Source organism: Bacillus sp. FJAT-27445 (assembly GCF_001510665.1).
Lineage (GTDB): Bacteria > Bacillota > Bacilli > Bacillales > Cytobacillaceae > Bacillus_D.
On sequence record NZ_LMTI01000004.1, the window covers coordinates 461374 to 519044 of the forward strand.

Here is a 57671-nt window from a genome sequence, read left to right on the forward strand (position 1 = left end):
TACGGATTGAAGCTTGGGGCACAAAACGTTGTAGCGGGGACGACTATTGAGGAAACGATCGAAAGCATTAAAGAGCTTAATAGATTTGGAATTTCTGCAACCGTTGACAACCTTGGCGAATTCGTCTTCAAAGAGGAAGAGGCGACTGAAGCCAAAGAGCAGATTTTAAAGGTCATTCAGGCAATCCATGACCATCAAGTTGATGCGCATATCTCCCTCAAGCCTACCCAGGTTGGCCTCGATATCGACTTTGATTTCTGTGTGCAAAATGTAAGGGAAATCGTCGCGAAAGCAAACGAGTTTGGTATCTTTGTCAACATTGACATGGAAGATTCGGGCCATCTTGATGCGACTCTTGAACTTGTAGACATTCTTTCTTCTGACTATGAAAATGTTGGCACCGTCATCCAATCGTATCTGCACAATGCTCAGGAACAGGTTGAGAAGTATAAAAACATGCGGATCCGCCTCGTAAAAGGCGCCTATAAGGAGCCTGCGGATATCGCCTACCAGGACAAAAATGAGATTGACGCCAACTATGTCCGGATCATTGAGTGGCATTTGCTGAATGGGAAATTCACTTCCATCGGGACACACGACCACAACATCATCAACCATGTAAAGCGGTTCGTTAAGGAACACAATATTCCGAACGATAAGTTCGAAATCCAAATGCTTTACGGATTCCGCCGGGAGCTTCAGCTTCAGCTTGCGAAGGAAGGCTATAACTTCTGCACATACGTGCCTTTCGGAAAAGACTGGTACGGCTACTTTATGCGCCGCCTTGCTGAAAGGCCGCAGAACCTGAACCTTGTTTTCAAGCAAGTATTCAACAAAAAGACGAACACCGTGCTTGGCGTTGCGGCAGGAGCGTTTTTGATGGGCAGGCTGACAAAAGGGAAAGACAAGAAAAACAACCGATAATAAGTATTTTGGATAAATGAGTAAAGTAGGAGCCGGGGCCCTTGGTGGTTACCCGGCTTTTCGCCGTTGTTTGGTAAGCCAAGTTCAGCACTGAGCACGATTCTTCCGTTTTTTTCTTAGAAGGCTTACTAGAAAAAGAAGTGGAATGTAGGCATAGAAAAAGATTAGGGTAAAATAAGTGCCGGCGCGATTTATCTTCTGCCCGAAAGAAATATCTTCAAGGCCAATGTTCAAAAGGAAATATGCGGCTAGAATGCCCAGGAGGGCCCTCGACGGTTTAAAGTTAAACGTAACTTTTAACGCCCTCGTACATGACCAGAGGAAGATGCAGACCGCTGAGACAATGACTATAAAAAATACAAAAATGAAGATAAACTCAAAGCTTTCGACAACCGTAAAAGAAATAATCTTTATCATTGTAAGTGTAGGCCATTTTGTGCTAAGGAGCTTTCCCTGCGAGTAGTATAGAAATGTAATGACAGTCAAGGCAAAATAAAACAACGTTGTCGCCAGAAGGCCTAAATGAGCCCATTTGATTGACTTGTTACTGTTTTTTATAAAAGGAAGATAGATAAGCACGCATTCAAACCCCCTAAACAAATAGACGGATTCCTTGGCGGATTTTACATAATCGGAAAAGCCATGATTAAAGATTGGCATAATATTTCTGAGCTGAAGATATTGAATCAAAACTAAGAAAGGGAGGGCAAAGATAAGGGGAATGATTACCCCCCAAAAAACCACTCCAGTTACAACCCTGAAACCGCCTGAGACTATATAATAGAGCACCAGGCACATAGCAAAAGTTAATTCCCAAATAGGAATCCTGTCAAATGCAAAGGTTTGCAACAGGTCAATGTAATTATAGACCTGCAAAAAACCGCCTAACAATAAATATAAGACAAGCAGAACATTAAGGAAGCTGCCGATATACTTTCCAAACGCCTCCATATGAAAAGAGATTAAATCTCCCCCTGAACTATTTTTTATAACATAATAACCAAGGATTAACAGGACATTCATACTTAAACCAACCAAAAGGACGGACAGCCATGAATCCTGGCCAGACCCACTGGCAATTTTAGCTTGATAATTCAACACTCCTTCCCCAATTTGCGAGGAAATCAGAAGGAAAAATAGAAAAAATGGAGAAACTTTATATTTTTCCTGAATTTCAATCATTGGGCCACTCCCGTTTCCATTAACTCATAATACCAGCTTGGATAATCGTTAAGTTAATATCGATGTTTACTTTAAGCTTGCTGTATTGTTCCTTATAGAACTTCTTTTCCTCCCAGGTTCTGTCAGAGGCTCTGGTCCTGTCGCCAAAACCTAAAGGATCCACTCCTTTTTCCTTAAAGGATGCAACCAACCGGGAAATCTCGCCCTTAAAATTCCTTTTAATTGTTTTCTCAAGTAACTGAATATCCCCTTCTTTATGCAAATCGATCCAATTTGGATATTCCCTGATAATGACAAATACATTGAGGAATAAATCGATTTCTGGATTTGGCCCTGACTTTCTCACTTTCCATTCCGATTTGTTGTCCATAATTCGTACTACTAAGGTGCCTGTTTTTGAATCCTTTGTAAATGGGATCTCATGTTGGCCCATATGTTTATATTCATCCAGTAGGCCGAGGAAAAAAGTCTGCTTGTTGTTCAGGGTAAGTTTAAGCTGATCATCCTTAAATAGCGCTATCCCTCCAACAGAGACATTTTTATCTCCCCCTCCAAGCATCAAAATTGGCATGTAGGGATCTCTGCCTTCTCCATAATAATTATTTAAAAAAATATGAAGATTGGTTCGCGGCAGCAGAGAAGTTGTATAATTTTGAACGATTGTATCGGCAATCCCAAGGGTGCCATTTTCTTTGACCCCCTCAAGATACTTTCTCGCAGTAGGTGTGACAACCGCTGTTTGGATATCGGTGGCGATCATAGGGTTATTAAATACTGTATCAATAATATGGCCAATGCCTTTTTTCGCGAATTCTTCCCCAAAAACAATTTCTTGCACCTTGGACAGCTCAATCGAATTTTTTGTCTGCTCGTTTGCCTTGGAAAAAAGTATGCTTGAAGTGCTGCCTCTTGCTTTTCTTATTTGGATATTTTCCTGGCTTTTGCTTTTCGTATAATCAGGATATAGAATAGTTCCCCTATATTGGCCATCTTCCTGGATATCGTAGCCGACGGTGTGGATGATGCTTATTTGGTCAATTATTTTTGTCCTCTCGCATCCAGGAATGGCCAATGTGAGGAGAAGTAAAGCGAATGGCAATGCGCGGGCCATGGGAGCAGCCTCCATTTCCTTTATTCCGTGTTTAAGTCTTTTTTGGCATCGTTATTCTCTGAAGGTGAGTACCTTTTCCTAGTCAAAGTTCTTAAATAACCGGGACGCTTATTCATTTTCGAATAAGGATACCTTATGTACGAATCGCCTATCCCTTTAGTCCTAAAAGGAAAGAGAGGGACCATATATGGGCTTCCAAGGGACTTAAGCCGGAAAAGATGGCCAAAAAGTAAAACAATGCCGATCACTAGCCCGTATCCGCCCCATATTGCGGCAAGGAGAATAAAAGGGAATCTTAGAATCCGAACAGTATTGGACATTTTGTAAATAGGGGTCGTAAAAGACGAAAGGGCTGAAAGTGCAACGATAATTAAAAGGATATTACTCGTCAAAGCGGCCTCTACAGTCGCCTGCCCAATAACAATGCCTCCGACAATTCCAAGTGTCTGGCCGATTTTGCTTGGCAGACGTGCCCCTGCTTCACGGAGTAGTTCTATTGTGATTTCTAGAAAAAGTACCTCAAGGAATGGCGGAAAAGGTACATTCGCCCTTGAAAAAATGATTGGGCCAATCAAATCGTCTGGAATGATTTCGTAATGGTATGTTAAAACCGCTACGTATAATGGAGTGGCAAAGATGGAAAAGGAAACTCCAAAAAAGCGGATTAGCCTGAAAAAAGACCCTTGTATCCAGGATGCGTAATAATCTTCTGGTGAATTGAAAAAATCCAGGATTGAAACAGGGCCAGTGAGCGCGTAACAGGATCCATCAGACAATATGGCAATCTGGCCGAGCAATAAAGAATGTGCCGCCTTGTCCAGTCTTTCTGTCGAAAGGAAGAGAGGGAACGGCGTTGAGGAGTGGTCGGCAATCAATTGCTCGACAATGGTATTATCATGTATAACTTCAAAATCCACATTTTTTATTCTCTGCCTGGCTGTCTGGACAAACTCGGGATTGGTTACTCCTTTTAAATAAGCTATTACCACCCGTGTCTTTGAAACGCTCCCCACCTCGAATTCTTCAAATATGAGGTCGGATGTAACCAATTGTTTCCTCAAAAGGTGTAAATTTGTATCAATATTTTCAATAAAGCCTATTTTGGGACCGATGACGCTAAATTCGTTATCGGTTTTGTTGTTCTGCCGGATTCCTTTCAATGGCCCGGCAATATTGACGAGTGCACATTTGTTCCCTTTGCCCAGCTGGACGATGGCATGGCCGGCATTAAGTTTTTTTTCAGCCTCCATCGCGTCATCCGTAATTTTTATGCCTTCCACCGGAACAATATTTTTCAGCTCGGAAATGTCAGACAATTCCGCGGAACCTTCCTGGATGGACTTAAGGACCAAACGGCGCAGCAGCTTTTCATCAATCAGAGTCATATAACAGCTAACTGTAACCTGGCCCTTTTCCAAAAGGGAAAACGATTGGAAGTCGGCTGAAGCTTTAGCCTCTTCCAATATATCTTTAATCCTCTTTTCGGGTTTCTCCTGTTTTTTTGAAGAATTTTTCCGTTTCCATTTGAACATTTCGGGCCCCACCATATTCCAACATATTTAACTATCTGGTTATTTCTGTATTATGTGTTTTTACCTGATTAGTATGCATGTTTGCCAATAGAGGAGGATTGAATTTATCCGATTGATGTTTACAAAGAAAAAAGCTTCCGGATATTGCCCGGAAGCTAAAAGGTTTTAGTGTATAGTTTATTCCTCGCGATCGGAGGGATTTGAAAGGATATCCGCAGCTAGTTGTTCTATTGCCTTTAAGATTTCAAAGTCCCGTATTTCCGTCAATCCGCCTTTCAGAGAGTTAAGTGCACTTTCAATAAGGAAACCTCTTGGCGACTTTGACTGGAGAAGTTCTTCTTCAATAAAATCAAGGAGTCCAAAGTATTTCTCCTGCTCATTGGAATGATGGAGAATTTTCTTTAATTCAATAACAGAACTGTGGAGGTTTTCCCGAAATGCTGTGCTCCTTTTCATCCTTTTTGGGAGCCAATGTGTTAGAAGGGTTGGGTCAAGCAGTTTATCATTAGCAATCGAAACTTCCTCCACAATGTTGACAATCCGTGCTACACAGTAGCGGACAATTTCATGGTTACTCAGCAGCGAACCGTTTACCATGGCGTTAAACTTCAGGTGCTGCTGCAGCATTCCAATGAACATAATAGAGCAATCAAGTAGGTAAGGCTTCTTTTCTTCGCCAAAAATGTCAACAAAACGGCTATAGATCCAACTTACATTACGTAAATGATTTTGTTTCAGGTATTCTTTTAAATCGGGATCATTTGAAACCATGACCTCTTCGAAAAGGAAGAGGAGTTTATTGGCACGGCTTGTTTTAAGGTGCAATTCAATCTGTTTGATTAAGATGCCAATATCAGATGCGTCCTGCCCGATTAACATCTCATTTGTATCCTTGTCGAGCTGCTTGTAAATTGATTTAAATAAAGCGATTAATAGTTCGCTTTTTGAGGAAAAGTAGTTGTAAAATGTTCCTTTTGATATTCCGCTGTAATCAAGGATATCCTGGATCGATGTGGCCTGGAATCCTTTTTCTATAAAGAGTTGATGGGCTATCTTGATTACACGCTGTTTTCGGTTGTTCAATAGTATCACCTTGCCTTATTGTACTGCCGGTATAAAAAGTATACTACACTATTGTTAAATAGTGTACAAACTCAATGGGAATACGAATTTATTGATTGAAATTATTGGACTGATGGTATATGATAAAGTGCATGTGTAACGGCAGTCTATAATTTTGAACCGGAAGTATACAGGAGGAACAACAATGGATCAAACAATAAATAAACACGGCCGGCCCCCTTATGGGATAATCGCCGTTTTAATGATTGGCGCTTTTATAGCATTCTTGAATAATACATTACTGAATATCGCTCTTCCTTCCATTATGAAGGATTTAAAGATCGAGCCGCCAACAGTCCAGTGGCTCACAACAGGATTTATGCTTGTTAACGGAATATTAATTCCTGCTACAGCCTTCCTGATTCAAAAGTATAGTGTTAGAAGGCTTTTCCTAGCGGCGATGGGCCTGTTTACAATAGGAACAATAATCGCGGGAACTGCACATATTTTCCCTATTTTGCTCACTGGCAGGATGTTGCAGGCCTCGGGTTCAGCCATTCTGATGCCGTTGTTGATGAACGTTATGCTTATCAGCTTCCCCATAGAAAAGCGGGGGACAGCGATGGGCATTTTTGGTTTAATATTAATGTTTGCACCGGCAATCGGGCCTACTCTTTCAGGCTGGATCATTGAACACTATGACTGGCGAATGCTGTTCCATTTTGTAACGCCAATTGCAATTGTTGTGCTTTTAATCGGATTCTTTCTTCTTAAGGATAAAAAAGAAAAAGTAGATATCCGGCTTGATTTCGTTTCACTCGTATTATCAAGTGTGGGTTTTGGGGGTATACTCTATGGCTTCAGCTCGGCGGGAAGCAAAGGCTGGGATAGCCCCTATGTATACGGCACGATTGCTATAGGGGCCGTTTCCCTTATTGTGTTCATTTTGCGCCAAATAAAGCTTGAAAAACCTTTCTTGAATTTCCGGGTTTATCGCTATCCGGCATTTGCGCTCGCCTCCGCTATTTCAATGGTCGTAAATATGGCTCTTTTCTCCGGTATGGTTTTATTGCCTATTTATGTACAGAATCTGAGGGGAATATCTCCAATGGATGCAGGGCTTTTATTAATGCCTGGCGCAATTCTGATGGCAGTGATGTCGCCAATTACAGGCCGGATTTTTGATAAAGTTGGCGGAAGGGTCCTGGCGATTATCGGGCTGGCCATTATTGTCATTACAACATATGACTTAAGCAGGCTTACCTTTGAAACATCTTATACACACCTGCTCATTTTGTATTCAGTCCGGAGTTTAGGAATGTCGATGGTAATGATGCCGGTTTCCACTAACGGCTTGAACCAGCTGCCAACCCGTTTTTACCCGCATGGAACCGCGATGAACAATACATTGAACCAGGTAGCTGGGGCGATTGGAACTGCGCTTCTTGTCACCATCATGACAAACAGGGCTGAATCGCAGGCAAAAGAGCTTGGCAAGGAAGCGATGAAAAATCTTACCGAGCAACCGACTCCGGAGGTCCTGGCCCAAATGAAGCAGCATATTTTGGCACAGGCCATGCTAAATGGGATAAACTTCTCTTTCCTAATTGCAACATTTATTGCCGTTGTCGCACTGGTCCTCGCATTTTTCATTAAGCGCGCCAAGCAGGCGGAGGATCCAATCCTGGAAAAATCGGATGGCAGGCAGCTTGCACAAAATTCATAATTCTTTTAAAGGCAACCCTCATTTGAAGGTTGCCTTTCTCTATTCGGATTATGTGTTTAAAAAGGTTGACAATATACCTATAGGGGTATATCATGGAAATTGTCATCAGCATCGCATGCATAAAATAGGAGGGTCTTGGATGTACATCGTTACCGGCTCAGCACTTGCTGGAATCCTTTTTTATTTGCTATACAGAAGATATGTCCCGGTTTACGGGATACCCTGCAAAGAAGTAATTGAGGTAGAAACAGTTGGGAATGATATACTATTGGATATCCGTGATTATGCCACGTCCTCAAAAAATCCGGTTAAAGGTTCTTTGCCTATCCCAGCGGCATATTTAAAAAGGTACATGGAAGAAATTCCGGCTAGCCAGGTGTATATCATCGCCTCCGACCGCCTTGAGAAAAACTGGGGAATCAGGCTATTAAGGAAAAAGGGCTTCAAAGTAATCGCTTATACTCTGGCAGGCTGCGGCTGTCGGTAAAAAGGGAGGGAATCGAGATGAAATACGATGATCAAATGAAACATCGTGTAAAACGGATTGAAGGCCAGATTCGAGGCATCCTTAAAATGATGGAAGAGGATAAGGACTGCAAAGATGTCATTACCCAGATGTCCGCGGTCCGTTCAGCCGTTGACCGTACAATTGGGGTTGTTGTAAGCTCGAACCTTGTTGAGTGTGTCCTTGATGCGGAGAAAAACGGCGAAAAGACAGATGAATTGATTAAGGAAGCGGTAAACCTACTTGTTAAAAGCCGTTAATCCGCTCTTTCAATATCATATATTAAAAAGTGAAGCAAGAGGTACGTCCCTTGCTTCATGAATAAAAGGGTGGCAACCCTTTTTTATTTTCACGATTATATACCCATACCCGTATTAGTAAAATTAATTAAGGAGAATTTTATATGGAATCAACAAAAGTATTGGATGCAAAAGGGCTGGCATGCCCAATGCCGATTGTGAAAACGAGGAAGGAAATGAAGGGAATGGAGTCCGGCCAGGTACTTGAAGTACATGCAACCGATAAAGGCTCAAAAGCGGACATCGCCGCATGGGCTAATTCCACAGGGAACGAGTTATTAAAACAGGAGGAAGAAAACGGAACCTTTAAATTCTGGATTAAAAAGGCATAATTTTTTTACCGAAAACTATACCCCGCGGGGTAAATGAGGAGGCGTAAATATGGAAAAGAAGAAAACGACAATTATCCTCTTTAGCGGAGATTATGATAAAGCGATGGCAGCCTACATTATTGCCAATGGCGCCGCGGCTTATGACCATGAGGTGACGATCTTTCACACCTTCTGGGGATTGAATGCCCTCCGCAAGGATGAACCGATTCACACAAAAAAGAGTTTCATGGAAAAGATGTTTGGCTGGATGATGCCGAGGGGCGCTGATAAGCTGGGGCTATCCAAGATGAACTTTGCCGGGATGGGACCAAAAATGATTAAGGAAGTAATTAAGAAGCATAACGCCATGACGCTTCCACAGCTGATTGAGATGGCTCGTGAACAGGATATAAAACTGACCGCCTGCACGATGACTATGGATTTGCTTGGGCTTAAGGAAGAAGAGCTACTTGATAATATTGAATACGCGGGGGTTGCAGCATACCTTGCCAATGCAGAGGATGGGAATGTCAACCTGTTCATTTAACAAGTAAGTAGAGGAGGCAAGTCAATGGAATATGCAAACTGGCTCTTAATCGGAATGGTAGGACTTTTTCTGTTAAAGCAGTTTCTCCCGGCAAAAGGGGTCCGCACGATCGGTACGGAAGAATTAAAACCTTTGCTGAAGGATAAAAGCATTCAGTTTATCGATGTAAGAACGCCTGGGGAATTTGGTGCACGCCATATTCGGGAGTTCAAAAACATCCCTCTGAACCAGATCGGACAAAAAGCGACGCATCTGGATATGGAGAAAGAAGTGGTTGTCATTTGCCAAAGCGGGATGAGAAGCAACAAAGCAGCAAAACAGCTAAAAAAGCTTGGTTTTAAAAAAGTCATCAATATTAAGGGGGGCATGAATACCTGGCCCTAATTCAAAACAAAGGAGTTAATCGATATGAAACAACTAACCCCAAGTGAAGTGGAAAAGCTATTGGCTGATGGCGAAACACTTACTATAATAGATGTCCGGGAAGCGGAAGAGGTTTCTAAAGGCAAGATTCCAGGTGCGGTAAATATTCCACTTGGCCTGATTGAATTCAGGATACGTGAGCTTGATAAAAACAAAGAATATGTGATGGTTTGCCGTTCAGGGGGACGAAGCGGGCAGGCATGCCAATTTCTTGACAGCAAGGGCTTCAAGACAGTGAATATGGCTGGCGGTATGCTTGCTTGGGAAGGAAAAACCGAATAACTATTTTACCCTTGAGGGTATAAAGGAGATGGTATACCATGATCAAAGCAGATATTCAATTGGATGCGAAGGGCCTTGCCTGTCCGATGCCGATTGTTAAAACAAAAAAAGCAATCGCTACAATGGAAGCCGGGCGTGTCCTGGAAGTAGAAGCGACCGACAAAGGGTCAAAGGCAGACTTGAAAGCCTGGTCTGAAAGCTCGGGCCACCAATATCTTGGAACAGTTGAAGAAGGAAATGTTCTGAGGCATTACATTAGAAAAGCTTCCGGGGAAGAAAAGGCGGAAATGAGCTTTCAGGCTATTATCAGTAATGAAGAATTGGACCAAATGATAAATGGAAACGAAGGATTTGTGATCCTTGACGTAAGGGAAGAGGCTGAATTCGCATTTAGCCATATTCCGGATGCAATGAACATTCCGCTTGGTGAACTTGAAGAACGAATTGGAGAGCTAAACAAGGAAGATCAGATTTTAGTCGTATGCAGGACGGGCAGCCGGAGTGACCTTGCTGCCCAAAAGCTAACTGAAAAGGGTTTTGGGAACATCAAGAATGTCGTTCCTGGAATGAGCCAGTGGAATGGAAAAGCTGAAACTTTATAATTGTATATTTTCAATGGGGAGTTCATATGGATTCCTCAAAATTTTTACAGAAAATAATACGATGGGGGGTATATAAATCATGGCGGTTAAGCCAATGACACCAAAAGAAGTAACAAGGAAAATCATCAATAAAGAACCGTTATTTATCCTTGACGTGCGGAATGAAGCCGATTTTAAGGATTGGAAAATTGAAGGGCATACTTTCGAGGATTTAAATATTCCATACTTCGAGCTATTGGACGGAGTGGAAGAGATTCTTGGGAAAATCCCTGAAAACAAGGATGTCCTTGTTGTTTGCGCGAAGGAAGGCTCATCCATCTTGATTGCCGATATGCTATCCGAAGCTGGAAAGAATGTTTCCTATCTCGAAGGCGGAATGAAAGCATGGAGCGAGCATCTCGAGCCAGTAAAGGTTGGCGATTTGAAGGACGGTGGAGAGCTTTACCAGTTTGTCAGGATTGGAAAGGGATGCCTTTCGTACATGGCGGTTTCAAATGGAGAAGCCGCCCTGATAGATGCGACAAGGATGACGCATGTATATCTCGATTTTGCAAACGAAATCGGTGCTAGGATCACACATGTGTTTGATACCCATTTACATGCTGACCATATTTCTGGAGGCCGGGCAATAGCAGAAGCGACTGGGGCTGTTTACTGGCTTCCGCCAAAAGATGCCGCGGAAGTTGCATTTTCATATGAACCGCTTGAGGAAGGCGATGAGGTGGCAATCGGGACAACAAGCATTAGCATCCACGCCATATATTCACCTGGACACACAATTGGTTCTACTTCGTTTGTCATCGATGGTAATTATCTGCTCTCGGGCGATATTCTGTTCATTGACTCAATTGGGAGGCCCGATCTTGCCGGAATGGCGGAGGACTGGGTCGGGGACCTGAGGGAATCACTTTATAAAAGATACAGGAATTTACCGGGAAAATTGCTTGTCCTTCCAGCTCATTTCATGATCATTGATGAACTGAATGAAGATGGCACTGTCGGCAAGGAGCTGGGAGTCCTTTTTGCGGAAAATCATGGCCTCAATATTGAAGATGAGAAAGAGTTCAGGAAGCTTGTGACAGAGAATCTTCCTCCTCAGCCAAATGCATACAAGGAAATCCGCCAGACAAATATGGGGAAACTTAACCCGGATAGTGAACAGCAGCGTGAAATGGAAATTGGCCCTAATCGCTGTGCTGTTCGATAGGGGTGGACTGCAATGGATATCCCGTTTATTATTACTATCTTTTTGATTGGTTTTATCGGCTCATACATTTCCGGAATGCTCGGTATTGGCGGCTCGATCATCAAGTACCCGATGCTCCTTTACATCCCGCCTCTTTTTGGCCTTGCGGCGTTCAGCGCCCACGAGGTTTCGGGGATTTCAGCTATTCAGGTGCTATTTGCAACAATAGGCGGGGTGTGGGCATACCGGAAAGGCGGTTACCTGAATAAGCAACTGATCATGTACATGGGCGGAAGCATCCTTGCCGGAAGCTTTATCGGCAGCTTTGGCTCGAAGATCATGTCGGAGGCTGGGATAAACATCGTCTATGGAACCCTTGCATTGATTGCTGCCATAATGATGTTCATCCCCAAAAAGGCAATTGATGAAATCCCGCTGCATCAGGTGAAATTCAATAAATGGCTGGCGGCAGGCCTGGCTTTAATTGTCGGTATCGGTTCGGGAATTGTCGGTGCGGCGGGAGCGTTCCTTCTTGTGCCAATCATGCTTGTCGTCCTTAAAATTCCAACTCGGATGACAATTGCATCATCGCTTGCGATAACGTTTATTTCCTCGATTGGCGCAACTATCGGAAAAGTGACAACAGGGCAGGTAGATTATTTCCCGGTATTTATAATGGTCATCGCCAGCCTAATTGCATCGCCGCTCGGTGCGATGGCGGGCAAAAAAATGAATACAAAAATTCTCCAGATTATTTTGGCGGCCCTTATCTCGGCCACCGCTCTTAAAATCTGGCTGGATATCCTGTAAAAAAGTAAAACGGCAGCCGCTTAATAGGCTGCCGTTTGTTTATCAAGTGAGTGTATCAGCGGGAAGTTTTTTGTTCAAGAGCCTGAATATTTTTAGGGATAGCTGAATTTGCAGGAGCTCTTCCGCATTCTTTAAATCCGTATCCATAATTTCTTTAATTTTTTCGATCCTGTAGATTAGCGTATTTCTATGCAGGAACATGGCTTTCGCGGTTTCACTGATATTTTGATTGCATTGGAAAAAATTCTCTAATGTTTCAATAAAACTAGTTCCATGGAGGGAGTCATGCTCATAAACTTTTCCCAGCCTTTTCAAAAAGAACTCTTCCATTGTATGGTTATTTATATTTGTATCTAGGAAATGGTAGATTGAGTGGTCTTCAAAATGTGAAACTCCACCCTTTGTTCCAAATCTCTCCATTAGGCGGACTGCTTCGTTTGCTTCCGAAAAACTTTTATCAATGGAATGAATCCGTACGTATTGCCTTCCAATTCCAATATTCAATGTTGCATTTTTAATTTGCTTTTTTAGAAGTTTATAAATTTCCTCACCATAGTGCTTGGCATTGTTCACAGTGAGCGGAGGCCGGTTTTCGTTTTGGCCAATCAAGGTAATAATCCTATTGTTCCTGAAAAAAGAAGTGACTTCCCCGGCAGCAATATTGGAATGCTCATAAATCAGATCGACACACTTTTTTGCGGTCTGTTCCATTTGGACTCTCCGGGCAACTAAATCCTCAATTTTTTCAGGACTTTCAGTTTCAACAGTAAGGACCATGCAATGATAGCGATAATTCGTTTTTAGTCCGTGCAAATCACAAAGGGATTGGATTGAATCGCTGGAAGTTATTTTTCCTGTAAGTAAATCATCGAAAAAGTCATCTCGAATCTTCAGTTTTACCTCCTCGATTTCCTTTGCTTTAATCATTTCGAGAGCTGTGATGGTCGATGCCTGTTCAAGGATTATATAATCGAACTCGCTCAATTCCCGTACGGTTTGCCAGACGACAATATAGCCGTAAAGGTGATTGGAGGCTGCAACGGGCAGAATTCGGCACTTTATATCCATATGATCAAGCTCATAATTCCGCATAATTGATTTTTTAATTTCTTTTATGTTTTTTGGAATGGAATCGATAAATTCTCTTTTAAATACAGGCCGTTTCTTTGAAAGATTAAGGCAGTACTCAAGGGGGACTGGATTTTGCGGATGCTCGGTATAATGAATCAGCCGCCAGTCCTTGTCCACCGCGATAATCGGGTTGTTAATTGTTCCTGACAGCAGGGAGGAAATTTTCTCTATGCCGCCGCCTTCGAGGGTAACGCGAAAGAAAAGGTTGTGCATATCAAGCGTTTTCCGGTTAAGCAGGTCATATCTCCCGGAAGCTTTTTCATTAATGATCGAAATAACCTTTGAAAGAGTGTACTCGAATGGCAGCTCAATCAGAGGCATGCCAAGGCGGTTTGCTTCCTCAATCATCCTCTGGGGAATCTTCTCAAAATAGCGTCTCATCTTGACAACAAGGCCGGCGCAGTTAATTCCGGAAAGTTCTCTGATTACCTGGACCTGGTAGTCGATATTGTCTTTGAAGATATAACCGGTCGTCAAAAGCAGCTCATTTGGCGAAAGCCAATCGAACGAATCCGGATTTTCGATAATATTTACAAGTGATATTTCATTGTCGATCCCTGCTTCTCCAGCAACAATCCTTAATCCATCCAATGCTTTTATTTCAAAAAGTTCTTTAACCTTTAGCAAACCAATCCCCTCCTCCAGGAATCTTTGATATACTCATTGTACCCTTTGCACAATGCAAATCAATATTTTTTGGCTTTGGTACATAGTGACCTATATGTATAATGAGCCTAGAATAGTTTTTGTAAAAGTGGCATCAAAATTTTATAACGGCTAGGAAATCTGCAATGTGAGTGCCGGTTTTCAGCTGCTAATGCTTTAAAAGTACCTATTATACTTTCATTCTTTCTTTTTTAGCTGGTCTTCAACAACTTTTATGGCAATCTGCCGTTCGCGGATGTGCCGTTCCTCTAGAAGGGGTGAGTTTATGTATTTTGCAGTCTTAGGGGATTCAAGTTTCATTAAGAGAATTAGCCGCGGAAAGTTTATGGGGGTTGTCCATAGCGTCTTTGAACGGACCATTAACCTTGAAGACCAGGAAAATGGCGAGTTATATACAATCGGATCCCGCAGCCTGGACAACGCACCTAATACTATCATTGCTGATATCCATGGCTTCAGGCAATTTGGCATCCAACCCGGGATGGGGGTTTCTACCGATGGAAACGCCATCCATATTGAAAAATTGCTTTCAATATCAGTAGAGAATGCCGCCTTTTGGATTTCCAGGCTTCCGGTATATCCAAAGGATACGGCTATTCTCACCGGGAATGTTGCCAGGTTGAAAAGCTTTATCGATACATTCGGGAAAGCGGGAGGAATGAAGGACGATCCTAACAACGCGACTCTTTTTGGCAAGGAAATATCCAGGCTCCTTAAAGAACGGTCAAAAAGCCTCGTAATGGAATTATCCGAAGGGAAAATCGGCCCAGCAATAGAAAGTGCGAGAGGAATAATCGGACTTGGACCGGGCCTTACCCCTTCAGGAGACGATTTTTTAACAGGGATGCTCGCGGCCTTCAGCATACAGGATAGCCCGGCCCATACATTTTCGGAATTTGGCAGGCAGGTTGTTGAAATTGCAAGGCCTTTGACCAATGTAATCAGCTGGACGGCTCTCCAAAAAGCTTCTCAGGGACTTGTAAGGGAATCGACCATCTCTCTTATTCAGGCAGTCCTTTACGGGAATGAGGATGACCTTTTCAAAGCCTTAAACGAGGTTTTAAAGATTGGATCTACATCGGGGACGGATATGGCACTCGGGCTAGCGGCTGGTTTTGAAATTAATTTACTCTACAATTAAGGGATAGTAAGATCCCCACTTCAAGATTCAGAGGAATCGTTGAAGATAGTAGTGATCACATGCAAATACTGTATAAATTGCAGCATAATGGATAGGCAGTATAATGTGGCAACCTGCTTATCACAGATTTTGGCAAAAGGAAGGTATAGCACAGGAAAATGGACAACGAGACGAATCATCTACAACTTATAACTGCAAGTGAACAATGGGATATAGCCGCGATTCAGCAGTTATTGGACGCAGGAGCAAGCGTTGACTTCAAGGATAACGGCGGGCGAACCGCGTTGATGGCAGCTACGCAAAAGAATAATATTGATGTTGTTAAATTGCTGCTTGAGGCAGGCAGTGATGTAAATGCTAGCGATATTACTCAATTGACCCCTTTTATTTGTGCCGGCGCAAATGGGTTCCACGAAATCCTCAGCCAAATGCTTCATTATGGAGCGGATTTGGGCAAAGTCAACCGCTTTGGCGGGACGGCTTTGCTGCCATCAAGTGAAAAAGGGTATTTGAAGACCGTACAGCGATGCCTTGAAGCGGGCATTCCGGTAAACCATGCAAACAATCTTGGCTGGTCGGCTCTATTGGAATCAGTCATTTTGGGAAATGGCGGCCGCCTGTATTCACTCATCATTGAGCTTCTCTTCAAAGCTGGCGCCGACCCACATCTCAAGGACAGGGATGGAAAGTCTTCACTCCTACACGCAAAGGAGCTTGGGCAGGATAAGGTTTACGCCATATTGTCGGGTACATACAGCGAAGAAGATAACTTCATTCAAGAAGCCAAGTCTCTTTATCTTCAGGACCGGTATGATGAAGCTATTACTATGCTAAACGAGGCAATGGACAAAAATCCCGAAAACAGGGACTATTATTTCTATAAAGGATATTGCCTGCAAGAGCAGAAGAACTATCATGAAGCTCTTGCAGAATTCCAAAAAGCTCTTACCTATGATTCAAATGACCATGATTTCTACTTTTACACCGCGAATTGCCTGAGGCTTATGAAAAAAGCGGATGAGGCGCTCGCCGAATATGATAAGGCGGTTGAATTAAATCCAAGCGAAACCTTCTACCGCTACCATAAATCCAATTATTTGAGGGAATTAGGAAGGCATGAGGAAGCCGTTGTGGAAATGGACCGCCTCCTCGCGCTGCAGCCGAATCGGTATGATTTCTCTTTTCACAAGGCAAACAGCTTAAGGTCATTAGGAAAACATGAGGAAGCAATTGAAGCGATAGAAAACGCAATTGCCAATGACCCGGAAAACCCTCTTTATCAATTGCATAAAGAACAGTCACATGAAATGCTCGCGCTTCAAAAATAATAGAACAAATTTATTCCTTGGAGCCAGCCTGAATTCGGGTTGGTTCCTTTTTTTTCATCGGGACAGGTGGCCGTAATTAATAGAATCCTCATTGTGCAAAAAGCCCAAGGGATGAATGCGGGTTTTGGTTACCTTTATCAATATCCCATTGTGCATCCTGTCTGAAAAGTTCATGTAAAGCAGAAATAGAATGGCGGCTATTAAAGGTGGAAGAGAGGCGGGTTTTTGTATGCGGCCACCTTAAAGTTTGCAGGGGATACGATGAATGATTGCTGGAAATATGCTACAATGAGTGGGATTTTTAATTTTGGAAGTTTCTTATATATATATAAACTATTTCCTATATTCTGAGGTGTGAAAATGAGCAAGAAGTGGTGGAAAGAATGTATTGCGTATCAGGTGTATCCCCGCAGTTTCATGGACAGCAATGGAGACGGAATTGGCGATTTGCAGGGCGTTATCCTGAAGCTGGATTATTTGAAGGAACTCGGGATAGATGTAATATGGCTGTCTCCAATGTATAAATCGCCGAATGATGATAACGGGTATGATATTTCCGATTACCAGGATATTATGGAAGAATTCGGGATAATGGCAGACTTCGATGAACTGCTGGAGGAAGTGCATAAACGTGGCATGAAGCTAATTTTGGACCTCGTCATCAATCATACAAGTGATGAACATCCTTGGTTCATTGAATCCCGGTCATCAATAGACAATCCAAAGCGCGATTGGTACATTTGGCGGGACGGGAAGGACGGGAATGAGCCAAACAATTGGGAATCGATTTTCAGCGGCTCTGCCTGGAAATACGATGGCCGAACAAAGCAGTATTTCATGCATCTCTTTTCGGAGCGGCAGCCTGACCTGAATTGGGAAAACCCCGAAGTCCGGGAAGCACTGTACGGCATGGTGAATTGGTGGCTAGATAAAGGGATTGACGGCTTCCGTGTGGATGCGATTTCCCATATTAAAAAACAGCCGGGCCTTCCGGATATGCCAAATCCGGACAACCTTGATTATGTTTCATGCTTCGACTATATGATGAACGTAAACGGAATAGATGAGCTCCTGACAGAGTTTTCGAGCAGGACGATTAAGAAGTATGATGTAATGACAGTTGGCGAGGCAAACGGGGTTAAGCTTGTGGACGCCGATAAATGGGTCGGTGAGGAAAAGGGCCATTTCAATATGATTTTCCAATTTGAATTTCTTGACCTGTGGGACAAAAAAACGAAGGATTCGGTCGATGTGAAGGCCCTTAAGCGCGTCCTGACAAAATGGCAGAATGGGCTAGATGGCAGAGGCTGGAATGCGCTGTTTATTGAAAATCATGACCAGCCGCGCCGTGTATCGACCTGGGGAAATGACGGAAAGTATTGGAAGGAAAGCGCAAAAATGCTTGCCACCATGTATTTTTTGATGAAAGGAACCCCATTTATTTATCAGGGCCAGGAAATCGGGATGACAAACGTTAGATTTCCTTCAATTGAAGAGTATGATGACGTTGGCATGATTAATTTTTACAAGGTGGAAACGGCAAAGGGCCGCCAACATGAAGAAATTATGGAGGTTATCTGGAAACGCGGCCGGGACAATGCCAGGACTCCGATGCAATGGAATGATTCGCCTATGGGTGGTTTCACTTCAGGCCCTAAAACCTGGCTTGGAGTAAATCCAAATTATCAGGAAATCAATGTTGAAAGGCAGCTTACCGAATCTGATTCAATCCTGAACTTTTACAAAGGCCTGATTCGCCTTAGGAAAGAAAATCCTTTGTTTATCTACGGAAAATATGAGCTATACCATCCAAACCATCCAAAGCTGTTCGTGTATACACGGACATTGGGTAGGAAAAGGGCAATCATCATTTGTAATTTCCACGGGACGCCCACCAGGTTTAGGATGCCTTCTTCAATAGACTATAAAACTAGCACGCTTTTGATTAGCAACTATGAGGCTGGCGAACGTAAAGTCAGGAAGGAATTTACGCTTAAGCCATTTGAAGCAAGGGTATATTTGCTGGGATAACAGGATCACTTTTAAACAAGGGGGATGGAAATGGAACAGACGGTTCAAACCATTTATTGGACGATATTTGAAAATGAAATTCAGCCTTTGCTTCTCGCGGCAACGGATAAGGGATTGTGCTATGCGGGAGCCCCTGGTAATGGCAACGAAGCATCCGAAGAACTTATCCAAAAACGCTATCCTTCTGCAAGGCTGATAAAGGATCAAGAGCCTTTGAATCCTTACATGGCTCAATTTGGGGAATACCTGAAAGGAAGCCGAACAGCATTTTCCCTTTGTTTGGATAGCGAGGGCACAGTGTTCCAGGAAAGCGTCTGGGTTGCGTTGCGGGAGATTCCTTATGGCAAAACAGTCTGCTACAGCGATATCGCTAATAAGATTGGCAAGCCAACCGCCGTCCGGGCAGTTGGGGCGGCAATTGGCGCCAACCCCGTATTGATTGCTGTTCCATGCCACAGGGTAATTGGTAAGGATGGGAGCATGACGGGCTTCCGTGAAGGCTTGGAAATGAAGCAGTTCCTGCTCGAATTGGAAAAGGTGAATACAGGTTTGGTACCATCATAGTAAAAAACAGGAACTCTCAAGGGGTTCCTGTTTTTTTAATGTGAGGTTAAGTCTTATGTAGGAATGGTGAAAAGACTGTTTTCCCTCTAGGTCCCGAGACGTATAGAAAAATATGGCAAGGGGCTGTATTCCAAACTTCACATCTATATTAAGATGGGATTATAACATTGGTTGGGGGAATTCAATATGAAAAAATTAATAATCGTTTTGTTGGTGGCCACCGTCCTCGGTTTCACGGCAAAGTATGCAATAGGTGCTATTTTTGGCGGAGGGAGTGAAAGAGACCTTCTTGTCGAAAAGGATAAGGCGAAAAGCCTTGAGGTTGAAATAAATATGGGTATTGGAAAGCTATCTGTTACAGGGGGCACGGATGAATGGCTTGAAGGAACGGTGCTTGAAAACAAGAGGTTAAAGCCTGTGGTTTCCTACAATCTATCTGGGAAAACAGGAAAAGTTACCATTGAACAGAAAAAGAAAGGCTTCCTGAATTTCAGTTTAGGCAAGGATGACAACGACTGGAAGATTGCGTTAACAGAGGACATCCCGGTCGATTTGCGGGTAAATGCTGGCGTATCCGATACCGAGCTTGATTTACGCGATATTGAACTCACAAATCTGGAGGTCGATGGGGGTGTGGGTGATATTGAAATAAACCTTGGTGGTGAGCGAAAGAAAGGCTTCCATACTAATCTGAACCTTGGTATTGGCAAAACGACAATCATAGTGCCGAAGGATATCGGCGTAAAAATTATTGCGGATAAAGGGATTGGAAGTGTAAACTTGGACGGATTTATCAAGAAGGGCAAAAATGTTTATGTAAACGAAGCATTCGAGGAATCAGGCACCGTTATTGTGGTAGATGCCAATATGGGCGTCGGAGAAGTCAATTTCAAACAAGAATAATGAAAGGGCAGGCCATGGCACGGCCTGCCCTTTCTATACATTTTATAAAAGTGACTCAGCCCCATCAATGTAAATCTCCGTGCCGGTAATATGGCTGGAGAGGGAAGACGCCAGAAAGAACACTAGATCGGCAACCTGCTCGGGCTTTCCTGAACCCTGTTCGAGCGGCTGGCTCCCTTCTGGGTATACAACTGGTATTTTAATTTCTTCAAGTTCATCTTCGGCAGGGAATGTATTTTTATCAATATTTGTTTCAATGGCGCCTGGGCAGATTGTATTGACCCTTATTTTATATTTCGCCAGCTCCAGTGCCGCCATTCTCCCGAAACCTGTCTGTCCGATTTTTGAGGTGCTGTAGGCGGAGAAGCCAAAATTTTTAAAGATCCTGTTTCCATTAATTGAGCTTGTGATTATGATGCTTCCCCCCTCCTTCTTCAAATGAGGTATAGCGTATTTGGCAGTAAGGAAGGTTCCTTTCAGGTTCGTTGTTATCGTTTCGTCCCAATCGTCCGGGTCTAGCGTTTCAATCGGTGCGATAACCCCGTTAATGCCGGCGTTTGCAAAGACGATATCCATTCTTCCAAACTCGACAATGGCTTTCTTGTACGCAGCTTCGACGTCCCCTGGCTTTGAGACATCGCACTCCAGCGTAATGGCGGTCCCTCCATTTTGTTGTATAAGTTCCCTTACCTCTTCCCCATTATCCGCTTTTACATCAACCAGCGCGATTTTTGCTCCTTCTTCGGCCAGCTTGATTGCCGCGGCGCGCCCGATTCCTGAGCTCGCTCCCGTTATGAATGCCGCCTTGCCTTCCAATAAACCCATTGCTGCCCCTCCTTTAAATAGTGCTGTACTCTTTCTTATCCCCATCTTTTCATGAAAGAAACATAGTTGAAACTCCATACAAAATATAGGAACCGTACAAATTGCCGGTTGCACATCCGATTTTCGGATGTGGAAACCTTGCCAATCCATTTTCGACATGAATAAAAGTCTGTAATCTAACTTGAATTGGCTGAGTATACTGTAAAAGCAGCCTGTACAAACAGAAAAAATTGGGCGGCAATACTGGCAAAGGGTGAGGGAAGTGGCTGAAATGGCAAAAAGAGATAGCTTATTGCTATATTTTCTTTTTTCGTTGGTTTTCATGGAATTTATTTTCCGGGCAGGGCTGGGCGAATCAATTCAACTTAGGGATTTACTGCTATCAACCATATTTTTATTGGCGATTTCCATTTTTCTGTTTATCGTTGCGGGCTTTATGGATGGAAGGACTGGCTTTGGCGTATCCTTCCTCATGATTGGTATCATTTCTTTCCTGTATCTCTCCCAGTTCATTTATTACAAATTTTTCAAGACCTTTTATACCGTATACTCGGCAGGAAATGGTGCTCAGATTGTTGAATTCTGGAAGGACATTGGCGTACTCGCCTGGTCAAATGCCTTCTGGCTCTTTATGCTGCTAATCCCGCTCATGCTTTTTCTTATCTTGGGACAGCGTTTTATCCTGTTTCAGAAACAGGACAAGTTCAACAGAGCTATGCTAATTTGCAGCTTTGTGCTCGTTCAGCTAGCTGGAATAGGCACGTTATTTGCAAGCGGGAAGGGTGTTAATTCCGCTTACGATCTTTATTATATGACCAGCATGCCGCTGCTATCGGTTGAACGGCTAGGACTTCTAACAACCATGAGGATCGATCTGCAGAGACAGGTTACAGGGTGGGAGCCCAAATTAGCGGTTTCGGCTAAAAAACCGCCTTCTATTGGAGGAGGAAGCCAAACCGGCAATCCAGATGGAGGCAATGCGGGGGCGGGGTACAATGCCATGGAAATTGATTTCGAAAAGCTCGCGGCAACCGAACGGAACAATGAGTTGAAAGAAATGTACTCCTATTTCAACAAGGTTGAGCCCACTGAAAAAAATAAGCATACAGGAAAATTCAAGGGCTACAATCTTATCTTCATTACAGCGGAGAGCTTTTCACCCTATGCGGTACACAAGGAGATTACTCCGACATTGTATAAGCTGGTCCATGAAGGGTATAACTTCACCAATTTTTACAACCCGGTTTGGGGCGTTAGTACGTCAGATGGTGAATATGTCGCCTGTACAGGGCTAATACCGAAAAGTGGTATTTGGAGCTTTAAGAAATCCAGCGTTAACTATCTCCCTTTTACAATGGGGAACCAGCTGAAAAAGCAGGATTATAAGACCATTGCCTACCACAACCACACCTTTTCCTATTATGGAAGGGATTTGTCCCATCCAAATATGGGTTATGAATATAAAGCCCTCGGCAAAGGCCTGGACGTAAAGGAAACCTGGCCGGAATCGGATTTGGAAATGATCGAAAAGACCGTTCCGGAGTTCATTGGGAATCAGCCTTTCCATGCCTACTACATGACGGTTAGCGGCCATATGCAATATACGTTTACCGGAAATTATATTGCCTGGAAAAATAAAAAATATGTGCAGTCGATCCCGTATTCAAGCCAGGCCAAGGCTTATTTGGCAACCCAGATAGAACTTGACAGAGCTCTTGAAAAACTGCTGAACAAGCTGGAAGAGGCCGGGGCCGCGGAGAAAACGTTAATTGCGATGAGTGCGGACCACTATCCATATGGCCTAGCTTCTGAAACGATAAGCGAGCTGGCGGGGCATAAAGTTGAGCAAACGTTTGAGTTATATAAAAGCCCATTTATCCTCTATGCAAAAGGAATGAAACCGGAAGTGATTAGTAAGCCTGCATCAAGCCTGGATATCATTCCTACTTTGTCAAACTTGCTCGGATTGGAATATGACTCAAGGCTGCTGATGGGAAGGGACATTTTTTCCCGCTCGGAGCCGCTTGTCATGTTTGTCGATAAAAGCTTTATCACTGAAAAGGGAAAGTACAACTCCGTCACAAGGGAATTTACTCCTTCCGGGGAAACGGATGTTGATCAAGACTATATCGACATGGTTTCATCTGTAGTCCAAGGGAAATTCCATTATTCCGCAAAAATACTTGAAACTGATTTTTACAGGAAGGTGTTCAGCAAGTAAGGTGCTTACTACTTTTGGAGTAGGGAATAATCCTTTTTGATAAACTTGATACACCTAAATATGTATCTTGAAAAAATACCCATTCAAAACGTTTGCAACCTCCGTATAAGTTAAGTAGAAGCAAAGCCGAGGGCAATGTTTCCACATTACTTTTTTGAGGAGGGACCAAGCGTGAAGGGTAAATGGCTATCCGTTTTAGGCACGGCGGTTCTCGCGGGATCACTATTGGCGCCACTGGGATCGTTTGCAGGGAAGGTTGTGGGTCCGGTCGAAGAAGCAAACCTGATTGGCGGAAATACTTTAGAACAGCTTTATGACTCGAGAAATGTACTGAATAAGGTCCTGCCCAGCCCGATTCAGTTGAAGGCTGCTGATGAATTGATTACAAGGGCGGGCTCGGGTACTAAGATACAATGGAATTTAAAGTTTGGCACTCCTTCCATCATTACAAAGGAAAAAGGGTATCTTTCGGCTCCGGCGAGCGGAAATGCCGAAACGATTGCCCGCAATTGGCTTAAGGAAAACAGCGCGCTTTTTGGATTAACAGAAGTGGAAATCGATTCCCTGGCGGTTGTACGGAATTATAAATTGTCCGGGACCGGTCTTCAGCCCGTAACCTTCCAGCAGACATTTGGCGGCCTCGAATCAGTCTTTGGAGGAAGGGTGATTGTTTCGGTAAACAAGAACGGGCAAATTTTATCAGTCACCTCAAACGCGACCCGTGCCAAAAATCAGGCGGTGGATTTCTCCCTAACTTCACTTGATGCTTTAAAAAAGGCGGCTGCTTTGTCAGTGCCATCCTTGCAGTTGTCTTTTAAATCCCTAAAACAGGAAAAAGGATGGGATGTTTTTGATGCGGGGAATGCCCTGCCGACTGTCCAAAGAGCCAAAAAGGGAGTTTTTATTAAAGGAGAAGAGGTGCGGCCGGCGTTCAGGGTCCTTTTTGTGGAAAAACTCGACAAGGCCTATGAAGTCATTATTGATGGAGCGACCGGAGAAAAGCTGTTCCAGCGTTCCCTTGTCCAACACCTTGATCCTTCTGGCGCTGTATTTGAAAATTATCCCGGCGCTCCAAAGGGAGGAACTCAAGTTTCAAAATCATTTAAAGGCGATCCAAAAGCCTCGCCGCTGGGATGGTTCCTTCCAGCCAATGACATCGGCATGACCACAATCGGCAACAATGCCAACACCTACGCGAACTGGAGCAATTTCCTTGCGCCTGTCGATCAGATTGTCCGCCCTGTAAGCCCGCTTGGACAATTCAATTACTTTTTCGCGAACGCCTGGCAGAAAACAAATGGGCAGACCGTTCCGCCATCTTATGCCCAGGATGTAAACAGTGCGGCGACCAGCCTCTTCTACCACCATAATTTGTTCCACGATTATTTTTATAATCTGGGATGGACGGAGCCTGCGGGCAACCTTCAAACATCGAATCTCGGAAAAGGCGGTGCTGATGGGGATGCCATCCTCGGCCTTGTGCAGGCTGGGGCCTTGTCAGGCGGTGAGCCCACGTATACAGGCCGGGACAATGCCTATATGCTGACACTGCCGGATGGCTTGCCCGCTTGGAGCGGAATGTTCCTTTGGGAACCGATAAAGGGTTCATTCCATGGGAATTATGCGGATGGCGATTATGATGCGGGTATTATCTATCATGAGTACAGCCATGCGCTTTCAAACAGGCTGGTTGCGGGCGGCGAATCGCTGAACAGCCATCAGGCCGGTTCGATGGGAGAAGCATGGGGAGACTGGTTTGGCATGCATTATCTCGCTATGAAAGGCCTCCAGGATAAACCTGTCGTTGGAGCCTATGTGACTGGGAACACAGAGAGAGGAATTCGCGGCTGGGCCCTCGATGCCAACCCGCTGAATTACGGCGATATTGGTTTTGATGTCACCGGCCCGGAAGTCCACGCCGACGGGGAAATCTGGGCGGGAATTCTATGGAGTGTCCGTGACAGCCTGATCCAAACTCTTGGAAAGGAAAAAGGCGGGCAAGTTATTGAACAGCTTGTTATGGACGCGATGCCGATTTCCGCACCGGACCCATCCATGGCCGATATGAGAACCGCAATCATCACAGCAGACTTTGAACGGTATGGCGGGGTACACACCGACCTCCTCTGGAGCGCTTTTGCAAAAAGAGGGCTAGGTGTCAGCGCGTTTTCAAATGGCGGTGACGATACTGACCCGGTTCCGGGCTTTGACCACCCTGCTAAAGTAAGGAATGGCCATTTTGCGGGAACGGTTATCAATGCGGCAACCGGAAAGCCGGTTGAAAATGCACGGATTATTATCGGACAATTTGAAGCCAGGACCAGTGCGGCCGCAGTGACAAGTGGAAAAGGCCAATTTGCGTTGCCAATGGTGGCGGGAACTTATGATGTTACAATCCAGGCCAAGGGCTTTGGGGCGAGAACCATAAAAAATATATCGGTAACGGCTGGCAAGGGCAGCACCCTTCGCTTTAATCTGGAACCGAATGCAGCTTCATCTTTTAACGGCGCGACGATAATCGCTTCGAGCGAATCGGATAGCCATCCGGCAAAAAATGCAATCGATGACACGGAAGGAACGGTCTATGCCTCGGAAACGAAAGATTCCGGGTTTACGTCAGCGGCATTGGTTGTAGACCTGGCCGGTGATAAGCCAGTCAGGATATCCCATTTAGAAGTTAGTGCGTTCAAGGATATCGCGCTTGGCCGTTTTTCAACGTTAAAAGATTTCGAGATTCATACTTCCCTAGACGGACAGACCTGGACCAAAGTACTCGAGGACCAAATTGTTACAAGAAAACCAAGGCCTTCCGCGGGTGACCTCCACTACAAGGGAATGGATTTTAAATCACCTGTCGAAGCGAAATTTGTTAAGTTGATTGCCAAGTCGGCACAGGACGATAGCGCAAAATTTGTGCAGATAGCCGAACTTCAAGTATTCGGCCCTGGCAGGACAAAAATTGAACCTGTCACGCTTGAACCGGAGGAGCCATTTGTTGCTGAAGGGACCGTCAAGGCAGGAAACCCGGGAACAGGGATTGGAAGCCTTGCAGATCTCCCGTTATCCCTTGCTGTAACCGAGAATGAATTTGTTACGACCCAAAATCCTGAACCGTCAACCCAAGGGGCGGATGGCTATGTCATCACACTGCCTGATGGCTATGGCGATGGAATCCATACCTTTATCCTGGAGGGGCAGGGAGACCCGTCTATGTACGACTTTGATGTTTATTTTTACAATAAAAAATTCGAGCAGATTGGTTCTGCGGCAAGTTCCGCTGCTAATGAAGCAGGAGTTGTGCCTGGCGGAACAAAATACGTCTATGCCGGATTGTACACTGGGGCAAATATTCCATTCGTGATAACAGTCAAACAGCCGTATTAAAGAAATGAAAAACAACATATTTGTATAGCAGGAGACGAGATGCCAAAGAAGCATAAAAATATGCTTTTTTGGCATCTTTTATTTTTAAATTCATTTATCGACAAGGTGGCGTGGCATTAGGTAAAATGGGAGTAAATTGAACGAAATGTAAATTATTTCTGGACTAAGGGCGGTGCCTGGCACCTGGAATACAGTTCTTCATCCCTTGTACACAGGCCCCAAGCTTCAATTAATAGGAGGCAGGAACCATGTCCAAAAGCTACCAGCTTTTCGGCAATACGAACGGATCCATTAATATTGATTCGGAAAAATTGGCGGACTTGTTTTTCACCTGTACACCGGACGGCTTTGTAATTGTGGACATGGACAACCGCTTCATACGGGTAAATCCGATGTACACCGCCATTTTCGGTTATGAAGAACAAGAACTGTTGGGAAGGAAAATCGAGGATTTTGCCTATCCGGAACGCGACAGTGAGATTTTAGAGGAAGTGAAGCGGGGCAGGACATTTACTAATTTTAAATCAAAAGGCTACCATAAAAACGGCCATATTCTTGACATTGCCGTTTCGTTTTCGCCTTTTCTCGATTCAACAGGAGAAGTAGTTGCCGTTATAGGGATTTTCCGCGACATTACCGAATCGAAAACCCTGGAAAGAGAGCTGAAGAAGAGCCGAGAGCTTTATAGGCTCATAACCGAAAATACAACCGATTTAATTAGTATTTTTACCAATACACGCAACAAGACCTTTTTATTCGCTTCGCCATCCCATGAAAAGTGGTTTGGGAGATCACCGGAGCAAATTGTGGGCAGGAGCCTTTACGATTTTATCTCGGCTAAGGAGGCTGAGGGCTTCGAAACACTCCTTGACCGATACAAGAGGGATGGACAGCCAATTTTTTTTGAAAAAGAACTGGGAACGGTTAGCGGGGAAACTATATTCCTTGAATACAATATTTCCCCGATTTATAACGAAAAGGGAGAAATAGAGACCTTCCTGGCGGTCGCGCGAAATATTACGGACCGGGTCAGAAATGAAGCTGCCCTTAGAAATCTTGACAGGCTCTCAATTATTGGGCAGCTTGCTGCTGGCGTGGCTCACGAAATCAGGAACCCGCTCACGTCACTTAAAGGTTTTTCAAAACTGCTTCATGACGGTACATCACCGGATAAACAGCAGCAATACTTGGAGATTATCCAAAATGAACTTGAACGGATTGATATCATTGTCAATGAGTTCATGTCGCTTGCCAAGCCGCAGGCAATCCAGTTTAAAAAAGTGCCATTGATTTCGGTCATTGAAAGCACCATCAATATCCTCCAGCCGCAGGCACTGCTCCATAATGTCCAGATAAAGACGAATTATTCGGCTGAAAATATTGAACTGAGGTGCAACCCGAACCAGCTGAAGCAGGTTTTTGTAAACTTTCTTAAAAATGCTTTTGAAGCAATGCCGGATGGGGGCAATGTGTATATTAGTGTGGAAAAGGCCAAACCGGACAGGGCGGCCATTATTATTAAAGACCAAGGGATAGGGATTGATTCCGATATCATCAGATACCTTGGCACCCCGTTTTACACAACGAAGGATAAGGGGATTGGTCTTGGCCTGACTGTGAGCAATAAAATTATTCAGGAGCATGGCGGTGAAATGAAAATTGACAGCCAGACCGGGATTGGCACGACAGTAAGCATTGAATTGGAATGCTTATAATCAGAAAAAGGCGCATTGGAAAAATTCCATGCGCCTTTTACTATGGGGTTGAGATAAATTTTAATTTTTAGTGTATGAATTTTCGAGCTCGTCAATCAGTGAACCGACATATGCGACAGCATCCTTGATTGGCTGTGGAGTAGACATATCGACTCCCGCATGCTTCATTAGCTCAAGAGGTTTCATTGTACCGCCTGCGCGAAGGACTTCGAGCCAGCGGTCAACCGCAGGCTGTCCTTCTTCCTTAATCAGCTTTGCTACAGCAGTTGAAGCTGTCAGGCCTGCCGAGTACGTATATGGATACAATCCCATATAGTAATGCGGTTGGCGCATCCAAGTCAGGCTGGCGCCTTCATCAAGTACTACGCTGTCTCCCCAGAATTCCGAGAGGACATCTCCCTTGATTTCGGTCAGTTTCTTTGCAGTCAGAGCTCCGCCTTTTTCGGCGAACGCATATACTCTGCGCTGAAATTCTCCTTCAAGCAGATGCGTCACAAAGTTATGGTAATAGGTTCCCAGCAATTGCAGGATGACCCAGCGGCGCATCCGCGTATCCTCGGTTTTGTCCATCAGGTGCTGAGCAAGCAGCATCTCGTTCATCGTTGATGGCGCTTCGACGAAATACATAGACGGGCGCGTATTAATGATGCGCTGCTCTTTGTTGGCAAGGTAGAAATGCCCGGCATGCCCAAATTCATGGGCAAGTGTGAACGCTCCGCGCATATTATTCTGCCAAGTGATGAGAATATAAGGATGTGCTCCATAAGGGCTTGAGCAGAAAGCCCCGGTCGACTTTCCGACGTTGTCAGCGAGATCGACCCATCTTTCTTCAAAGCCGCGCTTAATAATTTCGCTGTATTCAGGTCCCATAACCTTCAGGGATTCCATAATGACCTCGCTTGCCTCTTCGTAGGTAGTTTCCGGGTTGAAGTCGGGGTCAAAAGGAGCCTTCAAGTCGCAAAACCTTAGTTCGTCCAGGCCAAGGACCTTTTTCTTTAATTCGGCAAATTTTCGCATATGAGGTGCCAGTTCATTAAAGATAATATCAAGCTGGTTGTTGTACATTTCAGTTGTTACTTTTTGAGGTTCAAGGAGCATGTGTGTTACGGACTCATAGTTGCGTAGCTTTGCAAGGGCTACCTGCTTCTTCACTTCCGTTGAATATGTACCCGCAATTGTATTCCTGTATTGCTTTAATGTTTTAATAAAAGAATCATAGGCCTTCCTGCGAAGGTCGGTATCGGCGGAAAACTCATACAAGTTTTCAAATAAAGCAAATGAAACAGGCAATTCATTCCCGTCTCCATCCTGGATAGGCGAGAACTCCATATCTGCAAGCTTGGTCAGGTTGTAAATGGTATAAGGAGCGGAATGCACCTCGCCAAGGGCGGCCAGCGTTTCCTCGGTTTCCGGTGAAAGCCTGTGTTTTTTTGTCTCCAGGAGATCAAACAGGTTTTTCCGGAAAGGCTCCAGGCCGGATTCCTCGCTTATGTATGAATCGATTGTACCTTCAGGAAGGGAAAGGATTTCGGATTCGATAAACGATAATGCGGCATTTACCTCAGTCCTCACCCGGGCGGCCCGAGCTGAATTTGCCTGATTGATAGGATCAGTGCCGTCCGCTGATTGGTTCAGGCTTGCATAGGTCATTACTTTAATAAGCTTCATAGCCAGGCGCTCCTGCGCGAGCAGGCATTCCAGCAGGACAGATGCCCCATTCACAAGCTTTCCTCTGTATTGCTCAAAAACTTGGAGATCTTCCTGAACACTTTCAAGCTCAGCCTCCCAAGCGTCTTTGCTTGCGAAAAGGCTGGACAGGTCCCAAGTTTGTTCTTCTGGAACTTCAGAACGGGTAAGGCGTTTTACCATTGTCTTAGTCATTGTATATCCCTCCATTTATCTAGCTCATTAGGACAGTAAGCCCTTAAGGTTCAACTATCCATTCACGTTCATTCAACCATAAGTGAACCCCTGCTGAGCAAAGGTCACTTATTTCGTGCCTCTAAGTAATATCTTATAATATGTGAAATTTCTGTCAACTACTATTTTCCTTTTACAAAAACAAAATTGGGCAATTATTTTAGAATTATTGTGTTGACCTTTACGCAGCGTAAAGGTGTAAAGTGAAAGCATGGAGGTGGCGGAATGGAATATACGGTCCACAAACTAGCGGGAATGGCAGGCGTAAGTTCCAGGACATTAAGGTATTATGATGAAATCGGGATCCTTAAGCCGGCAAGGATCAATTCATCCGGATACCGGATATATGGAGAGACGGAAGTGAATAAGCTGCAGCAAATCCTTTTTTACCGGGAGCTGGGCATTTCCCTCGACTCCATCAGCGAAATTGTAAATTCGCCTGCCTTTGATGGCAAGGCCGCCCTCCGCGACCACCGAGAAAAGCTGCTTGAAAAAAGGCGGCAGTTGGACACGTTGATCGCCAATGTCGAGAAAACAATTAGCATGGCAGAAGGAGGCGCTATTATGAGCGACAAAGAAAAGTTCGAAGGATTTAAACAAAAAATGATTGATGAAAATGAGAAAAAGTATGGCACTGAAATCAGGCAGAAATACGGAGAAGAAGCGGTTGAACAATCGTATGCGAAGGTCAGGGGAATGACAGAGGAACAGCACCGCGAGGCAGAGAGGCTTGCTGAAGAAATCCGCCATGCCCTGGCTGATGCGTTTGCCGGTGGAGATCCGGCAGGCGAGCTTGCGCAAAAAGCGGCCGAACTGCATAAAAAATGGCTGATGCACTATTGGGGAAGCTATAGCAAGGAAGCCCATGCCGGCCTTGCCCAAATGTATGTAGACGATGAACGCTTCAGAAAATATTATGACAAGGACCAACCTGGTACAGCTGAATTTCTCCGGGATGCAATCCATATTTTTACCGGAATGAAAAAGTGATTTGCGGGCTGATGCTTTTTGAATAGTCATTACTTAGGCTTACCGAAAGGACGCTTGGCGAGTATTGTTATGCTGAATGGTCTTGATGCCCCCTCTAAAGACCGTTTGGCATAAGTTTATCTATTGAAACGGTCTTGACGGCCCTTCTCAAGACCGTTTGGTATAAGTATTTCAGTTGAAACGGTCTTGACGCCCCTTCTCAAGACCGTTTTGGATAAGTTTTTCCGTTGAAACGGTCTTGACGCCCTCTCTCAAGACCGTTTTGGATAAGTTTTTCCGTTGAAACGGTCTTGACGCCCCCTCTCAAGACCGTTTTGGATAAGTTTTTCCGTTGAAACGGTCTTGATGCCCCCTCTCAAGACCGTTTGTTTTTTAAAAAAAGAAATTCCTTGAAAATTTGGAAAGGGTGGGAGAACATGAATCTATAGAAGATAAAGGGGGAAAGCAACAGGTGAAAGCGGAACAATTGGCTGCGCCGTACGTCCGGGGGAAGGGAATCGCTCTTGTGCTTGTCGGTGCAACTCTATGGGGTATATCGGGAACCGTTGCCCAATATTTATTTCAGAGACAGGGCTTCAGTCCAGCATGGCTTGTTGATATCAGGCTTCTTCTGGCTGGTTCGATTTTGCTTGCCATTGGCGGTGCAAGGAATCCAGCCAAAATATTAAGTATCTGGAAAAGCAAGCGCGATGCACTATCTCTCCTATTATTCAGCCTATTGGGAATGCTGGCAGTTCAGTATACTTATTTTGCAGCGATTGACCATTCAAATGCGGCAGCTGCAACTGTCCTTCAATATCTGGCGCCAACGATGATAGCGGCATATTTGGCAATCAGGGGGAAAAAGCTTCCGACTGGAAGGGAGATTTCGGCGGTTATACTCGCGCTCGCGGGAACACTTCTCCTTGTGACTAAGGGAAATATCGGGACCTTGTCGATTTCCGGCCTGGCCGTCTTTTGGGGAATCGCATCCGCGGCCGCGCTTGCCTTCTACACGCTTCAACCTAGAGAACTTCTTGCGAAATGGGGTTCCATAACCATTACAGGATGGGGGATGGTCACAGGTGGATTATTTTTTAGTTTCATTAACCCGCCCTGGATGTTTGAAGGATCTGTTTCGTTCCAATCCTTGCTGGCGGTCCTGTTTGTAGTCATATTCGGGACACTGATTGCTTTTTATTGCTATTTGGAAAGCCTGAAATACATAACCGCTTCCGAGACAAGCCTGCTCGCTTCCGTAGAGCCTCTTTCAGCTGCATTTGTTTCGGTCATTTGGCTGAGTGTCCCGTTTGGCCTGGAAGAATGGCTCGGCACCTTTTGCATTATCAGCACGATTGTTATTTTAGCAAAGAGGCGTGGTTAACTAACGATCAATAAATCCGTTTTAAGTCGTTTTAAGTCTTTTAATAAAATAAAACCGGGCGGCACAATCATGCCGCCCGTTCCATGCTATCTTCCGAAAACTCCGCGCATTGTTCCTGTAAAGTCGTTAAACAGGCCGCTGCGGTTCCTGCCATCATTAATATTATTGGCATAGCCGTTCATTGTGTCGTAAAAATCAGGGTTGAAGGAAATGTAGACTTTGTGGATGCTCTTGTCAGCCTTCCGGACCTGGTCTGCTATTTTCTGTTCAAACTTTGTGTTGACGCTAGTGTAGTTTGGATCGCTTATGACATCGCGGTTGTTGTCGTTCCCATAGCCGGTGATTGTACCACGGTTGTTGTTGTTGTTGTTGTTTAGGTAGTTACCGTTGTTATTGCCAAGTCCTCCCGCCATTCCGTCTCCGGCTCCGTATCCGCCTGTTTCACCGGTGCCATATCCGTAATCACGGAATCCGCTTCCCGCACCGTTGCCAGCTCCGTATATCCCGGTATTTCCGTTCATACCGCCGTTACCAGTGTTATATGTCCTGCCATCCCGGTTTTTGTTTCCTGCATCGCCTTTTCCATTGATGATGCCGTCATTGCCATGCTGATCAATCCGGCCGTTATCAAGCATATTTCCATTGTTGCCGTCATTGCGATTTCCATTATTAAACGTTCCAGCGCCATTTCGTCCATTATTATCATTCATCCGTACTGCGACATAGGCATTGTTGTTGGAAACGATAACATGGGCCCTGTCGACTTCCTTAAGTCGTTCAACTGCCCGTGCAGCGCGGTCGGATACCCGAAGCTGCTGGTTGTCGCCAACATTATTAATCCTTGCCCTGTTTGTCTGTACCTTGTTCTTTCCGTTATCGTTATTGTTAGCGCCGCATCCAGCCAAGCCAATTAGCAATAAAGCTGAAAGCAATACTTTGGACCCCTTTTTCACAAACCTCACTCCTTTTATGGTTGTTCGGAATTTAGTTTGTGTGATAGGGGAGTTGCTTATTCACCTAAGCCCTTTGGAAAAATGAAGTAAATCTTCCATCAATGGGGTTCTTTTCCCCAATAGCAAGGACCCCATGAATGGAGTCCTTTAATTAATTTGAGTTAACCCTTTTGGACCTCTCTCTGGCTTGCGGCGGCATCCATATTCCGCTTTGATGGCCAGAAGGCCCATTTTCCCAAAAGAACCGTGATGGCCGGAACAAGGAATGGCCGGACAATGAACGTATCAAGGAGAATGCCAATAGCTGTTATCGTTCCAAAGTGTACAAGAATCTGGATGGGCAAAGTAGTCAGGACCATGAATGTACCGGCTAGGATCAATCCTGCTGATGTAATGACAGCGCCCGATTCGGCAACTCCTTCCTTTACCGCCCGCCATAACGGCATTTCTTTGCTTTTCCGCCAAATACCCGAAACCATGAAAATATTGTAGTCCTCACCGAGAGCGACGATGAATACAAAGGCATAAAGCGGTATGAACCCTTGGATGGCCTCAACGCCAAAGCCGTAATGGAGGACAATCCAGCCAAGTCCGAGCGCGCTGAAGTAGGAAAGGACAACTGTTCCAATCAAATAAGCAGTAGCTGTTATGGAACGCAGATAGCCGAGAAGGAGAACGGCAATCATCGCAAGAATAACTGGAATGATAACGTCGCTGTCCCTTACGGTAATTTCTTTGGTGTCGTACTGCTCGGCGGTCATGCCGCCGATCCAAACCTTTTCGGAAGAATGTTCAATTCCAGCTTCCTTAAGCGCCTCAACTGCTTTGGCCCTAATGTCGGTAATATGTTCCATGGCTTCGTTTGAATAAGGGTTTTTGGCGAGTTTTACCTCATAAAGCTCCATCCCGGAATCCTTTTTTCCTAGCTCAGGACTCGCTACACTTGCGATAAAAGATAAGTTTTCAAGTACTTCCCTGATATCGGTCTGTTTTCCATCTGTATCGGCAATCACATGAACGGGGGCAAGGTCCCCTGGGCTGAAATGATCGGAAATCAAAGCAAATCCTTCACGTGACGGCATTTCCTTCGGGAAGGAGGATAGCGTATCGTACGTATATTCTATCCTTGTGGAAAAAAACGCAAAGACCACTAGAAGGAGCGTGGTTGCCATTGCAATCTGCCACGGCCTTTTCCCGATCATACCGCCGATTTTAAGCCCCAGCCCTTCATTTTTCTGTAAAGGCGAATATACCTTTCCTCCTTTTTCGGCGCGAAGCTTCTTCATCCCGGGGGTCCTAGGGATAAATGGATAAAAGGAGCTGCGGCCGAGAACGCTAAGAATTGCCGGAACGAGTGTCAGGCTTGCCGCCATCATAATCAGGATTGATAAACTGAACGGAATTGCGAACCGATGAATCGAGCCGTACTTGGCAAGAAGCAGGGCTAATAAAGAGAAGACGACCGTCAGCCCGCTCATCGCGATGGCTCCTGACGAGCTGCTGATCGCCAGCCGCATGGCGGCAAATTTATCTTCTTCTTTTTCAAGATAGCTTCTGTAGCTTGAGATGAGGAACAAACAATAGTCTGTTCCGGCACCGAAAAGAAGCACGGTCATAATCGAAAGCCCCTGGCTATCAAATTCAGCCCAGCCATTTTCCCCGATCCAGCCGAGGAGGGGACTGATGATTCCATAAGCAATGCCAACGCCTACCAGCGGGACAAGCGCAAGAATGGGGGATCTATAAATAAGAAGCAAAAGAATAAGCACAATGGCCACAGTACCAAAAAGCAGATTCAAGTCTCCCTGGCCGAAAAGCTTATTGGCATCCAAAGAAATACCTGCCGGCCCTGTTATAGAACTTGCCCGTAAAACCACGCGGGCTTGCCCCGTGGATGTAAGGGCATCTAGGATGGTCTTTTGACCATCCTATTTGAGCGACTTTAGAGGTGTTTCCCTTGCGAACGAATGTTCCTATATGATAAAATAGATGTATAAATTTGGATTGAAACTATGGAACTTAGTTGGTAAATATCAATGTATACTACACTTTAAATCATTGTAAGTTTCTAGTCCAGTACCATATAAAATTTTTAATTTAAAGAAGCTTTAATCTCATTCTGTTGTTTATGGAACAAGTGATATTTTGTAAGTACAGTTGGCGGGGTAAGTGAAGCAACGGTGAAACGCTATACATAGGCGCAAAAGACCAAAACTTTATAGAAAGGAGTATGTTTTAAATGAATACAGCAAAAGAAACAAAGAAAACAAGAAAAAAGAATCCGCCTTCCGAATTCAAAAAAATGTTACATGTCATTCGCAACATGCATACTCCTCTTCATATTATCGAGGTCGAACTTGATGTTTTGCCTTTGCAGCACTATAGAATGAAACGAATCGGCGAGCACTTACGAGTCATTCGAAATACAGTGTTGGGTGAACTATACAAAAACTATCTTCAAATGGCTCGAACGAAAAAGTATAACTCGTTGTTAAAACGATACCGTTCGGTGTCGGCTGAAATAACAAAAAACGCTGATGATGCTAAATTACTAGAATATGAACTCACTCAACTAAAGGAACAGCTTTTTGAATTGCGGAATTCCTATCAGGTCACATTTGATTTTGCCAGAAATTATGGTGCAGGACTGAGAGAAAAGAAGTTTCATTTGCCGGACGCTGTGACCGTTTGGTCCGTGTGTGAAATGGCGTGGAAGACGATGGAAAAAATAGTGTTTAGCGACGGAGAAAAACCATATTTTTATAAAAAAGGTGATTTCATTACCTTTCAAGGCAAACAAGCAGAACGCTGTATTATCTTAAAACACAACAAGAAGACGAATGATTTCTATGTAAGCCACAGTGGCATGAACTTCCCTTTGAAAATAAGGCAGAACGATTTATTCATTTTAGAAACTCTTTCCCATATTCGAAATTACATGGTGAATTGCGCTGAAATTGAGCAAATAAATGTAGAACGGCACTTGGCAGGTGAAAATGTCCTTCCCACTTACCGGATTCGCAACAATCGAATCGTAAGAAAAGAAATTAGGGGCAAAATCAGGTATTTTGTTCAAATCACACTGGAAGGCAATCCAGTGTCCAAGCGTAGAAAGGACGGCTCTTTCCGCCACACTCTCGGTACAGGGAGAATCGGCGGGGACATTGGTACCCAGTCCATCGGAATCGTTTCAAAAGACCAGGTACTTTTAAAAAATTTAGCCGAACGTTCTTCGGAAACATTTCATACCGAACGAAAGATTGTAAATATCCAAAGATATCTAGACCGATCCCGAAGGGCGACGAATCCTAAAAACTATAACGCCGATGGAACGATAAAAAAAGGAAAGAAAGAATGGATATTTTCAAAGAAATATAAAAAAGCCCAAAGGAAATTACGCAATCTGCACCGAAAAGCAGCCGATAGCAGAAAGTACGCACACAATGAAGACATTAATCGATTGCGTTCCGCCGGGGATGAATTGATTATCGAAACCATGAACATCAAGGGACTGCAGAAGAAATCAAAAACTGCTGCAAAAAGCGAGAAAACAGGAAAATGGAAACGAAGAAAACGCTTTGGGAAAAGTATTTTGAGGCGAAGTCCCGGCTATTTTATTCAACAAGCCAAATATCGTTTTGCCTTAACCGCCGGAAAAGTCACGGAAATTAATACGTGGACATTTAAAGCATCTCAATACGACCACATGTTAAATACAACGAATAAAAAGCAATTATTGAAACGATGGCATGTTTTACCGGATGGAACTAAATTTCAACGTGATTTATATTCCTCTTTTTTACTCTATTGTTCAGATGATGAAGGACAAAAGCCCGACCAGGAACGGTGCCAAATTGGATTTGAAAACTTTCGATTATTACACGACGGATGTATTCAACGAATTAAAAACAACCGTAGAATTGTCCTAAATAGTGGCATTAAAATCTCTTAAAACAAATCTGGGGGTATGACTTAGCCTCCATTTTCGAAAGAAAAGAAAACAAACGCTAATGTGGTCAACGGACTGCTTGTTTGTTGGTTCTCACCCCTATAGCTAGTGCGTAACGCCGATGGGAGCTTGACTCTATGTACGCTTACGAGAAACTATATGTGAGAACCCACGGGGCTCGCCTCGTGGAGTAAGTCAGTCTTACTAGAAGTTTATCCTCCGTACCTGCTTTTACTGATAGTGGATTTTCCCCAAATGTGCTCTTAATAGTTTTTTCAATATCCCCAATGCCTTTTTCAAGCTCTTCCGGCCCTGTTTTTTCCTGAAAGGATACAGGAATGATTAGGGTCGTCCCATCCTTTGAAATTAAACGCCTTAAGGCTTCTGGAGGCATTTGATGAAATGGGGGAATACTTTCCTGATAGCTCGCCGGATGATCGTTGAGTTTTTTTACGACTGTCTGGATGGCTTCCAAATCCACGTTTTCCAAGCCACTGCCACGGTGCCATGCTAGCAATGCGGGAATTCCTTTGTCAGCAGGAAACTCCTTGTCAGCAATTGCTTTTGCCAGCTGGGATGGTGCAGTCTTTTCCAAATCACCGGCCGTTTCCGTCTTTTGCGAGTTTGCCTGCGGGAAAACAAAGTTCAAGATTGCTAGAAGCGCAATCCAGATTAACAGAGTTGCCCACCTTCCTTTTTTTCCTCCAGGATACTGCCACAATTTTTTACCCATGTTTTCCCTCCGGTAGCTTTCCGTCATTTTAAAAGAGAACATCTAGCTTTTCTAAGCAACAACCTGTGTATTGCCATCTTTATTATAGATTATAGCGTTGAAGGGGTTGGGAAATTTTTTTATTGTTTGACAAATTTAGACACACATATGAAAATCATAGTGTCATAATAGTTTATGAATTCAGTATAATTAAAAAATTCTCTCAATAACATAGAGTTGAGGCTGAGGTGACGCAATGGAAAAAGAGGCGATTTTGAAAATAAAGGATTTAAAGATTTCCTTTCAGACCAGTAACAGGCTTCTTCCTGCCGTAGATGGCATCAGCTTTGAAGTCAAAAAGGGAGAGATCCTCGGAATAGTTGGCGAGTCGGGAAGCGGCAAGAGTGTGACTTCACTTGCCGCAATGGGGCTAATCCCTTCCCCGCCAGGCATTATTGAGGACGGTGAGATTCTGTTTGAAGGAAGGAACCTTGCCGGGCTCCCCGAGAAAGAATGGCGCAAAATCCGTGGTAATCAAATCTCAATGATTTTTCAGGAACCAATGACCTCATTAAACCCCTTATTCACAATCGGAAACCAACTAACGGAAGCAATCCGGCTGCATACAAGCCTTTCCAAGGCAGAAGCAAAGGTAAGATGCATCCAATTACTTCAATTGGTAGGGATACCGAGAGCAGAAGGCATCTTAAAGGAATACCCCCACCAGCTTTCGGGAGGAATGCGCCAACGGATCATGATTGCGATGGCGATGGCCTGCAACCCTAAGGTTCTAATCGCGGATGAACCTACTACTGCTCTGGATGTGACGATTCAGGCCCAAATTCTTGCCCTAATGAAGGATTTAAACGAAAAAACAGATACAACCATTATTCTGATTACCCATGACCTTGGCGTCGTCGCGGAAATTTGTGAGCGGGTCATCGTCATGTACGCGGGACAGATTGTTGAAGAAGGAGATGTCAGGACTATTTTAAAAAACCCAAGACATCCCTATACGCTAGGACTCCTGAAGTCGGTTCCGGACTTGCGGATAAAAAAGGAGCGGCTGTATAGCATTCCCGGCAATGTTCCAAGACCGGGCGCAATTATGAATGGCTGCAGATTTGCCCCCCGGTGCGCGGAGGTTTTTGGCAGATGCCTCGAAGAGACGCCTTTGTTGTATAAAATGGGACAGCCAGGGCATGAAGTCCGCTGCTTTTTGTATGAAACGAGCGAGAGGAGCGGGGAAAATGCAAGAGTTACTTCTTGAAGTAAACGGTCTGAAAAAATATTTCCCAATATCAGGCGGCCTGTTCGGAATGAAGGTCGGCGAGGTTAAAGCGGTCGATGATATTTCCTTTTATGTAAGGAAAGGAGAGACACTCGGCATTGTCGGGGAGAGCGGCTGCGGAAAGTCAACGACAGGCCGCCTGCTCATGAGATTAATCGAGGCGAGTGACGGTTCAATTCTCTTTGAAGATAAAGAGATTACGAGAATGTCGCCGACAGAATTGAGAAAGGTTCGCCGTGACATCCAGATGGTTTTCCAGGATCCCTATGCTTCCTTAAATCCGCGCCATTCAGTTGAAGAAATTTTGGAAGAGCCTTTGATTGTCCATGGAATTGGATCGAAGGTGGAACGGAAGAGACTGGTGAAAGAAATGCTCGAGGTGGTCGGGCTGAGCAGCTTCCATGCCCGGCGTTATCCTCACCAGTTCAGCGGCGGGCAAAGGCAGCGGATTGGCATAGCAAAGGCGTTGATGACAAAACCAAAACTCATTATTGCCGATGAGCCTGTTTCTGCACTGGATGTCTCCATCCAGGCCCAGGTATTGAACTTAATGAAGGATATACAAAAAGAATTTGGTCTTACATATATATTTATCGCACACGATCTGGGAGTCGTACGCCATATAAGTGACCGGGTAGGGGTTATGTACCTTGGCCGCCTCATCGAACTGACAGGGAGCGAGGAATTGTACGAAAATCCGAAGCATCCGTACACAAAGGCGCTTTTGTCAGCTGTACCAGTACCCGATCCTGATTTGAAGAAAGAAACCATACTGATTGAAGGGGAGCTGCCGAGCCCCGCCAATCCTCCGTCGGGCTGTGCATTCCACACAAGATGTTCCGCTTGTATGGAGGTTTGCACAACAGTCCGGCCGGAAGGTATCACGAATGATGGTCATTACGTTGCATGCCACCTGTATGGCGAGGGGAATGCAGCGGGATTGATAAATTCAAAATTAGAAAACGGGGGTAAAAAAGGCTATGAACAAAAATCTTAAGGTGCTCTTGATTGCACTGCTGGCAGTTGGTTTATTGCTGGCTGGCTGCAGCAGCGGGGGTGGCACAAAGAAATCCACATCGGGAAAAGGTCAATCTTCGGGCGAAACTAAACCGAAACAGGATACGCTGGTTTATGCCCGAGGCGGTGACTCGGTAACGCTTGATCCGATCACAACGACTGAAGGCGAAACCTTCAAAGTGACAGAAAATATTTATGACACCCTGGTAAGCTTTGGTGATAGCGATACATCCACCCAACCTGGATTGGCAGAGGAATGGAAAATATCGGATGATTCTCTGACTTATACGTTCAAACTTCAAAAAGGCGTAAAATTCCATGATGGCACCGACTTCAATGCCGAGGCGGTCAAATACAACTTTGACCGATGGGCCGGCGGCAATGAGGATCAATTCCCTTATTACACTATGTTTGGAGGCTATAAGGGAGACGAAGGCCATGTCATCCAGGAAATAAAGGTTGAAGATGAGCATACAATCATTTTCACTTTGAAAAGGCCGCAGGCTACCTTCCTTGTAAACCTGGCGATGTCATGCTTCGGGATTGCCAGCCCTGCAGCCCTAGAAAAGCACGGCGATAATTACCGAAAAAACCCGGTTGGAACCGGCCCGTTCAAGTTCGTTGAATGGAAAGAGAATGACACTATCACCCTTGAAAAGAATGAAAATTACTGGCAAAAAGGCTTCCCGAAATTGAACAAACTCATTTACCGGGTTATCCCTGAAAATACAGCCCGCCTCAATGCGCTGGCAAATGGGGAAATCGATATGATGGACGGCTTGAACTATGCTGAAGTTGCCCAAGTTGAAGGCAATGAGAAACTTCAGGTTATTGAGCGCCCATCCATGAACGTTGGTTACCTTGGCTTTACTACCACGAGGAAACCGTTTGACAATAAGCTTGTCCGCCAGGCGCTGAACCATGCGATTGATAAGGAGTCCATTATCCAGGCATTCTATGCCGGAATGGCTAAACCGGCAGTCAATCCGATGCCTCCGTCAATCCAGGGGTACAACGAAGCAATCGAAGCGTATCCATATGATTTGGATAAAGCAAAGGAATTGCTGAAGGAAGCAGGCTTTGAGAAAGGATTCAAAATGGATCTGTGGGCAATGCCGGTAGCACGCCTTTATATGCCTGAAGGGCAAAAGGTCGCCGAAATTATCCAGGAAAGCTTCAGCAAAATTGGCGTTCAGGCGGAAATTAAGACTGTTGACTGGCCAACGTATCTCGACAAAGCGAAAAAAGGCGAATTTGACGCGTTCATGCTTGGATGGACAGGCGATAACGGCGATGCCGACAACTTCCTCTACACGCTCCTGGATAAGGATAGCATTGGAGGAAGCAACTATTCCCGTTATGCGAATGATGAGCTTCACGATATTTTAATCAAGGCCCAATCGGAGACGGATGAGGAGAAACGCGCCGAAATATACAAGGAGGCACAAGTCATTATCCACGAAGATGCTCCTTGGGTGCCGCTCGTCCACTCGAGGCCGCTATCCGCAGCTGTAAAAGAAATTTCCGGTTATGTGCCTCACCCAACTGGTTCTGAATCGCTCATGAAGGTCGAATTTAAATAATTTGGCGGCCAAAAGGGGAGCTTGCTCTCCTTTTGGCCTTAATGGGAATCTTAGGAACGTAAAGCCATTTTGTATAAAACTGATCAAAGGCGAATTGCCGTGAAAGGAATCAACATAGCACTTTTGAAAAACGGAAAAAAGGAGGTGCGAGAAGATGTTGACATACTCCATAAGGAGAATCATATCACTTATTCCAGTCCTGATTGGGATGACCCTCATCGTTTTTGCGATTATCCATGCGATTCCGGGGGATCCGGCACAGGTTATTCTTGGGCAAAGGGCAACAAAGGAATCCATCGCAGCGCTGACAACCCAGCTTGGATTGGACCGGCCATGGTACATACAATATTTTGACTATGTTAAGTCCCTTTTCCAGGGGGATTTGGGAATTTCTTTAAGAACAAGGGGCCCGATAAATGAGGAAATTTGGCCATATCTTGCAGCAACCGCCGAGCTGGCGTTTGCCGCAATGTTAATTGCTGTCATTATCGGGGTAAATGCCGGGATTGTTTCCGCCTGGTTTTCGAATTCATGGTTCGATTACGCAGCCATGGTGATTGCGCTTGTCGGGGTGTCGATGCCGATTTTCTGGCTTGGCTTGATGGGGCAATGGCTTTTTTCCATAGAACTGGGCTGGCTTCCGACTACCGGGAGGGAAAATGTAAGGGATCCAGTAACGGCAATAACGAATTTTTATTTGCTGGATACACTGCTGCAGGGACGGTTTGACCAATTTGTCGTTGTGGCGAGGCATCTAACTTTGCCGAGTATGGCACTTGCGACTATACCGATGGCTATTATAGCGCGAATGACCCGGTCTTCAATGCTTGAGGTAATGAAATCCGATTATATCCGTACAGCAAGGGCGAAGGGATTGCCAATGTTCTGGGTTGTGTACAAGCATTCTTTAAAAAATGCCGTCATCCCCGTTTTAACAATTATTGGACTTCAAACGGGCCTTTTACTCGGAGGGGCAATTCTGACAGAAACGATATTCGGCTGGCCGGGAATTGGCCGTTATTTATACGATGCCATCGGCTTCCGTGATTATCCGGTCATCCAGTCCGGAATCCTGATAATCGCAGGGATATTTGTTCTAATCAACCTGATTGTCGATCTTTTATACGCATTCGTCGATCCGCGAATCAAATACAATTAAGGATGGGTGGGAGGAACATGGCAGAACTAGTAAAAAATACAGGCGGCATGCCCACCGCAGCGCTTGATGATGAAGCGGCATCCCCCTGGAAGGAAGCATGGCATTCTTTTCAAAAAAACAGGCTTGCACTCATTGGCCTTCTAATCGTAATATTCTTTATTGTCATAGCGGCTCTCGCTCCTTATATTGCTCCATACAGTTTCCGGGAACATGTTCTGGCGGACAGGCTTATGCCTCCATCCGAAAAACACTGGTTCGGGACAGATGATTTTGGCCGGGATATTTTTTCGAGAGTTGTCTATGGCGCCCGGATTTCCTTGTGGGTCGGCTTTTTCTCCGTTCTGGCCTCGGCGATTATTGGGACATTTTTAGGAGTCATTGCCGGCTATTATGGGCGTTGGGTGGATGGGCTGATCTCCCGTATATTTGATATCCTGCTTGCATTTCCTAGCATTCTCCTGGCCATCGCGATTGTGGCAATCCTAGGCCCGTCGCTCCAGAATGCGCTAATTGCAATTGCAATTATCAATATTCCCAATTTCGGGAGGCTTGTCCGATCGAAAGTACTGAGTGTAAAGCAGGAGGAATACATTATGTCAGCCAGGGCGGTCGGGATGAGGGACAGCCGCATCCTGTTCAGGCATATCCTGCCGAACAGCGTGACTCCAGTCATCGTCCAGGCGACGCTTGCAATTGCAACGGCCATAATTGAAGCCGCGGCACTTGGATTCCTTGGAATGGGAGCTCGGGTGCCAGACCCTGAATGGGGAAGAATGCTCGCGGATTCAAAGAACTATTTGACCCAGGCCCCGTGGACCTTGTTTTTTCCCGGTATGGCAATCATGCTGACAGTCCTCGGCTTTAATCTTATGGGAGACGGGCTTCGGGATGTGCTTGATCCGAAAATGAAACATTAAACCAGAAGGCTCAGGAGAGTCTTCTTTTTTTTTTTCTAAAAATCAAGGGGACCCCTACTAATAAAAAGGCCCTCCAACCGCTACGGGCCGTGAGTGGATAAGGGAAGCCACCATTGTTAGCAAAAAGTAGATACAAAAGGAGCCGCCCTACTTAGAGGATGGCTCCTTCATTTTTATTGTAATGCGGCTCGGTTTCCTCTGCAAAAGCAACGTCGATTTCAATTATTTCCGAACGGCTTCCAAGCCTGAGTGGCGGCCCCCAGAAGCCAAAACCGGAGGAGACGATTGTGTGCAGTTCCCCTTTTTTCAAATAGCCCCAGTCGATTTCAAATAGCTTTTTTGTAATAAAATGGTTTGGTGCCATTTGTCCGCGGTGGGTGTGGCCGCAAAGTAGAAGGTCAACGCTATTTTCCGCAGCAATCGAGACCTCCGCGGGCTGGTGGTCCATCATGATGATCGGCATGGACGGATCCGTGGCGGCCAAAAGGTCATTCATCCCCTGCCTAAATTTATCGGTCTTATCCTTCCGGCCGGCAAGGAAGAAAGAATCGTCTATTTCTATCACGTCGTCCTGGAGGATTCGGATGCCGACCCTGTCCATTTCCTGGACAAACTCGGGGATGGCTCCGCCATAATATTCATGGTTGCCCAGCACCCCATAAACACCGAGTGGGGCGGACAATCCTTTCATCACTTCACCCATTTTTTTGCGGATGAATGGCTCAAGGTCATCTTCTATGATGTCGCCTGGCAAGAGGATAATATCCGGCTTAATCCCGTTTGCTATTTCGACCAGCCTGCGGAGGTGGGCAAGCCCGGACAAATTGCCAAAATGCATATCAGAAGCCATCGCAATCTTCAGCTTTTGCCGCCCGCCGGCCTGTTTCGGAATCGCAATTGAATAGTTTCTGATTACAGGGCTGTATGCATTATAGGTCCCATAGACGAAAAGAACGGCAAAGACTGCAAGTACAATCAGGCCTGTCCAAAAAATAACTTTACCCGAGGGAAAACCCGTTTCTATCAGAATGAATGCAGCCACGTCGGCAAGCGGCAGCAGGAGCAGCGCATATTGGAATATGCCGAACCAGTAAGAACCGATTATTGTGAAAATCGGCATCCTGAACTTCGCCCGTCCCAGGAGATAGGAGAAAGCCAAAATAAAAACAATAGCGCCGTACAATAGAACTGAAGGCTGCGGCACCCCGACCGATTTAATCCAAACCCAGCCATTCCAGCCAATATATAAAACAAGCAACGAATAGATGATAAAAAAGATTGTAAAACCGGCAATCATTCTTAACTTCATGAAGCGGCTCCTTTCTTGGAGGAAAACTCTAAACTATAAAAGTAGAATAATATAATTGCATTTTTACGTAAATCCTTACGACTTCGTCCGCTCACTCTAACCTTTTGAATTCAATATATATAGTTTGGCATAATTATAGCGAAGTTTGGCATAATTATCGGCATATTCGGCATTATTATCGGCATATTTGGCTTAAATATTGGCTTGTTCGGCATTAATACTGGCATATTTGGCATTATTAAGCCGTCACCACTATTTGCAGGGCTATCCCTGAACGCTTAGGTTTTACTCTGGAAGGAATCTTAAGAAACGATCCCCTTTCCGTTAACGGGGAATTGCGTGATACGTGCGTTTTTGCGAAAATAATTTAGCCTGCTTTAAGATGCCACTCCTGTATGCTATACTGCTTGAGAAACAAGCAATCGGGAGGTTACAGTGATGAAAAGCGCAAGCCCATATGTTTTAGTAAACAACTGCCGTGAGGCGATCGAGTTCTACCAGGGAATTCTTGGCGGTGAGGTAAAAGTACTGAATGAACATGCGGGAAATCTCCTTCACGCCGAGCTTCATTTCGGCAACGGCTCCTACATCCATTTTGCTTTCAAATTTAAGCAGGAACCTGTCCCTGGCGACATGGTCAGGATTATCCTCACGTTGGATACGGAAGAAGAAATCAGAAGCGTATATGAAGCGTTAAGTGAAGAAGGCCAAGTAACGGTTGAATTGCAGGATACCTTCTTTGGCGCGATCCATGGCCAGGTGACCGATAAAAACGGAATCAATTGGGCAATGAATTATTTCAAACAGCAGCAGGCATAAGATGGAGGAGGCATTGTCCAAATGGTGGGCAGTGTCTTTTTTGCTAATAGGGGGAATGTTTATGAAGAGGCGAAAAATTGGGAGGCGTATAGCTGTATTCCTGGCAGTTCTAACCGTGTTCATTTTTTTAAACAATACATCCATCTTTAGCGGCAAGGGTTCCGGGAGCCCCAAGCTTCTTGCCCACAGGGGAGTGGCCCAGACGTTTGATATGTCTGGGATCACGAATGAAACTTGCACGGCTGAACGGATATACCCGCCGGAGCATGGCTACCTGGAAAATACAATCCCTTCAATGGAGGCAGCCTTTAAAGCCGGGGCTGATGTAGTCGAATTGGATATCCATCAAACGAAGGATGGGCAGTTTGCAGTGTTTCATGACTGGGAATTGAACTGCAGGACGAACGGTTCGGGCGTTACAAGGGATTATACGATGGCGGACTTAAAGAAGCTGGATATCGGCTATGGCTACACGGCTGACGGTGGAAAAACCTTTCCATTCAGAGGGAAGGGCATTGCACTGATGCCCTCGCTCGATGAAGTGTTAAAACAGTTTCCTGATAAAGAATTTCTGATTCATATAAAGAGCAATGATCCCAAGGAAGGGAAAATGCTCGCAGACTATTTACGGGGTTTCTCGGAGGAAAGGCTTGGACAGCTAACGGTTTATGGAGGGGACGAGCCGATTGCTTCTCTTAAAGAGGAGCTTCCAGATTTGAGGGCCATGTCAAAGGCTACACTGAAAAGCTGCCTTCTCCCTTATATAGCTGTTGGATGGACGGGATATGTGCCGAAGACGTGCGAGCGGACACAGGTTCACATCCCTGAAAAAATCGCTCCATGGCTATGGGGCTGGCCTGGGAAATTTGTGAGCCGAATGGACAATGCCGGGACGAGGGTAGTCCTTGTTGCCGGCGATGGAGGTTTTTCGGAGGGATTTGATTCTAAAAAGGATATTGAACGGCTTCCAGATAATTTCCCGGGCTGGATTTGGACAAACAGGATTGACAAGGTTGCAAGTGAGTTTGTGAAATAGTGAAATTCTAGAAAAAAACAGGCTGCGAATTGGCAGCCTGTTTTTTGGTGTCACCGTTCCTTACTAAAATTTACTACATATATATATTTATACAGTTAAATGTATAACGCTTTTTTCTTCAAGCTGAATTATTAAGGCTAAAGGCCTGATTTTTAAAAAAAATAAAGTTTTTTAAAAGACAACTTGCATAATTATGAATATATAATTATAATAATTCATTATTGGGGGGATGAAAAGTGAAAGCAGCAATAATAGGCGGCACTGGCTACAGTGCGCTCGAACTGATCAGAATTATCAACAATCATCCATATTTACAACTTGGGCCAATCATATCGAGTTCCAATGCAGGTATAGGGTTCAGTGATATATTTCCGCATACAGCCGGAGTAATTAACCAGGAAATGACCAGCTTTAACGCTGATAGCATATGCAAGGAAGCCGAAATTGTGTTCACTGCCGTTCCATCCGGCATTAGCAAAACACTTATTCCCCAACTGGCGGAAAACGGTGCACGGTGCATTGATTTATCGGGGGATCTCAGGCTGAAATCACCGGAAACCTATGAAAAGTGGTACAATCATTCGCCAGCCGATGAGCAAACAATTAGCCAGGCGGTTTACGGATTAAGTGAAATCTATCAGGAAAAAATAAAGAGTTCGAATATCATAGCCAATCCGGGCTGTTACCCGACAGCTTCCCTTTTGGGGCTGCTGCCAGTTATAAAGTCCGGTCTTGCAGACTTGAAGTCTATCATTATCGATGCGAAATCAGGGGTTTCAGGAGCAGGGAGGGGAGTATCCCTGGGAACTCATTTTTCAGAAGTGAATGAAAACATGAAGGCCTACAAGCTTGGTACTCACCAGCATATTCCTGAAATTGAACAAATTCTTTCCTTTGAAGCTGATGAGCCTGTAATGGTGACCTTCACAGCCCATCTTGCTCCGATGACGAGAGGAATCCTGGCCACGATTTATGTGAACTTATCACAATCGGTCAAGGTTGATGAAATACAGGAGATTTACCAAGAATTTTACGCAGGCCATCCTTTTGTCCGAATAAGGCCAGTCGGCAATTTTCCGGCAACGAAGGAAGTAGCCGGGAGCAATTACTGTGATATCGGGCTATATGTGGACGAACGGACCCAGAGGCTGACGATTGTCTCTGCAATCGACAACTTAATGAAGGGTGCGGCGGGCCAGGCAATACAAAATGCAAACTTGATGAATGGTTGGGATGTCCGGGCAGGACTGGAGGATATCCCGCACTATTTGTAGCAATAGAATCGAACTACTAAACAATCAGAATATGAATGCTTTTTAAAAAAAAAGGAAGAGGGAGGAATATCACCGTGCAAGCAACAACGAATGGGGAATCAAGTTTGAAAGAAAAGGGTGGCTTCTGCCTCCCAAAAGGGTTTAAAGCCGGGGGAATGCACTGCGGAATCAAAAGAAAACGAAATGACCTTGGGTATATTGTTTCGGAAGTCCCAGCAGTTGCGGCAGGAGTCTACACAACAAACAGTTTCCAGGCGGCCCCTCTTGCCGTTACACAAAAAAGCATTGCTGTTGAAAATAAAATCCAAGCACTGATTGTAAACTCCGGGAACGCAAACGCCTGTACAGGTGAACAGGGAATTCAGGATGCTTATGAGATGCAGCAGCGTTTTGCCTCCAAGCTGGGAATTGGAAGCCACCTCGTTGCGGTAACCTCTACAGGTGTCATTGGTGAACTGCTTCCAATGGATTGCATTCGACATGGAATAGATTCAATCCTAGAAACGGGCTTTGAAGGAGAAAACGAGTTTCAAAAAGCCATTTTAACGACAGATACATGCGTAAAAAGTGCAGTTTCAGAGATTGAGATTAACGGGAAGGGCGTAACAATCAGCGGAGCGGCCAAGGGATCGGGAATGGTCCATCCGAATATGGCCACCATGCTTGCCTTCGTTACAACCGATGCCAACGTCGAACAGGCAGCACTGCTTTCGGCTTTGAAGGATACAACGAATAAGACCTTCAATATGATTACGGTCGATGGGGACTCAAGCACGAATGATATGGTTCTCGTCATGGCAAACGGCCTAGCGGAAAACGAAGCCCTCAATGAGGCCCACCCGGATTGGCAGGCTTTTGCAGCTGGGTTGAAGGAAGTTTGCGAATCGCTTGCAAAGCAAATCGCCCGCGATGGTGAAGGAGCGACAAAGCTTGTCGAGGTAAAAGTCATCGGTGCCGAGAACATGGAAGCAGCAAGGGCGATAGGCAAAACGATCATATCCTCGAACCTTGTCAAAACAGCCATTTACGGCGAGGATGCCAACTGGGGCCGGATTGTTGCGGCAATTGGCTACAGCGGCGTTCCGGTTGTTCCTGAAAAGGTAGCGGTCTCGATTGGATCCTATCCGGTTTTTGCAAACGGATTGCCACTCCCTTTTTCCGAGGAGGACGTGAAAACGTATCTTGGAGGAACCGAAATAGATATTCTGGTTGAGCTGAACCAGGGCGATGCCGAGGCGTCTGCCTGGGGCTGCGACCTTACGTATGACTATGTGAAAATCAACGCATCCTACCGGACCTGATTGTCCAGCGGGATTAATGAGAAAAATTTTGTCAGGAGGAAGAGGATGCGCTACATGGTAATAAAGTGCGGCGGGAGCATTATGGATGACATGCCGCAATCGATATTTGAAGACATTGTTGCGTTGAAAAAATCAGGAGAATGGGCACCGGTCATCGTCCACGGTGGCGGACCGCTGATTACCTCCCTTTTGGCAAAATTGAACATTGAAACCGAATTTGCCGGAGGGCTTAGGGTCACGAGCCATGAGGTGCTGGACGTTGCGGAAATGGCGCTGAGCGGCCTTGCGAATAAACAGATTGTCCGGAATTTTTCCCAGGCAGGCGGGAGCGCCATCGGCATCAGCGGGACGGATGGCGGCCTTCTGGAAGCCAGGCCTGCCGATAACGCCGGAATGCTTGGCTTTGTCGGTGAAGTTTCCAGGGTGAAAACCTCCATTATCGATCATCTAGTGAATGGCGGCTTCATACCGGTCATTTCCCCGATTGGAGTGGATGGAACCGGGCAGCGGTACAACATTAATGGCGACACAGCTGCCGCGGCAATCGCAGCTTCTCTAGGTGCCAGCCTTTGTTTTATTAGCGATATTCCGGGAATCCTTGTTGAAAAGGACGGAGGAAAAGTGAAAATGGACGGGGCCACTCCAAGTGATATTGAAGAACTCATTGAATCAGGGCAAATTTGGGGTGGGATGATTCCAAAGGTTCGCGCTGCGTCGAAGGCACTCAGCCACGGAGTCCGGGAGGCGGTAATCATCAGTGGCCTCGAGCCAGGCAGCCTGCTATCATACGCCCGCGGAGAATCGGAAGGAACGAAAATTTCCCTTGAACAGGAGGCCATCCATGGCAACTCATAATACAGCCGAACAAGAATCGGCAATCATGCAAACGTATAGCAGATTCCCAATTTCCCTCGCAAAAGGGAAAGGGAGCCATGTGTGGGATACAGACGGGAATCAATACCTTGATTTCACTTCCGGGATTGCGGTGTGCAACCTGGGCCATGTACCCGACTCGGTCAAAAACGCAATTGAAATACAACTGAATGAATTATGGCATTGCTCAAACCTTTACCATATTCCGGGCCAGGAACAACTAGCTAAGATTCTTGTTGAAAACAGCTTCGGTGATTATGTGTTTTTCTGCAACAGCGGAACCGAAGCGAATGAGGCGGCTATCAAGCTTGCTAGAAGGTATGCAAGGAAGGTAAAGGGAAGCGACTCGGGTGAGATTTTTACCTTTAGGCAGTCCTTCCATGGCAGGACAATGGCGGCGCTGTCGGCAACAGGCCAGGAAAAAATCCAGGATGGATTCAGTCCGCTCCTGCCAGGATTTAGTTACCTTGGATTCAATGATATGGCTGCGCTCGAAGAAATTAAGGCCAGCAGTGCCTGCGCAGTCCTGCTCGAGCTAGTCCAAGGGGAGGGCGGAGTTATACCGGCTGATCCTCTGTGGGTGAAAGAACTTGAGCACATTTGCAAGGAAAAAGGCATCCTGCTAATGATCGATGAAGTCCAGACCGGAATGGGCCGGACTGGAACCTTGTTTGCATACGAGCAGTACGGAATCGTGCCTGATATCATCTCCATTGCAAAAGGGCTTGGCTCTGGGTTCCCTATCGGTGCAATTATTGCCGGAAGTGAAGCCGCTAAGGGATTTGAACCGGGAAGCCACGGCAGTACATTCGGCGGCAATCCGCTTGCGGCAACAGCTGGCCTTGCAACCGTAAAAACGTTGCTTGAGGGCAGCATCATGACAGAAGCGGGTCAACTGGCAAGCTATCTTGATGAAGGGTTATCCGCTTTGAAAGAAAAGCATACATGTGTGAAAGAAATCCGCGGCTTGGGGCTTTTAAAAGGAATAAAGGTTGAGGGCAACGCTCTTGATATTGTCAAAGAGGCTTTACAGCAACGGCTGCTTATTTTATCGGCTGGCCCGGAGGTTGTCCGGATTCTCCCGCCTTTAACGGCAACGAAAGAAGAAGTGGATAACTTCCTATCAATTCTTGATAACGTGCTCGCGAAATTTTAGCGATATTGGTGATGGATTGTCTGATTGAATATAGTGAAACGCCCGTTCCAAGATAATGCGGGATGAAGAAAGTTACTACAACGGAGGGGAAAAGCATGCTCAACGCAATTAGAAACGGAGAATCATTTGTACCGAATTTAAAAGGGAAGGACTTCTTAAAGCTGGCGGACTTTACATCGGAAGAGCTGGGCTGGCTGCTTGAAACGGCAGTTCAGCTAAAAAAGGCCCAAAAACAGGGGAAACCTCAGCCATTTTTAAGCGGAAAAGTTTTAGGGATGATCTTTGAAAAGTCTTCGACACGGACACGTGTATCTTTTGAGGTTGGGATGATGCAGCTTGGCGGCCAAGCCATCTTTTTAAGCACAAAGGATATCCAGCTTGGACGCGGAGAAACAATTGCCGACACAGCAAAAGTCCTGTCAAGGTATGTTGATGCGGTGATGATCCGAACTTTTGGGCACGGGCGAATTGAGGAGTTTGCCGAGCATGCTTCCGTCCCAGTCATCAATGGGCTGACTGACCTCCATCACCCAGCCCAGGTATTGGCCGACCTGCTAACAATCTATGAACATAAAGGGGAGCTTGAAGGCTTAAAGCTTTGCTACATTGGGGACGGCAATAACAATATGGCGCACTCCCTTCTTGAAGGGGCTGTCAAGATGGGCATGGATATCAGAATTGCGAGCCCGGACGGTTACGCTCCAAACAGCGCGATTGTAAGCCAGGTGAAAAAAGAGGCAGGCTTGACGGGAAGCAGCGTTTTAATAACCGGGAATCCCCAAGAAGCGATTTCCGGTGCCGATGTGGTCGTCACGGATGTTTGGACGAGCATGGGACAGGAAGAGGAAGCACAGGAACGCCTTTCCAAATTCGCTCCGTTCCAGGTAAACGATGAGCTTTGCAGCCTGGCCAACAAGGATTATCTCTTCCTGCACTGCCTGCCTGCCCACCGCGGCGAGGAAGTTACAGCTGAAATCATCGATGGTTCTCATTCCGTCGTGTTCGACGAAGCGGAAAACAGGCTCCACGCCCAAAAGGCAATCCTAAAAGCGTTGCTGGTTGGATAATAAAACGGATTTTTTAAAAAAACGAAACAGAAATAGCTCTTTCCTATAAATCAAATCAACTAAAGAGGTGCAAACATGGCAAAAGAAAAAATCGTTTTGGCATATTCAGGTGGATTGGACACATCCGTTTCTGTTAAATGGATCCAGGAAAAGTACGGGTATGACGTTATTGCGCTCGGACTCGATGTCGGGGAAGGCAAGGATTTGGAAGCCATCCGTACAAAAGCGCTGAATGTCGGCGCAATCAAGGCCTACATGATTGATGCGAAAGAGATTTTAGCAAAGGAATATATTGTACCTGCCCTGAAGGCGAACTGCCTATATGAAGGGAAATATCCACTCTCATCCGCGCTGTCAAGGCCGCTTATTTCAAAATTACTCGTTGAAGTTGCCGAAAAGGAAGGCGCGGCCGCTGTAGCCCATGGCTGTACAGGGAAAGGGAACGACCAGGTCCGCTTCGAGGTTTCAATTCAGGCGTTGAACCCGAACCTCAAGGTCATCGCTCCTGTCCGTGAATGGGGAATGACGAGGGACGAGGAAATCAAGTATGCCGAGGAAAAAGGAATTCCAATCCCTGTCGACCTCGATAATCCGTTCTCGATAGACGCGAATATTTGGGGACGCGCCTGTGAGGCCGGCGTTCTTGAAGATCCATGGGCCGAGGCTCCAGAAGCGGCATTCGACTGGACGAATCCGATTGAACTCACTCCGGACGCGGCGGAATATATTGAAATCGATTTTGAAAAAGGTGTTCCAACAGGGCTGAATGGCGAGCAGCTGCCGCTTGTCGAGCTGATCGAAAAGCTGAATGAGCTCGGCGGAAAGCATGGCATTGGCCGTATCGACCATATCGAAAACCGCCTTGTCGGCATTAAGTCGAGGGAAGTGTACGAAAATCCTGCCGCTCTGATCCTTATCCAAGCGCACAAGGAGCTAGAATTCCTGACACTTCCGCGTGAGGTAACCCAATTCAAGACGCAGGTCGATCAGCAGATGGCGAAAATCGTTTATGAAGGCCTTTGGTACTCACCGCTAAAAGCCGCGCTGGATGCGTTTGTCGACCAGACTCAGGAAGTCGTGACTGGTACAATCCGCGTCAAGCTCCATAAAGGGACCCATATGACTGTTGGCCGTAAATCTCCGTACAGCCTGTATAACGAAGAACTTGCTACTTATTCGAAGGGCGACGCGTTCGACCATCGTGCGGCTGAAGGCTTCATCAAAATTTGGGGTTTGCCGACAAAGGTCTATTCCGAGGTTAATAACAAGCAGTCCGTCCTGAAATAGGCATTGTGCCGGCTGGACGATTCCAATTAAACAACAATCCAAACTAAACGTGCGGCTTCCTCTGAAAAATGGGGAAGCCTGCATGTATCATCAGGAGGCAGGCTTATGTCAAAATTATGGGGCGGCCGTTTTACAAAAGAAACAAATAAATTGGTTGAGGAGTTTACCGCTTCAATTTCTTTTGATAAAAAGCTGGTCGCGGAGGACATTGAAGGAAGCCTTGCCCATGCAAAAATGCTGGGCGAGTGCGGAATCATTCCAATGGAAGACGTCGAGAAAATTGTAGGCGGGCTCCAAAAAATCAGTGAGATGGCCAAAAACAACGAGATTGAGTTTTTTATAGAAGATGAAGATATCCATATGAATATCGAGAAAAAACTGATTGAACTGATCGGCCCAGTTGGCGGAAAGCTGCATACCGGCAGAAGCCGGAACGACCAGGTCGCAACGGATATGCACCTGTATCTCAGGACCAAGACCAATGAACTGATTGGCCTTGTCGGGAATGTCCAGGAAGCGATTGTCGAGAAGGCGAAGCAGCATATTGATACGCTGATTCCTGGCTATACCCATTTGCAGCGCGCCCAGCCCGTTTCATTCGCGCATCACTTAATGGCGTATTTCTGGATGCTTGAACGGGACAGGGAAAGGCTCCAGGACAGCCTGAAACGAGTAAACTGGATGCCGCTTGGAGCGGGTGCGCTTGCGGGGACCACTTTTCCGATCAATCGGGAACTGACGGCCGAAATGCTTGGCTTTGAAACGATTTACCCGAACAGTATGGATGCGGTTAGCGACAGGGATTTCATCCTTGAGTTTTTATCGATTGGCTCCATCATCATGACGCATATTTCGAGACTCTCCGAAGAATTGATCATCTGGTCTAGCCAGGAGTTCCGTTTTGTTGAGCTCGATGATTCGTTCTGCACAGGATCAAGCATCATGCCGCAAAAGAAGAACCCCGATGTCCCGGAGCTTTTGCGCGGAAAAACAGGAAGGGTATATGGTAATTTGGTTGGCCTCTTGACTGTTTTGAAAGGCTTGCCGCTTGCCTATAACAAGGATTTGCAGGAAGACAAGGAAGGCATGTTTGACACGGTTGAAACGCTGGAAGGCTCATTAAAGCTGCTTGCCCCAATGATTGAAACGATGAAGGTGAACGGAGAAGTCATGCGCCAGGCGCTGAATGAAGATTTCTCAAACGCGACCGATATCGCCGACTATCTTGCGGGAAAAGGTATGCCATTCCGTGAAGCGCACGAAGTGATTGGGAAAATCGTTCTCTATTGCATCCAGAACAACAAATACCTTCTCGATTTATCCATGGATGAATACAGGTCCTTCAGCGAACACTTCCAAGGCGACATATACAAAATACTAACACCAGAACACGTCGCCGGCGCCCGAAACAGCTATGGAGGAACCGCACCCGGCCAAATCCAAAAACAAATCCAACTCGCCGAATCCTTATTGGCCTAGTTTGAGGGTGCCAGGTACCACTGTGGACATTTTTTGTTCCACTATGGTGCCTGGCACTTTTTGGTTTGTAATAATGCAAATCGGTATCCGTTTTCTCTTATTTAAGGCATAATATAGGAAATCATTTCTTGGATAGGGGGAGTTCATTCCTATGAAGCTTAGGGTTTCTGCGGTTCAGTATCATCTTCATACGATTTCGTCTTTTGAGGAGTTTGCGGCACAGTGCGAGCATTACATAAAAACGGCGGAGGAATTCGGATCCGAGTTTGTCTTGTTTCCCGAGTTTTTCACCACTCAGCTTCTTTCAATTGGAGATGAATCAGGTAAAGCACTGACAATCAATGATCTTCCGAATTTCACGGAACAGTACCGCGAGTTATTTGCCTCTTTCGCGAAAAAAACAGGCATGCACATCATTGGCGGCACCCATGTAGTCGAAAGGGGAGGCAAGCTCTATAATACAGCCCATTTATTTTATCCGGATGGGAGAATAGAAGAGCAGGCGAAGCTTCATATCACTCCCACCGAGGTTCATGAATGGAATATGGAGAAAGGTGACAGCTTCCGGATTTTTGACACGGAAAAAGGCAAAATCGCCATTCTTACATGCTATGATATCGAGTTCCCGGAAATTGTCCGAATGGCCAAGGCGAAGGGAGCTGACGTCATTTTCTGCCCATCGTGTACCGATGACCGCCACGGATTCCACCGCGTCCGCTACACAAGCCATGCGCGGGCAATCGAAAACCAGGTGTACGTGGTTTTGACAGGGACAGTCGGAGCCCTGCCGACCGTCGATTTCATGCGCCTTAATTTCGGGCAGGCTGTCGTCATAACGCCGAATGACATCCCATTCCCGCCAAAAGGACTGATGGTTGAAGGGGAAATTAATGACGATATGATTGTGACCGCCGATTTGGACCTGGAGCTTTTATATGAAGTTCGTGAGCGCGGCTCTGTTACAACGTGGCGAGACAGAAGGACCGATTTGTACGTGGATTGGGAAAAATCTGAATCGGAAGGGTGAGGAGGATGTACAAAAGCGAATTTTTTGTATACGAGCAGGACAAGCCGTTTTCCGTATGTATCAGGACTTATAATGAGGACGATTTTGACGGGCTCATAAAAATCCAGTCCGAATGTTTCCCGCCGCCATTCCCATCTGATTTATGGTGGAATAAGGAACAGCTGGCCAATCATGTAGAAATTTTTCCGGAAGGCGCGCTCTGCGTTTTAGTGGACGGGGAACTTGCAGGCTCACTCACCGGTTTGCGTGTCAATTTTGACCCAGCCCACCCGGAACACACGTGGGAGGAAGTAACGGACAATGGCTATATCCGGACCCACCTGCCTGAAGGGAACTCACTTTATATAGTCGATATCAGTGTCAGGCCGAAGTACCGGAAGCTTGGCCTTGGGAAATTGTTGATGCATGCGATGTATCATGTGGTCATAGAACAAGGCATCGACAGGCTGGTTGGCGGGAGCAGGATGCCGGGCTACCAAAAGGTTGCTTCATCGATGGCCCCTGAGCAATATCTTGAAAAAGTGATGGCGGGCGAACTGAAGGACCCGGTCATAACCTTCCTTCTCCGTTGCGGCCGTGTCCCTGTAGCCGTAGTGAAAGATTACCTTGAAGATGAAGAATCGGGCAACTTTGCAGTAATCATGGAATGGAAAAACCCATTTAAAAACGAAGGAGTACCTGGAAATGGAATATAAACGCATAACAAGCATTGAAGACCCCAACTTCCGGAAGTTGCATAACCTGATGGGAGAAATTTTCCCACCGGAGGAGGTGCTCG

General features: G+C 45.4%; 49 protein-coding genes and 2 pseudogenes (2 of these 51 only partly in view). 40 read left to right on the forward strand and 11 right to left on the reverse strand.

Translation table 11 applies throughout. The annotated features are described in order from the left end of the window. Window positions 1-924: the 3' portion of a proline dehydrogenase family protein gene (locus AR337_RS13955; protein WP_059172766.1), read on the forward strand. It extends 66 nt beyond the left edge of the window; only the last 924 of its 990 coding nucleotides appear in the window; the start codon falls outside the window, past its left edge; the stop codon is at window positions 922-924. Between the two features lie 84 nt (window positions 925-1008). Here the strand turns inward: AR337_RS13955 and AR337_RS13960 are convergent, their stop codons facing one another. From AR337_RS13960 to AR337_RS13975, 4 genes are all read right to left on the reverse strand, one after another. Then, a complete protein-coding gene (locus AR337_RS13960) occupies window positions 1009-2106 on the reverse strand; it encodes a GerAB/ArcD/ProY family transporter (RefSeq protein WP_059172619.1) in 1098 nt (365 codons plus the stop codon). Between the two features lie 19 nt (window positions 2107-2125). Next, window positions 2126-3217, reverse strand: a complete 1092-nt coding sequence (locus tag AR337_RS13965; RefSeq protein WP_059172620.1) for a Ger(x)C family spore germination protein — start codon at window positions 3215-3217, stop codon at window positions 2126-2128. Between the two features lie 20 nt (window positions 3218-3237). Then, the gene (locus AR337_RS13970) at window positions 3238-4749 is read right to left on the reverse strand and encodes a spore germination protein (RefSeq protein WP_059172621.1); all 1512 of its coding nucleotides are present in this window, start codon (window positions 4747-4749) and stop codon (window positions 3238-3240) included. Between the two features lie 177 nt (window positions 4750-4926). After that, window positions 4927-5841: a TetR/AcrR family transcriptional regulator gene (locus tag AR337_RS13975; protein WP_253701728.1), complete on the reverse strand. Its 915-nt coding sequence runs from the start codon at window positions 5839-5841 to the stop codon at window positions 4927-4929. 175 nt (window positions 5842-6016) lie between these two features. Here AR337_RS13975 and AR337_RS13980 point away from each other — a divergent pair, with 175 nt between their 5' ends. The 10 genes and pseudogenes from AR337_RS13980 (at window position 6017) to AR337_RS14025 (ending at window position 12502) form a co-directional block, all read left to right on the forward strand. Continuing rightward, the gene (locus AR337_RS13980) at window positions 6017-7537 is read left to right on the forward strand and encodes a DHA2 family efflux MFS transporter permease subunit (protein ID WP_059172623.1); all 1521 of its coding nucleotides are present in this window, start codon (window positions 6017-6019) and stop codon (window positions 7535-7537) included. A 139-nt stretch (window positions 7538-7676) separates the two neighbouring features. After that, window positions 7677-8024 carry a hypothetical protein gene (locus tag AR337_RS13985; protein ID WP_059172624.1) on the forward strand — a complete coding sequence of 116 codons (348 nt, stop codon included), beginning with the start codon at window positions 7677-7679 and terminating at the stop codon, window positions 8022-8024. Between the two features lie 17 nt (window positions 8025-8041). Beyond that, a complete protein-coding gene (locus AR337_RS13990) occupies window positions 8042-8302 on the forward strand; it encodes a metal-sensitive transcriptional regulator (protein WP_059172625.1) in 261 nt (86 codons plus the stop codon). 143 nt (window positions 8303-8445) lie between these two features. Beyond that, the gene (locus AR337_RS13995) at window positions 8446-8673 is read left to right on the forward strand and encodes a sulfurtransferase TusA family protein (protein WP_059172626.1); all 228 of its coding nucleotides are present in this window, start codon (window positions 8446-8448) and stop codon (window positions 8671-8673) included. 49 nt (window positions 8674-8722) lie between these two features. Beyond that, entirely contained in the window at window positions 8723-9199 is a 477-nt protein-coding gene (locus AR337_RS14000) for a DsrE/DsrF/DrsH-like family protein (protein ID WP_059172627.1), read from the forward strand. 24 nt (window positions 9200-9223) lie between these two features. Further along, window positions 9224-9583 carry a rhodanese-like domain-containing protein gene (locus AR337_RS14005; RefSeq protein WP_059172628.1) on the forward strand — a complete coding sequence of 120 codons (360 nt, stop codon included), beginning with the start codon at window positions 9224-9226 and terminating at the stop codon, window positions 9581-9583. Between the two features lie 24 nt (window positions 9584-9607). Next, window positions 9608-9904 (forward strand): rhodanese-like domain-containing protein, encoded by a 297-nt coding sequence (locus AR337_RS14010; RefSeq protein WP_059172629.1) that lies wholly within the window; start codon window positions 9608-9610, stop codon window positions 9902-9904. A 38-nt stretch (window positions 9905-9942) separates the two neighbouring features. Continuing rightward, window positions 9943-10506 carry a sulfurtransferase TusA family protein gene (locus AR337_RS14015; protein ID WP_059172630.1) on the forward strand — a complete coding sequence of 188 codons (564 nt, stop codon included), beginning with the start codon at window positions 9943-9945 and terminating at the stop codon, window positions 10504-10506. 93 nt (window positions 10507-10599) lie between these two features. Then, a pseudogene (locus AR337_RS14020) lies at window positions 10600-11713 on the forward strand (MBL fold metallo-hydrolase); the annotation flags it as partial. A 12-nt stretch (window positions 11714-11725) separates the two neighbouring features. After that, on the forward strand, window positions 11726-12502 hold the full coding sequence (locus AR337_RS14025; RefSeq protein ID WP_059172632.1) for a sulfite exporter TauE/SafE family protein: 777 nt from the start codon (window positions 11726-11728) through the stop codon (window positions 12500-12502). Window positions 12503-12544: 42 nt separating this feature from the next. Here AR337_RS14025 and AR337_RS14030 read toward each other — a convergent pair whose 3' ends face one another. Further along, window positions 12545-14260: a PucR family transcriptional regulator gene (locus AR337_RS14030; RefSeq protein WP_059172633.1), complete on the reverse strand. Its 1716-nt coding sequence runs from the start codon at window positions 14258-14260 to the stop codon at window positions 12545-12547. 304 nt (window positions 14261-14564) lie between these two features. Here AR337_RS14030 and AR337_RS14035 point away from each other — a divergent pair, with 304 nt between their 5' ends. The 5 genes from AR337_RS14035 (at window position 14565) to AR337_RS14055 (ending at window position 20266) form a co-directional block, all read left to right on the forward strand. Further along, window positions 14565-15440 (forward strand): DUF2877 domain-containing protein, encoded by an 876-nt coding sequence (locus tag AR337_RS14035; protein WP_059172634.1) that lies wholly within the window; start codon window positions 14565-14567, stop codon window positions 15438-15440. 158 nt (window positions 15441-15598) lie between these two features. Further along, window positions 15599-16768: a tetratricopeptide repeat protein gene (locus AR337_RS14040; protein WP_059172635.1), complete on the forward strand. Its 1170-nt coding sequence runs from the start codon at window positions 15599-15601 to the stop codon at window positions 16766-16768. Between the two features lie 360 nt (window positions 16769-17128). Then, window positions 17129-18799: an alpha-glucosidase gene (locus AR337_RS14045; RefSeq protein ID WP_059172636.1), complete on the forward strand. Its 1671-nt coding sequence runs from the start codon at window positions 17129-17131 to the stop codon at window positions 18797-18799. 30 nt (window positions 18800-18829) lie between these two features. Next, window positions 18830-19363 (forward strand): methylated-DNA--[protein]-cysteine S-methyltransferase, encoded by a 534-nt coding sequence (locus AR337_RS14050; RefSeq protein WP_216637382.1) that lies wholly within the window; start codon window positions 18830-18832, stop codon window positions 19361-19363. A gap of 186 nt (window positions 19364-19549) precedes the next feature. Beyond that, a complete protein-coding gene (locus AR337_RS14055) occupies window positions 19550-20266 on the forward strand; it encodes a toast rack family protein (RefSeq protein ID WP_059172638.1) in 717 nt (238 codons plus the stop codon). Between the two features lie 42 nt (window positions 20267-20308). On the opposite strand, the gene AR337_RS14060 is transcribed toward AR337_RS14055, so the two are convergent. Then, a complete protein-coding gene (locus tag AR337_RS14060) occupies window positions 20309-21091 on the reverse strand; it encodes an SDR family NAD(P)-dependent oxidoreductase (protein ID WP_059172639.1) in 783 nt (260 codons plus the stop codon). 271 nt (window positions 21092-21362) lie between these two features. Here AR337_RS14060 and AR337_RS14065 point away from each other — a divergent pair, with 271 nt between their 5' ends. The 3 genes from AR337_RS14065 to AR337_RS14075 all read left to right on the forward strand — a co-directional run bounded on the left by AR337_RS14065 (window position 21363) and on the right by AR337_RS14075 (window position 28411). Beyond that, window positions 21363-23312, forward strand: a complete 1950-nt coding sequence (locus AR337_RS14065; protein WP_082687001.1) for an LTA synthase family protein — start codon at window positions 21363-21365, stop codon at window positions 23310-23312. A 171-nt stretch (window positions 23313-23483) separates the two neighbouring features. Beyond that, window positions 23484-26696: a M36 family metallopeptidase gene (locus tag AR337_RS14070; protein ID WP_253701732.1), complete on the forward strand. Its 3213-nt coding sequence runs from the start codon at window positions 23484-23486 to the stop codon at window positions 26694-26696. Window positions 26697-26944: 248 nt separating this feature from the next. Continuing rightward, window positions 26945-28411, forward strand: a complete 1467-nt coding sequence (locus AR337_RS14075; protein WP_059172642.1) for a PAS domain S-box protein — start codon at window positions 26945-26947, stop codon at window positions 28409-28411. 60 nt (window positions 28412-28471) lie between these two features. Here AR337_RS14075 and pepF read toward each other — a convergent pair whose 3' ends face one another. Next, window positions 28472-30292, reverse strand: a complete 1821-nt coding sequence (gene pepF, locus AR337_RS14080; protein WP_059172643.1) for an oligoendopeptidase F — start codon at window positions 30290-30292, stop codon at window positions 28472-28474. 264 nt (window positions 30293-30556) lie between these two features. On the opposite strand from pepF, the gene AR337_RS14085 reads away from it, so the two are divergent. Beyond that, window positions 30557-31321: a MerR family transcriptional regulator gene (locus AR337_RS14085; protein WP_059172644.1), complete on the forward strand. Its 765-nt coding sequence runs from the start codon at window positions 30557-30559 to the stop codon at window positions 31319-31321. A 451-nt stretch (window positions 31322-31772) separates the two neighbouring features. Continuing rightward, window positions 31773-32684: a DMT family transporter gene (locus tag AR337_RS14090; protein ID WP_059172645.1), complete on the forward strand. Its 912-nt coding sequence runs from the start codon at window positions 31773-31775 to the stop codon at window positions 32682-32684. A gap of 86 nt (window positions 32685-32770) precedes the next feature. On the opposite strand, the gene AR337_RS14095 is transcribed toward AR337_RS14090, so the two are convergent. Next, a complete protein-coding gene (locus AR337_RS14095; RefSeq protein ID WP_059172646.1) occupies window positions 32771-33637 on the reverse strand; it encodes a YhcN/YlaJ family sporulation lipoprotein in 867 nt (288 codons plus the stop codon). Window positions 33638-33798: 161 nt separating this feature from the next. After that, complete coding sequence (locus tag AR337_RS14100; protein ID WP_253701735.1) at window positions 33799-35514, reverse strand: MMPL family transporter; 1716 nt, start codon at window positions 35512-35514, stop codon at window positions 33799-33801. A gap of 362 nt (window positions 35515-35876) precedes the next feature. On the opposite strand from AR337_RS14100, the gene AR337_RS14105 reads away from it, so the two are divergent. Further along, entirely contained in the window at window positions 35877-37589 is a 1713-nt protein-coding gene (locus AR337_RS14105) for a hypothetical protein (protein ID WP_059172647.1), read from the forward strand. Window positions 37590-37731: 142 nt separating this feature from the next. On the opposite strand, the gene AR337_RS14110 is transcribed toward AR337_RS14105, so the two are convergent. Beyond that, window positions 37732-38319: an MMPL family transporter gene (locus AR337_RS14110; RefSeq protein ID WP_059172648.1), complete on the reverse strand. Its 588-nt coding sequence runs from the start codon at window positions 38317-38319 to the stop codon at window positions 37732-37734. Between the two features lie 235 nt (window positions 38320-38554). On the opposite strand from AR337_RS14110, the gene AR337_RS14115 reads away from it, so the two are divergent. The 5 genes from AR337_RS14115 to AR337_RS14135 all read left to right on the forward strand — a co-directional run bounded on the left by AR337_RS14115 (window position 38555) and on the right by AR337_RS14135 (window position 44265). Next, entirely contained in the window at window positions 38555-39568 is a 1014-nt protein-coding gene (locus AR337_RS14115) for an ABC transporter ATP-binding protein (RefSeq protein ID WP_059172649.1), read from the forward strand. Beyond that, window positions 39549-40586 carry an ABC transporter ATP-binding protein gene (locus AR337_RS14120; protein ID WP_059172650.1) on the forward strand — a complete coding sequence of 346 codons (1038 nt, stop codon included), beginning with the start codon at window positions 39549-39551 and terminating at the stop codon, window positions 40584-40586. The genes AR337_RS14115 and AR337_RS14120 overlap by 20 nt, the downstream gene beginning before the upstream one ends. After that, complete coding sequence (locus AR337_RS14125) at window positions 40570-42189, forward strand: ABC transporter substrate-binding protein (protein ID WP_059172651.1); 1620 nt, start codon at window positions 40570-40572, stop codon at window positions 42187-42189. Before AR337_RS14120 ends, AR337_RS14125 begins: the two co-directional genes overlap by 17 nt. Window positions 42190-42343: 154 nt before the next feature. After that, a complete protein-coding gene (locus AR337_RS14130; RefSeq protein ID WP_059172652.1) occupies window positions 42344-43348 on the forward strand; it encodes an ABC transporter permease in 1005 nt (334 codons plus the stop codon). 17 nt (window positions 43349-43365) lie between these two features. After that, window positions 43366-44265, forward strand: coding sequence for an ABC transporter permease (locus tag AR337_RS14135; protein ID WP_059172653.1), 900 nt, complete (start codon window positions 43366-43368; stop codon window positions 44263-44265). A gap of 151 nt (window positions 44266-44416) precedes the next feature. Here AR337_RS14135 and AR337_RS14140 read toward each other — a convergent pair whose 3' ends face one another. Continuing rightward, window positions 44417-45574 (reverse strand): metallophosphoesterase, encoded by a 1158-nt coding sequence (locus tag AR337_RS14140; protein WP_059172654.1) that lies wholly within the window; start codon window positions 45572-45574, stop codon window positions 44417-44419. A gap of 260 nt (window positions 45575-45834) precedes the next feature. Between AR337_RS14140 and AR337_RS23790 the strand changes: the two are divergent. From AR337_RS23790 to AR337_RS14200, 13 genes and pseudogenes are all read left to right on the forward strand, one after another. After that, window positions 45835-45945, forward strand: a pseudogene (locus AR337_RS23790) (GNAT family N-acetyltransferase); the annotation flags it as partial. 67 nt (window positions 45946-46012) lie between these two features. Beyond that, complete coding sequence (locus AR337_RS14145) at window positions 46013-46393, forward strand: glyoxalase/bleomycin resistance/extradiol dioxygenase family protein (RefSeq protein WP_059172655.1); 381 nt, start codon at window positions 46013-46015, stop codon at window positions 46391-46393. Window positions 46394-46448: 55 nt separating this feature from the next. Then, a complete protein-coding gene (locus tag AR337_RS14150) occupies window positions 46449-47429 on the forward strand; it encodes a glycerophosphodiester phosphodiesterase family protein (protein ID WP_059172767.1) in 981 nt (326 codons plus the stop codon). A gap of 236 nt (window positions 47430-47665) precedes the next feature. Further along, window positions 47666-48703 (forward strand): N-acetyl-gamma-glutamyl-phosphate reductase, encoded by a 1038-nt coding sequence (argC, locus tag AR337_RS14155; protein WP_059172656.1) that lies wholly within the window; start codon window positions 47666-47668, stop codon window positions 48701-48703. 74 nt (window positions 48704-48777) lie between these two features. Then, on the forward strand, window positions 48778-50004 hold the full coding sequence (argJ, locus tag AR337_RS14160; RefSeq protein WP_253701739.1) for a bifunctional ornithine acetyltransferase/N-acetylglutamate synthase: 1227 nt from the start codon (window positions 48778-48780) through the stop codon (window positions 50002-50004). A 45-nt stretch (window positions 50005-50049) separates the two neighbouring features. Beyond that, a complete protein-coding gene (gene argB / locus AR337_RS14165; RefSeq protein WP_059172657.1) occupies window positions 50050-50859 on the forward strand; it encodes an acetylglutamate kinase in 810 nt (269 codons plus the stop codon). Continuing rightward, window positions 50846-52033 carry an acetylornithine transaminase gene (locus AR337_RS14170; protein WP_059172658.1) on the forward strand — a complete coding sequence of 396 codons (1188 nt, stop codon included), beginning with the start codon at window positions 50846-50848 and terminating at the stop codon, window positions 52031-52033. Before argB ends, AR337_RS14170 begins: the two co-directional genes overlap by 14 nt. Before the next feature lie 95 nt (window positions 52034-52128). After that, complete coding sequence (argF, locus tag AR337_RS14175; RefSeq protein ID WP_059172659.1) at window positions 52129-53100, forward strand: ornithine carbamoyltransferase; 972 nt, start codon at window positions 52129-52131, stop codon at window positions 53098-53100. 75 nt (window positions 53101-53175) lie between these two features. Beyond that, on the forward strand, window positions 53176-54387 hold the full coding sequence (locus tag AR337_RS14180) for an argininosuccinate synthase (RefSeq protein ID WP_059172660.1): 1212 nt from the start codon (window positions 53176-53178) through the stop codon (window positions 54385-54387). 105 nt (window positions 54388-54492) lie between these two features. Continuing rightward, window positions 54493-55866 carry an argininosuccinate lyase gene (argH, locus tag AR337_RS14185; protein WP_059172661.1) on the forward strand — a complete coding sequence of 458 codons (1374 nt, stop codon included), beginning with the start codon at window positions 54493-54495 and terminating at the stop codon, window positions 55864-55866. Window positions 55867-56017: 151 nt separating this feature from the next. Further along, window positions 56018-56893, forward strand: coding sequence for a carbon-nitrogen hydrolase family protein (locus AR337_RS14190; protein ID WP_059172662.1), 876 nt, complete (start codon window positions 56018-56020; stop codon window positions 56891-56893). 5 nt (window positions 56894-56898) lie between these two features. After that, the gene (locus tag AR337_RS14195; RefSeq protein ID WP_059172663.1) at window positions 56899-57588 is read left to right on the forward strand and encodes a GNAT family N-acetyltransferase; all 690 of its coding nucleotides are present in this window, start codon (window positions 56899-56901) and stop codon (window positions 57586-57588) included. Beyond that, window positions 57578-57671: the beginning of a hypothetical protein gene (locus AR337_RS14200; protein ID WP_059172664.1), read on the forward strand. The gene runs 578 nt beyond the window's last position; 94 of the gene's 672 nt are visible here — the first part of the coding sequence; the start codon lies at window positions 57578-57580; its stop codon lies off the right edge, out of view. The genes AR337_RS14195 and AR337_RS14200 overlap by 11 nt, the downstream gene beginning before the upstream one ends.

Excerpts from the sequence above, each read along its gene's own strand:
- AR337_RS13960 (WP_059172619.1), bottom strand. The coding sequence starts at position 2,106 with ATGATTGAAATTCAGGAAAAATATAAAGTTTCTCCATTTTTTCTATTT.
- AR337_RS13965 (WP_059172620.1), bottom strand. The coding sequence starts at position 3,217 with ATGGCCCGCGCATTGCCATTCGCTTTACTTCTCCTCACATTGGCCATT.
- AR337_RS13970 (WP_059172621.1), bottom strand. The coding sequence starts at position 4,749 with ATGTTCAAATGGAAACGGAAAAATTCTTCAAAAAAACAGGAGAAACCC.
- AR337_RS13980 (WP_059172623.1), top strand. The coding sequence starts at position 6,017 with ATGGATCAAACAATAAATAAACACGGCCGGCCCCCTTATGGGATAATC.
- AR337_RS13985 (WP_059172624.1), top strand. The coding sequence starts at position 7,677 with ATGTACATCGTTACCGGCTCAGCACTTGCTGGAATCCTTTTTTATTTG.
- AR337_RS13990 (WP_059172625.1), top strand. The coding sequence starts at position 8,042 with ATGAAATACGATGATCAAATGAAACATCGTGTAAAACGGATTGAAGGC.
- AR337_RS13995 (WP_059172626.1), top strand. The coding sequence starts at position 8,446 with ATGGAATCAACAAAAGTATTGGATGCAAAAGGGCTGGCATGCCCAATG.
- AR337_RS14000 (WP_059172627.1), top strand. The coding sequence starts at position 8,723 with ATGGAAAAGAAGAAAACGACAATTATCCTCTTTAGCGGAGATTATGAT.
- AR337_RS14005 (WP_059172628.1), top strand. The coding sequence starts at position 9,224 with ATGGAATATGCAAACTGGCTCTTAATCGGAATGGTAGGACTTTTTCTG.
- AR337_RS14010 (WP_059172629.1), top strand. The coding sequence starts at position 9,608 with ATGAAACAACTAACCCCAAGTGAAGTGGAAAAGCTATTGGCTGATGGC.
- AR337_RS14015 (WP_059172630.1), top strand. The coding sequence starts at position 9,943 with ATGATCAAAGCAGATATTCAATTGGATGCGAAGGGCCTTGCCTGTCCG.
- AR337_RS14025 (WP_059172632.1), top strand. The coding sequence starts at position 11,726 with ATGGATATCCCGTTTATTATTACTATCTTTTTGATTGGTTTTATCGGC.
- AR337_RS14035 (WP_059172634.1), top strand. The coding sequence starts at position 14,565 with ATGTATTTTGCAGTCTTAGGGGATTCAAGTTTCATTAAGAGAATTAGC.
- AR337_RS14040 (WP_059172635.1), top strand. The coding sequence starts at position 15,599 with ATGGACAACGAGACGAATCATCTACAACTTATAACTGCAAGTGAACAA.
- AR337_RS14045 (WP_059172636.1), top strand. The coding sequence starts at position 17,129 with ATGAGCAAGAAGTGGTGGAAAGAATGTATTGCGTATCAGGTGTATCCC.
- AR337_RS14050 (WP_216637382.1), top strand. The coding sequence starts at position 18,830 with ATGGAACAGACGGTTCAAACCATTTATTGGACGATATTTGAAAATGAA.
- AR337_RS14055 (WP_059172638.1), top strand. The coding sequence starts at position 19,550 with ATGAAAAAATTAATAATCGTTTTGTTGGTGGCCACCGTCCTCGGTTTC.
- AR337_RS14060 (WP_059172639.1), bottom strand. The coding sequence starts at position 21,091 with ATGGGTTTATTGGAAGGCAAGGCGGCATTCATAACGGGAGCGAGCTCA.
- AR337_RS14065 (WP_082687001.1), top strand. The coding sequence starts at position 21,363 with ATGGCAAAAAGAGATAGCTTATTGCTATATTTTCTTTTTTCGTTGGTT.
- AR337_RS14075 (WP_059172642.1), top strand. The coding sequence starts at position 26,945 with ATGTCCAAAAGCTACCAGCTTTTCGGCAATACGAACGGATCCATTAAT.
- pepF (WP_059172643.1), bottom strand. The coding sequence starts at position 30,292 with ATGACTAAGACAATGGTAAAACGCCTTACCCGTTCTGAAGTTCCAGAA.
- AR337_RS14085 (WP_059172644.1), top strand. The coding sequence starts at position 30,557 with ATGGAATATACGGTCCACAAACTAGCGGGAATGGCAGGCGTAAGTTCC.
- AR337_RS14105 (WP_059172647.1), top strand. The coding sequence starts at position 35,877 with ATGAATACAGCAAAAGAAACAAAGAAAACAAGAAAAAAGAATCCGCCT.
- AR337_RS14110 (WP_059172648.1), bottom strand. The coding sequence starts at position 38,319 with ATGGGTAAAAAATTGTGGCAGTATCCTGGAGGAAAAAAAGGAAGGTGG.
- AR337_RS14115 (WP_059172649.1), top strand. The coding sequence starts at position 38,555 with ATGGAAAAAGAGGCGATTTTGAAAATAAAGGATTTAAAGATTTCCTTT.
- AR337_RS14120 (WP_059172650.1), top strand. The coding sequence starts at position 39,549 with ATGCAAGAGTTACTTCTTGAAGTAAACGGTCTGAAAAAATATTTCCCA.
- AR337_RS14125 (WP_059172651.1), top strand. The coding sequence starts at position 40,570 with ATGAACAAAAATCTTAAGGTGCTCTTGATTGCACTGCTGGCAGTTGGT.
- AR337_RS14130 (WP_059172652.1), top strand. The coding sequence starts at position 42,344 with ATGTTGACATACTCCATAAGGAGAATCATATCACTTATTCCAGTCCTG.
- AR337_RS14135 (WP_059172653.1), top strand. The coding sequence starts at position 43,366 with ATGGCAGAACTAGTAAAAAATACAGGCGGCATGCCCACCGCAGCGCTT.
- AR337_RS14140 (WP_059172654.1), bottom strand. The coding sequence starts at position 45,574 with ATGAAGTTAAGAATGATTGCCGGTTTTACAATCTTTTTTATCATCTAT.
- AR337_RS14145 (WP_059172655.1), top strand. The coding sequence starts at position 46,013 with ATGAAAAGCGCAAGCCCATATGTTTTAGTAAACAACTGCCGTGAGGCG.
- AR337_RS14150 (WP_059172767.1), top strand. The coding sequence starts at position 46,449 with ATGTTTATGAAGAGGCGAAAAATTGGGAGGCGTATAGCTGTATTCCTG.
- argB (WP_059172657.1), top strand. The coding sequence starts at position 50,050 with ATGCGCTACATGGTAATAAAGTGCGGCGGGAGCATTATGGATGACATG.
- AR337_RS14170 (WP_059172658.1), top strand. The coding sequence starts at position 50,846 with ATGGCAACTCATAATACAGCCGAACAAGAATCGGCAATCATGCAAACG.
- argF (WP_059172659.1), top strand. The coding sequence starts at position 52,129 with ATGCTCAACGCAATTAGAAACGGAGAATCATTTGTACCGAATTTAAAA.
- AR337_RS14180 (WP_059172660.1), top strand. The coding sequence starts at position 53,176 with ATGGCAAAAGAAAAAATCGTTTTGGCATATTCAGGTGGATTGGACACA.
- argH (WP_059172661.1), top strand. The coding sequence starts at position 54,493 with ATGTCAAAATTATGGGGCGGCCGTTTTACAAAAGAAACAAATAAATTG.
- AR337_RS14190 (WP_059172662.1), top strand. The coding sequence starts at position 56,018 with ATGAAGCTTAGGGTTTCTGCGGTTCAGTATCATCTTCATACGATTTCG.
- AR337_RS14195 (WP_059172663.1), top strand. The coding sequence starts at position 56,899 with ATGTACAAAAGCGAATTTTTTGTATACGAGCAGGACAAGCCGTTTTCC.